The sequence below is a fragment of the Streptomyces sp. NPDC048352 genome (assembly GCF_040651895.1).
Taxonomy (GTDB): Bacteria; Actinomycetota; Actinomycetes; order Streptomycetales; family Streptomycetaceae; genus Streptomyces.
Genome location: NZ_JBEZKZ010000053.1, coordinates 1 through 49,936, shown reverse-complemented (window position 1 = coordinate 49,936; position 49,936 = coordinate 1). Strand labels below are relative to the sequence as shown.

Below are 49,936 nucleotides of genomic sequence, written 5' to 3'. Positions count from 1 at the left end.
GCGGGCCGTGCCGCACGCGCGGCGGTGTCGGCCGGTGGCCGTGGTGCCGGGTCCCGCCGCCGCGCGCGCGGCGGGTCGGCCTCCGGCCCGCGGCCCGGGGTGGGCGGGGCGTCAGAAGGGCACGCGGCCGAAGCGGCGGCGGTACTCGGCCGGGGGCTGGCCCAAGGTCTTGACGAAGGCCCGCCGCAGGGCCTCCGGCGTCCCGTAACCGCACGCCCGCGCGATCTGCGCGACCCCCTCCCCGCTCTCCTCCAGCAGACGCCGCGCGTGTTCCAACCGCACCCGCTCGACGTACCGCCCCGGCGTCACCCCCGTCTCCGCCTGGAAGGCCCGCGCGAAGTGGCGCGGCGACAGCGCGGCCCGCGCCGCCAGGGCCTCCACGCTCAGGTCCGCGTCCGGATGCTCGGTGATCCACTGCTGTACGTCGCGCAGCGGCTCCCGCCTCGCGGTCTGCGCCGCCAGCTGCGCGCTGAACTGCGCCTGGTTCCCGGGCCTGCGCAGGAACACCACCAGGTGCCGGGCGATCAGCAGCGCCGCGTCCCGCCCGAAGTCCTCCTCCACCAGCGCCAGCGCGAGGTCGATCCCGGCGGTGACCCCGGCCGAGGTGGCGACGGGGCCGTCCCGCACGTAGATGGGGTCGGGTTCCACCGACACCCGGGGGTAGCTGCGGGCCATCCGCTCGCACACGGACCAGTGCGAGGTGGCCCGCCGCCCGTCCAGCAGCCCCGCCTCGGCGAGCAGCAGGCCCCCGGTGCACACGGACACCAGCCGGCCCGCGCGACCCCCGTACGCGCGCAGCCAGTCGGTGAGCCGCGGCTCGAAGGTCCCCGTGTAGCGGCCCCCCGGCACGAGCAGGGTGGTCCCCGGGCCGGGGCGGGCCTCCTCCAGCTCCCCGTCGGGCAGCAGGGTCAGCCCGCTGCTGGTCCGTACCGGAGCACCCCCCAGTGAGACGGTCCGGATCGCGTACCCCTCTCCCCCCGGGCGCCGGCCGGCTCCGTCGAAGACCTCGACGGGGCCGGTCACGTCGAGGCTCTGGACCCCGTCGTAGAGGACGACGAGCACGTTCAGCGGTGGCATGCCCCCATCCTGTGATTCCGGCCGGATGGCCGCAATGACGCGCAGCCCACCCATCCGGACACGCCGCCGGCGCGGGATGGGATCCTTGGCCTTCCCCTCCCCGCCGACCGGAGCACCGCCCTGAACACCGTCTTCGCCGAAGTCCTGTCCGTCGTCCTGCTGCTCGCCGTGCTGGCCTTCGCCGTGCTGCGCCCGCGCGGGCTCCCCGAGGCGGCGGCCGCCGTGCCGGCCGCCGGTTTGCTCGTCGCCCTCGGGGTGGTGTCGCCGGCCGACGCCTGGGGGCAGACGCGGGAGCTGCTGCCCGTGGTCGGGTTCCTGGCCGTGGTCCTGGCCCTCGCGCAGCTGTGCGCCGACGAGGGGCTGTTCCGGGCCGCGGGCGCCGCCGTGGCCCGGCGGGCGGCCGGGCACGGGCCGGCCGGGCTGCTGGGCGGGGTGTTCCTCGTGGCCTCGGCGGTCACCGCAGCCCTGAGCCTGGACGCCACGGTGGTGCTGCTGACCCCGGTGGTGCTGGCGACGTCCGCGCGGCTGGGCGCCCGGCCGCGGCCGCACGTGTTCGCGACGGCGCACCTGGCGAACTCGGCCTCGCTGCTGCTGCCCGTCTCCAATCTGACGAACCTGCTGGCGTTCGCCGCGAGCGGGCTGACCTTCACCCGGTTCGCGGCGCTGATGGCCCTGCCCTGGGCGGTCGCGCTCGCGGTGGAGTACGCGGTGTTCCGGCGCTTCTTCCGGGCGGACCTCCAGGCGCCGCCCGAGCACCGCCCCGAGGCGGCGGAGCCCGCGCCGGTGCCGCGGTTCGCCCTGGCCGTGCTGGCCCTGACGCTGGCGGGCTTCGCCCTGGCCTCCGTCGCGGGGGCCTCCCCGGTCTGGGCCGCGCTCGCCGGCGCCGTGGTGCTCGGCGTACGGGCCCTGCGGCGCGGCGAGACCACCCCGCGGCGGCTGGTGGCGTCCACGGCGCCGGCGTTCTGCCTGTTCGTGCTGGCGCTGGGGGTGGTCGTCCGGGCCGTGGTGGGCCACGGGCTCGGCGACGGGTTGCAGTGGCTGCTGCCCGACGGGGACGCGCTGCCCGCGCTGCTGGCCGTCGCCGGGGTGGCCGCCGTACTGGCCAACCTGATCAACAACCTGCCGGCGGTGCTCGCGCTGCTGCCGCTGGCCGCGCCCGGCGGTGCGGGGGTGGTGCTGGCGGTGCTGATCGGCGTGAACATCGGCCCGAACCTCACGTACGTCGGCTCCCTGGCCACCCTGCTGTGGCGGCGGCTGCTGCACGCCCACGGCGAGGACGTCCGGCTCGGCGACTTCACCCGGCTCGGGCTGCTGACCACGCCCCTGTCCCTCGCGGCGGCGGTGACCGCCCTGTGGGCCGGCCTGCGGCTGCTGGGCCCGTAGGCGGCCGGCGGTGCGGTGCGGCGCCGATAGGATCGGAGCATCATGACTGCAACCCTCGTCGCCAGGAACCTCACCGCCGCGCACGGTGAGCGCACGCTCTTCGCCGGTCTCGACCTCGTCGTCGCGCCCGGCGACGTCATCGGACTCGTCGGCGTCAACGGCGCCGGGAAGTCGACCCTGCTGCGGCTGCTCGCCGGGCTCGACACCCCCGAGACCGGTGAGCTGCGGCTGTCCCCGCCCGGCGCGGCCGTCGGCCACCTCCCGCAGGAGCCCGAGCGGCGCGACGGCGAGTCGGTGCGGGAGTTCCTCGCCCGCCGGACCGGCGTGGCGGCCGCGCAGGCGGCGCTGGACGAGGCGACGCAGGGGCTCGTGGACGGCACCCCGGGCGCCGACGACGCGTACGCGGAGACCCTCGACCGCTGGCTGGACCTCGGCGGCGCCGACCTGGACGAACGCGCCCAGGAGGTGGCGGACGAGCTGGGGCTGGCGGTGAACCTGGACCTGCCGATGACCGCCCTGTCCGGCGGCCAGGCCGCCCGGGCCGGACTCGCCTCGCTGCTCCTCTCCCGGTACGACGTGTTCCTCCTCGACGAGCCCACCAACGACCTGGACCTGGCCGGTCTGGAGCGGCTGGAGCGGTTCGTGACGGGGCTGCGCGCCGGCACGGTCGTCATCAGCCACGACCGCGAGTTCCTGGCCCGGACCGTCACCAAGGTCCTCGAACTCGACCTGGCGCAGCAGCAGATCAACCTCTACGGCGGCGGCTACGACGCCTACCTGGAGGAGCGTGCCCGCGCCCGCAGCCACGCCAGGGAGGAGTTCGAGGAGTACGCGGACAAGAGGGCCTCGCTCGAGGGCCGCGCGCAGATGCAGCGCAACTGGATGGACAAGGGCGTGCGCAACGCCCGCCGCAAGGCCACCGACAACGACAAGATCGGCAGGTCCCTGCGCGGCGAGTCGAGCGAGAAGCAGGCGGCCAAGGCCCGGCAGACCCAGCGGGCGATCGAGCGCCTGGAGGTCGTGGAGGAGCCCCGCAAGGAGTGGGAGCTGCGCATGGAGATCGCGGCGGCGCCGCGCTCCGGCTCGGTGGTGGCGACGCTGCGCGAGGCGTGCGTCAAGCGCGGCGACTTCGCCTTCGGCCCGGCGGGTCTGCAGATCGACTGGGCGGACCGGGTGGCGATCACCGGGGCCAACGGCGCCGGCAAGTCCACGCTCCTCGCGCTCCTGCTCGGCCGGCTGGCCCCGGACTCCGGTGCGGCCACCCTGGGCTCGGGCGTCCTGGTGGGCGAGGTCGACCAGGCGCGGGGCCTGTTCCTCGGCGAGGAGTCGCTGCTGGAGGCCTTCTGCGCGGCCGTCCCGGAGACCGAGCCCGCGGAGGTGCGCACGCTGCTGGCCAAGTTCGGCCTGAAGGCGGCGCACGTGATGCGCCCGGCGGCGACCCTCTCGCCCGGTGAGCGCACCCGTGCGGCCCTGGCCCTGCTCCAGGGCCGCGGGGTGAACCTGCTGGTGCTGGACGAGCCGACGAACCACCTCGACCTTCCGGCGATCGAGCAGCTGGAGTCGGCGCTGGAGGCCTACGAGGGCACCCTGCTGCTGGTCACGCACGACCGCCGGATGCTGGACGCGGTCCACGTGACCCGGCGGCTGGAGGTCGCGGACGGCAAGGTGACCGAGCTCTGAGCCGCCGGGCGTTCCGGGCGGTCTAGAACTCCTTGGGGCCCTTGCCGTGGCTGCGGTGCTTGCGCGGCTCGTCCGGGTTGGGGGCGGGGGCCTCGGGGCGGTCGAGGCGGCTCGCCTCGTCCGTGTCCTCGGCCCGTACGGGGCCGGGCTCCGGCCGGGGCCGGGGTTCCGAGGCGGTGTGCCGCCCGGGGTGCGGCTTGCGGTGCTGCTGTCCGTCGTCCTCGTCGTGGAGCGGGACGCCTCCGGCGCCGCCTTGGTCGTCCATGTCACGTCCTCCTCTGCCCCCGCGCGGCTGTGCCCCCTCGCTCGGCGGGTGCCCGGGCAGCCGTCCCGCAAACCGCCCCGGTCAGGCCGGTGCGTCGGCGGGGGGCCGCCGGGTGCGGGCCATCCTGCGGGCCACGAAGGAGCGCGGGAGGTGGCGGGCCGCGAAGGCGTACGCCTGGTAGTGCCGGCCGGTGACGCTGACCGGGCGGCGGCGGGCGAGGTCGCGCAGGGCCTTGGCCACCACCGCCTCGGGTTCGAGCCACACCGCGTCGCGCAGGGCGCTGACGTCCATGCCGGCGCGTTCCTGGAACTCGGTGCGGGTGAAGCCGGGGACCACCGCCAGCACGCGTACCCCGTACGGCTCCATGTCGACCCGCAGGGACTCGCTGAAGGCGGTGATCCAGGCCTTCGCCGCCCCGTACGTCCCGGTCGGCAGCAGTCCCGCGACCGAGGAGACGTTGAGCACCGCGCCCCGGCGGCGCTCCCGCAGGCCCGGCAGCAGGGCGTGGGTGAGCCGGAGCGGGACCTTGACGAGGAGGTCCAGCATCCGCTCCTCGTCCTCGACGGGGTTGTACGGGTAGGGGGCGGGGAGGCCGAACCCGGCGTTGTTGACCAGGACGTCCACGGGCCGCGCGGTGTCGGCGAGCCGGGCGGCGACGGCCGCGCAGGCGGCGGGGTCGAGCAGGTCGGCGGGCAGTACCTCGCAGACGGTGCCGCCGCTGTGGGCGAGTTCGGCGGCGAGGGCCTCCAGGCGGTCCTTGTCCCGGGCGACGAGGACCAGGTCGCAGCCCTTGGCGGCGAAGGCCCGCGCGAAGGCGGCTCCGAGGCCGGCGCTGGCTCCGGTGATCAGTACGGTGGTGGTCACGTGAGGTTCGCTTCCCGGGGGTTCAGGCGGTACGGGGGGCGGGGGTGAAGGTGGCGGCCGCGGGAGAGGCGTAGGCCTGGGCGACGTCCACCAGGAACCTGGCCTCGTCCTCCAGGCCGCCGCCCTCCGCGGAGGTCTGCATCGCGGCCGGCAGTTCGAGCGCCGGGGGCTGGGTCGGCTGCCCGGGCAGTCCGGCCAGCTTCGCCCGCCGCGCCTCCTTCAGTACGCAGGCCAGCGCGGCCGCCGTGCGCCGCTGCTCGGGGACGCCCTCGCCGGCGACGTGGCCGCGGGCGAGCTCCGCCACGCCCGGGGTGACGTACTCCCCCAGGACCAGGATCGCGTCGCGGGTCTCGATGACCTTGCGGTAGACGAGGAGGCCCCGCGGGACCGGCGGCCAGAGCAGCTCCAGCAGCCGCCCGGCCCGGGGCTCGGAGAGGACCACGTGCGGGACCGCCTGGACCAGCTCCCGCCACAGCGGCCACAGCCGCCAGGCGGTGGCGGTGTCGGTGAGGGCGCGGCGCAGCGCGAACACGGTCGGCACGAGGATGGCCGCGGCGCGCAGCAGGCCGTGCAGGTTCATCATCAGCGGCAGGGCGGGCATCGCCCAGGTGCTGCCGAAGAGGGCCTTGAGCAGGTACACGAACCAGAACACCCCGGCCAGCGCGGTGCCCAGGCCGAACAGCCGCAGTCCGGCGGCCAGTGCCCGGCTCTCCGAGCGGCGGCCGTAGCGCCAGCAGACGCCGACGCAGACGGTGTTGGCGATCAGGTGCGCAGAGATCAGGACGAGCCAGTACGCGAGGGAGGGCACCGGGTCGCCGGCGGGCGGGATGGTGTGCGTCCCGTGCTCGGGTGCGGCGGCGTCCAGTGCGACGAGGGTGGTGAGCCAGAGCACCGTGCCCGCCCAGGAGGCGAGCTGGAGCCTGCGTCCGCGGGTGGCGGCGGCGACGAAGTAGAGCACGGCGCCCGCCGACAGGACGCCGATGAGGTTGCGGACGAGGCCGACCGTGTGCGCGTACGAGAGTTCGCGGCTCAGGGCGTACGTGACGACGGCGGGCAGGTTCAGGGTCATCGCGGCGGCCGCGGTGGCGACGGCGAGCCACAGGCCGCGCTGTTCCGGGGAACGCAGGGCGCCGGGGGCCCGCAGCAGGACCGCGATCCACAGGCAGACCACGCTGGGGACGGCGAGCCAGTCGCCGGCGGCGGTGAGTTCAGCTGCCATCGCGGTGGCCCCGTTCGTAGCCCATGGCGGATTCCAGCCGGGCGAGGGCGCCCCGGGGGGCGGTGCCGCGGCGGGGGCGGCCGGTGCCGGAGGTGCGGGTGCGGATCATGCTCGCGAGCATCTCCGCTTCCTGCTCCTGGCGGGTGGTGTAGTTGGTGCGGCCGAGGATCACGGGGGCCCGGCCGTCGGCCTCTTCGCCTTCGAGGGAGTGGTGGCCGAAAAGGATGTGCCCGAGTTCGTGGAGCACGATGTGCTCCCGGTGCAGGGGGGTGGTGTGGGCCTCGTAGAAGACGTAGTCCACGCTGTCGGTGCCGACCCACAGTCCGCAGACGCCTGATTCGGCGGCCTCCCTGGGCAGCGGGTGCAGCCGGATGGGGCGGCCCCGCTGCTCGGCCATGTGCGCGCACAGGCCTTCGAGGGAGAAGGGGTGCGTCAGATCCAAGCGACCGAGAATCGTCTCGCACCGTTTGCGCAGGCTGAGATGCCGGTGGGGCATGTGTTCCCTCTTCGGACCCTTTCTCGGGCAGCGTCGGTAGGCGTGGGGGGTGGGCATCGGCATGACGTCCTGTGCCTCGGGGGCGGCCCCGGGAGTGCGGTCCCGGAGGGAAAAGCGGGAACGCCCGTCCGCGCGGGCGAACGGGCGTTCCACCATCCCTACAGATCTTCCGGGGGAGTTGGCAAGGCGGTCCCCCGTGCGGGGTCCCTATTCGGCCACTCCTGCCGACTGGTCCGGCCCGAGTCCGACGCGACCTAGCGGCGTCCGCCGCGTTCCTCCGGTGCGGTCAGGCCGGCCCGGCGCAGGGCGTCGGCCATGGCGCTGTTGGCGGGGGCCGGGGCGCCGGAACGCTGCCCGCCGCCGCCCTGCCCGCCCCGGCCGGCCTGTCCGCCCCGGCCGGCCTGGGCGCCCTGTCCGGCCTGGCCGCCCTGGCGGCCGTCACCGCCGCGTCGGCCCTGGCCCTGGCCGCCGCGCTGCTGCGGGGGCCGCCCGCCGCCCCGGCGCTCCTCGCGCTGCCCGGGCGCGCCGGCTCCGCGTTCGGCTCCGGCCTCGTCCTCCAGGCGCAGGGTGAGCGAGATCCGCTTGCGCGGGATGTCCACGTCCAGGACCTTCACCCGGACGATGTCGCCCGGCTTGACCACGTCCCGGGGGTCCTTGACGAACGTCTTCGACAGCGCCGACACGTGCGCGAGGCCGTCCTGGTGCACGCCGATGTCGATGAAGGCGCCGAAGGCGGCCACGTTGGTGACGACCCCTTCGAGGATCATGCCGGGGGCCAGGTCTCCGATCTTCTCGACGCCCTCCTTGAAGGTGGCCGTCTTGAAGGCGGGACGGGGGTCGCGGCCCGGCTTCTCCAGCTCGCGCAGGATGTCGGTGACGGTCGGCAGGCCGAAGGCCTCGGTGACGAACTGCTCCGGCCGCAGGGACCGCAGGACCGTGGTGTTGCCGATCAGGGCGGCCACCTCGGCGCCGGCGGTCTTGCCCATGGCCCGCACCACCGGGTAGGCCTCGGGGTGGACGCTGGAGTAGTCCAGCGGGTCGTCGCCGCCGCGGATGCGCAGGAAGCCGGCGCACTGCTCGTACGCCTTCGGGCCCAGCCGCGCCACGTCCTTGAGGCCCTTGCGGCTGCGGAAGGGGCCGTTGGCGTCGCGGTGGGCGACGATGTTCTCGGCGAGGGTGCCGCTGATGCCCGAGACCCGCGAGAGCAGCGGGGCGGAGGCGGTGTTGACGTCCACGCCGACACCGTTCACGCAGTCCTCGACGACCGCGTCGAGGGAGCGGGACAGCTTCACCTCGGACAGGTCGTGCTGGTACTGGCCGACTCCGATCGACTTCGGGTCGATCTTGACCAGTTCGGCGAGGGGGTCCTGGAGGCGGCGGGCGATGGAGACCGCGCCGCGCAGGGACACGTCCATGCCGGGGAGTTCCTGCGAGGCGAAGGCCGAGGCGGAGTACACGGAGGCGCCGGCCTCGGAGACCATCACCTTGGTGAGCCCCAGCTCGGGGTGGCGGGTGATGAGGTCCCCGGCGAGCTTGTCGGTCTCGCGGGAGGCGGTTCCGTTGCCGATGGCGATCAGCTCGACCGCGTGTTCCTCGGCCAGGCGGGCCAGTTTCGCCAGGGCCTCGTCCCACCGGTTGGCGGGAACGTGCGGGTGGATCACGTCCGTGGCGACGACCTTGCCGGTCGCGTCGACGACGGCCACCTTGACGCCGGTACGGAAGCCCGGGTCCAGGCCGAGCGTGGCGCGGGTGCCGGCGGGCGCGGCGAGCAGCAGGTCGCGCAGGTTCGCCGCGAAGACCCGTACGGCCTCGTCCTCGGCGGCGGCGCGCAGCCGGGTCCGCAGGTCGATGCCGAGGTGCACCTGGATCTTGGTGCGCCAGGCCCAGCGGACGGTGTCGGCGAGCCACTTGTCGCCGGGCCGGGCCCGGTCGGCGATGCCGAAGCGGCGGGCGATGAGCCCCTCGTACGTGGACGGGCCGGGGGTGTCGGCCGGCTCCTCGGGCTCCAGGTCGAGGACGAGGACGTCCTCCTTCTCGCCGCGCAGCATGGCGAGGACCCGGTGGGAGGGCAGGGCGGTGAAGGGCTCGGCGAAGTCGAAGTAGTCGGAGAACTTCGCGCCCGCCTCCTCCTTGCCCTCGCGGACCCTGGAAGCGAGCCGGCCGCGGCTCCACATGCGCTCGCGGAGGTCGCCGATCAGGTCGGCGTCCTCCGCGAACTTCTCGGTGAGGATGGCGCGGGCGCCCTCCAGGGCGGCGGCCGGGTCGGCGACGCCCTTGGCGGCGTCCACGAACGCGGCCGCGGCGGCGGCCGGTTCGACGGACGGGTCGGCCAGCAGCCCTTCGGCGAGGGGCTCCAGGCCGGCCTCGCGGGCGATCTGCGCCTTGGTGCGCCGCTTGGGCTTGAAGGGCAGGTAGATGTCCTCCAGCCGGGCCTTGGTGTCGGCCGCGTTGATCCGGGCCGCCAGTTCGGCGTCGAGCTTGCCCTGCTCGCGCACGGACTCGAGGATCGCGCCGCGGCGCTCCTCCAGTTCGCGCAGGTACCGCAGCCGCTCCTCGAGGGTGCGCAGCTGGGCGTCGTCGAGCATCTCGGTCGCTTCCTTGCGGTAGCGCGCGATGAACGGCACGGTGGAGCCGCCGTCGAGCAGCTCGACGGCGGCCTTGACCTGCCGTTCCCGTACGCCGAGCTCCTCGGCGATCCTGCCTTCGATGGACATCGTCACTGTGCGGTCCCGCCTGCCTTCGTGCGTGTGCGTGCGTGGAAGGCTGCCAATTGTGGCAGGTGCCGCTGACGGAGCGGCGGAGCCCCTCAGCCCTTTCCGAAGAGGTCGCCGGGGAAGGCGCCGGCGCCGATGGCCTGCTTGACGAGAGCGCCGCCCAGTTCGCCGAGCCGGGCGAGGCCGGCCGCGCCGAGGTGTTCGTACGGGGCCGCGTCGAGTCGGTCGGTCTCGGTCTCCAGGCGCTCGCGCACCGCGCGGCCCTCCTCGGTGAGCTCGCCGCCGGCGTCGAGGACCCCGCGGGAGCGGAGCCGGTCGGCGGCTGCGTCGAGGTCGTCCTGCTCCCAGCCGCGGATGCCCTTGACCCACTTCGGGGTCATGCCGCGGCCGGTCGCGGTGTGGCTGACCAGGGCCTCCAGCGGGTCGAGGCCGGTCAGCAGCAGGGCGGCCAGGTGGCCGTCGCCGCGGTGTTCGCGCAGCAGGGTGGTGGCGTGCCACAGGCGCAGGTGCGCCTCCTCGGGGACGGGGAGGTCGGCGTGGGCGGCGTACAGGGCGCGGCCGTGGCGGGTGCAGGCCTCGGTGGCGCGCATGGCCAGGTCCGCGGCTTCGGCGAGTTCGGGCGAGGCGATGGTCCCGGGGCCCAGGAGGCGGCGCAGGGTGGTGTCGACGGCGCGCAGCCGGGCGGCCAGGACCTGCTCGGGGGTGGCGGTGTCCCAGACGGCGGGGAGGTGCGCGGCGACCAGGTCGTGGCGGTAGTTGTAGAAGGCGGCGGTGACCACGCCCGGGCCGACGGCGCCCATGGCGGCGGAGCGGGAGGCCAGGTTGACGGCGACCCGGTGGGTGATGCCGAGGGCGCCCAGCTCGGCGGCGAGGTCCGGGGAGAAGTAGCTCGTGGCGTGCAGGGGGTTGATGGCGGCGTGCCAAACGCGGCGGGCGGCGTGCGGGGGAAGCGTCATGGACGGCAGGTTACCGACTGCTCAGTATGTGACGGGAGGCCGCCCCCGGGTGCCGGTTGCCCGGGGAGCGTGCCGTTTCCGGCCACTTCGCGCCCCGCCGTCCCCGCCGCATCGGCGCAGCTCCGACGGCGCTTCCGGGCCGCAAACGGCGTCCTGGGCCGGGTTCGTGACGTCCGAATGGCGATCGTGTGACAGCAGGGGCCATGGACATGACCGGAGTGATCACGGGTGAATACGGTCGGACGACGAACCGATGTGACTCCCCTACCCCTTGGAGCTCTTCGTGCACCGCAAAGTCATCGCCCCGAGCGTCCTGGCCGCCTCCCTCCTGCTGGTGATCCCGGCATCTGCGGCCAGCGCCGGTCCGGGCGCGCCGGGTATCGGCGACACCTATTACCCGGCCAGCGGCAACGGCGGGTACGACGTGTCCCACTACGACCTGCGCCTCCAGTACCAGCCGAAGACGGACCTGCTGGAGGGCACGGCCACCCTCCTCGCCACCGCCCGGCAGGACCTGTCCCGCTTCAACCTCGACTTCGGCCTCAAGGTCAGCGAGATCCGGGTCAACGGGGTCAAGGCATCCTTCGCCTCCTCGGGCGCGCACGAGCTGGAGGTGACCCCGGCCCAGCCGCTCCAGAAGGACCGCCAGGCCAGCGTCGTCGTCAAGTACGCCGGCAAGCCCTCCGAGTTCAAGATCGACGGCTGGTCGGCCTGGCAGCGGACCCCGGACGGCGGTGTGGCGGCGCAGGAGCCGGACTCGGCGGTCTGGTGGTTCCCGAGCAACGACCACCCCCTGGACAAGGCCACCTTCGACGTGTCGGTGAACGTCCCGGACGGAACCCAGGCCATCAGCAACGGCGTGCTCCAGTCGCAGAGTTCGAAGCTCGGCTGGACCCGCTACAACTGGCGCTCGAACAAGCCGCAGGCCACCTACCTGGCCACGCTCGCCATCGGCAAGTTCGACATCACCACGGACAAGACGGCGAACGGCCTGCCGATCCTCAACGCGTACAGCAAGGACCTCGGCGACAACGCCGGCGCGGCGCGCGCGAGCGTGGAGCGGACCGGCGAGGTCGCCGAGTGGCTGGAGGGGGTCTTCGGCCCGTACCCCTTCAACGCGCTGGGCGGCTACGTCCCCAACGTCCCGACCGGCTTCGCCCTGGAGACCCAGACCCGGCCGTTCTACAGCCCGCGCCAGTTCGCGAACGGCGCGAACGTCTCGGTGGTCGTGCACGAGCTGGCCCACCAGTGGTACGGCGACAGCGTGTCCGTGGACAACTGGAAGGACATCTGGGTCAACGAGGGCTTCGCCCGCTACAGCCAGTGGCTCTGGTCGGAGAAGGAGGGCGAGGGCACCGCGCAGGAGCTCGCCGACTGGGCCTACGCCTCCCGCCCGGCCGAGGACCCGTTCTGGCAGGTCAAGCCCGGGGACCCGGGCCCGGACAACCAGTTCCACGGGGCCGTGTACGACCGCGGTGCGATCGCGATCCAGGCGCTGCGCAACGAGGTGGGCGACGAGAAGTTCTTCCGGATCCTCAAGGGCTGGCCGACCGAGCGGGCCTACGGCAACGCCAAGGTCGGGGACTTCGTCCGGTACGCGGAGAAGGTCTCGGGCAAGCCCCTCGCGCAGCTCTTCGAGACCTGGCTGTACACCCCGGGCAAGCCGGCCTTCACCACGCCGGCCGCCAAGCCCGGCGCCCGGACCCTCCAGTCCCCGGCCAAGCCGGCCGCGGAGCCCAGGTCCTGGAAGAAGATCGCGGCGACGAACTCGGTCCACGACCACTGACCGACAGCGGTACGCGGACCCGCGCGCCGGCGCCCTTCAGCGGAAGGTGCCGGCGCGCCACCGCGCCCGCGCGGCCCGGGCCCTCGGCAGGTAGCGCAGCCGCTCGGGGAGCAGCGGTACGAGGAGCCGTACGGCGGTGCTGAACCGCCGGAGCCGGCGCTCCTGGGCCGGCGTCCACTCCAGGCCGATGGCGGCCCGGGCGTCGGGCGGCATGTAGCCGACGGTGACGAAGGCCCGGAAGCGCAGGTAGCCCGCGCGCAGGGCCGGCCAGGTGATCCGCAGCAGCAGCCGGACGGCCCGGGAGGCGGCCTCGGGGCGGGGCAGGTCCACGTCGGTGGAGACCAGCTCGCGGGCGACCTTGGTCGGCTCGATCTCCTCGGCCAGCATCCGGCGGTAGTAGGGCCAGAACGCCTCGACGCTCTGCGGCATGTCCCGGTCGCGCAGGCCGAGGATTCTGCCCACCCGGAGCCACTCCGCGTAGAGCTGCCGCTCCTGGGCGGCGGTGATGCGGCGGAACAGGTAGCGCCCCGCGTACACGGCGACGGGGAAGCCGGTGGCGTGCACCCAGGCGTAGCAGGCGGGGTCGAGGGAGTGGTAGCGCCGGCCTCGGGTGTCGGTGCCCTGGATCTCCCTGTGCAGGCGGCGCACCCGGCGGCCCTCCGCGGCCGCCTCGGCCCCGCCGTAGACCCACAGCATCACCGAGCGCAGGGAGCGCTCACCGCGCCCCCACGGGTCGGTGCGGAAGACCGAGTACTGGTCGACCCCGGCGCCGACGGCCGGGTGGGCGACCTGGAGGGTGAAGGCGGCGGGCAGGGTCAGCAGGGAGCGGATGTCCCCCGAGGTGGTCCACAGCACCCCGCCGGGCGGCGGCGGCTCGGGATCGAGGCGCCGGGCGGGCTTTTCGGGGGGTGCGGGAGCCGTGTCGTCCATGAGGCCAAGTATGCGAGCGCGAGAAGTCCTCGGTCCGGACAGAAAGTCTTGTCACGGGTGTTACCCAGAGGTAACCGCGGCTGCTTGGATGACGGCGTCGATCTTCCCCCGCAGGACTTCGCAGGAATGATGGAGGCCTCCGTGCCGCAGACCTCGCACCGCCGCACCCGCTCCGCCGCCACGGCCGTGGCCGCGCTCGCCGCGGGCACCCTCGCCCTCACCTCCGCGCCCGCGGCCACGGCCGCCGAGAGCGCCCCGGCCCCGCGGCTGAGCGTCCTGACGTACAACGTGTTCCTGATGAGCAAGAACCTGTACCCGAACTGGGGCCAGGACCACCGGGCCGCCGAGATCCCGAAGGCCTCCTTCTTCCAGGGCCGGGACGTGGTGGTGCTCCAGGAGGCCTTCGACAACGGCGCCTCGGACGCGCTGAAGGCCAACGCCGCCGCGCAGTACCCGTACCAGACGCCGGTCGTGGGCCGCTCCAAGACCGGCTGGGACGCCACCGGCGGCGCCTACTCCGCCACCACCCCGGAGGACGGCGGCGTCACGATCCTGAGCAAGTGGCCGATCCTGCGCAAGGAGCAGGTCGTCTACAAGGACGCCTGCGGCGCCGACTGGTGGTCCAACAAGGGCTTCGCGTACGCGGTGCTGAACGTGAACGGCGCCAGAGTGCACGTGGTCGGCACGCACGCCCAGTCCACCGACCCGGGCTGCGGGGCGGGCGAGGCGGCGCAGATGCGCAGCCGCCAGTTCAAGACCATGGACGCCTTCCTCGACGCCAAGAACATCCCGGCGGACGAACAGGTCATCGTGGCGGGCGACATGAACGTCGACTCCCGCACCCCCGAGTACGCCTCCATGCTCGCGGACGCGGACCTCGCGGGCGCCGACTCGCGCACGGGGCATCCGTACTCCTTCGACACGGCGCTGAACTCGATCGCCCACTACCGCTACCCCACGGACCCGCGCGAGGACCTGGACTACGTGCTGTACCGCAAGGGCAACGCCCGCCCGGCGGGGTGGGAGAACAACGTGGTCAAGGAGGAGTCGACTCCCTGGACGGTCTCCAGCTGGGGCACCTCCTACACGTACTCCACCCTCTCGGACCACTACCCGGTCCTCGGCCGCTAGCGGCCCGGCCCTCTTCGGCGGGGGCGGGGTTTCACCCGGGCGGGTGGCCGCGCCCCCAGTCCGGGCTCTCGTGTGAGGGCCCGAATGCCCGGCGGGCCGGCGCCCGGGCCCCCACCTCATCGCTGAGGGAGCCGCTCCCCTCTCAAGCCCCCTCGTACAGCCCCTCGATCAGCGGTCCGTACTTCTCCCGGACCACCCTGCGGCGCAGTTTCAGCGAGGGGGTGAGCTCGCCCGTTGCCGGGCCCCACTCCTCCGCCAGCAGCCGGTAGCGCTTGATCTGCTCCGTGCGGTTGAGGCGGGCGTTCGCGGCGGCCACCGCCCGGGCGGTTTCCTCCAGGATGGCCGGGTGCTCGGCCAGCTCGGCGAGGGAGGCGGCCGTGATGCCCCGGGCGGCCGCCCAGGCCGGGGCCAGCTCGGGGTCGAGGACCAGCAGGGCGACCAGGTAGGAGCGGCCGTCGCCGTGCACCAGGGCCTGGCCGATCAGGGGGTGCTCCTTGACGGTGTTCTCCACCAGGGCCGGGGAGACGTTCTTGCCGTTCGAGGTGATGATCAGTTCCTTCTTGCGGTCCGTCAGCCACAGGAAGCCGTCCTCGTCGAGCCGGCCGATGTCCCCGGTGGGGAACCAGCCCTCGGCGTCGGCCGCGCTCTCCACCGACCCGTCGGGGCGCAGGTAGCCGCCGAAGACGGTGGCGCCGCGCGTGAGGATCTCCCCGTCCCCGGCGAGCTTCAGCTCCAGCCCCTCGATCGGCCGGCCCACCGAGCCCAGCCGGAACCCGTCGGGGGTGTTGCTGTTGACGGTGCACACGCCGGAGGTCTCGGTCAGCCCCCAGGCGTCCATGATCGTGATGCCCCAGCCCGCCCAGAAGCGGACCACGTCGATCGGCATCGGCGCGGTGGCACTGGCGGTCCAGACCAGCCGGTCGAGGCCGGCCAGGCGCAGCAGCGGGTCCAGTACGCGCTCCTTCGCCTCCGCGTACGAGGCTTCGAGCGCGGCGGGCACCTCCTGCCCGCGCTCCCGGTGGCCGGCTCGGGCGCGGGCGAGGTCCCCGGCGGCGTCGATGGCGCGCCGCTGCTCCTCCGGCAGGCCCGCCAGGACGGCCCGTACGCCCGCGGCGAGCTTCTCCCAGACCCGGGGCACCCCGAAGAACTGCACGGGACGCAGTTCGCGCACCGCGGCCGCCACGGCGGTGGGGTCGGCGACCAGCCGGACGTGGGCGGCGCGCAGCAGGGGGAGGTAGATGCCGAGGATCCGCTCGGCGATGTGCGCGAAGGGCAGGTAGCAGAGGTGCTCGGCGTGCTCGGGCAGCTGGACGTTGCGGTCGAGGCGGACGGACTGGAGCAGGATGTTGCGGTGGGTCAGACGGACGCCCTTGGGGTCACCGGTGGTGCCGGAGGTGTAGACGACGGTGAGGGGGTCCTCGGGGCGCAGCTCCCGCCAGGCCTTCTCGAAGGCGTCGGCCCGGTGCAGCCGGGCGCCGCTCGCGCAGAGGGAGGCGTAGGCGGTGTGCGGGCCGGCGTCGGCGGCCTCGGCGATGACGAGCCGTTCCAGCGGGATGGCGGGGTCGTCCAGCAGCGGCGCCCACCGGTCGCGTTCGCCGGCGCCTTCGACGACGGCCAGCCGGGCCCGGCTGTGGCGGGCGATGTGGGCTATCTGCTCGGGCGCGGAGGTTCCGTAGACGGTGACGGGGACGGCGCCGAGGTGGACCAGGGCGAGGTCGGTGAGCCAGTGTTCGGGGCGGTTGCCCATCATCAGCAGGACGTGTTCGCCGCGCTCGACGCCGAGGGCGGCGTACCCGGCGGCCAGGACGGCGGTCCTGCGGCGGACCTCGCCCCAGGTGAGGGTCGTCCAGCCGTCCCCCTCGCGCCAGGAGAGGGCGGGCAGGTCGGCGTGGTCCGCCGCGTTGCGGGCCAGCAGGGCGGGGAGGGTGAGGTCCGCGGGGTGTCCGGACAGTCGCAGGTTCGTGGTCATGGGCAGCTCCTGGCCGTTTCACATCGTTGGTGCGACAGCAATACTGTTGAACCCAAACCGTGCAGCAGAGAGCGAGGCGCAGACGATGGCCGACCAGCCGACCGAGCCGATGCTCACCGTGGACGAACTGGCGTCCAGGGCCGGTGTCACCGTCCGCACCGTACGGTTCTACAGCACGCGCGGGCTTTTGCCCCCTCCCGTGATCGGACCGCGTCGGGTGGGGCATTACGGCCCGGAGCACCTGTCGCGGCTCGCGCTGATCGAGGAGCTCCAGCACCAGGGCATGACCCTGTCGGCGATCCAGCGCTATCTGGACGCCCTGCCCGACGACCTGAGCGCACACGACCTGGCGATCCACCGGGCGCTGGTGGCGACCTGGGCGCCGGACGCGGCGCAGGAGGTGTCTCGGGAGGAGCTGGAGAGGCGGGCGGGGCGGGTCCTGTCGGACGGGGACCTGCGCCGGCTGGCCGCGATGAACGTGGTGTCGGCCTGCCGGGAGGGTTTCCGGGTGGACGTGGGCCTGCTGCGGCTGGGGGTCGCGCTGCTCGACGTGCCGATCGCCCACGAGACGCTCCTGGTGGCGCGGGGGATCCTGCTGGAGCACGCGCGGACGGCGGCGCACCAGCTCACGGCGCTGTTCCGGGACGAGGTGTGGGGGCCGTTCACGCGGGGCGAGGACGACCCGGAGCGCGTGGAGTCGATGAAGGCGCTGTCGGCGCACATGCAGCCGATGGTGGTGCAGGCCCTGGTGACGGCCTTCCAGCGATCGCTGAAGGAGGAATTGCGGGCCGCGTTCGTCTCGGAGGGGTAGGTTCGCGTCCATGGCGATCATCCACCACACCACGCTGAGCCCGACCAAGCTCGAACTCCTCACCGGCTGGCTCCCCTTGAGGCCCTGGTACCGGGGCGCGGAGGGGTCCGCGCAGCTCGAGAAGGCGGGCGGCTTCCGGCTTGACGACCCCGAGGGCGAGGTGGGCGTCGAGTTCATGGTGGCCGCCGACACCTCCGGGGAGGAGCCGGTGGCCTACCTGGTGCCGCTCACCTACCGGGGCGCCCCGCTGGAGGGCGCGGAGGCGGGCCTGATCGGCACGCTCGAGCACGGCGTGCTGGGCACGCGCTGGGTCTACGACGGCGCCCACGACCCGGTCATGGTCGAGCAGTTGCTCGCGCTGCTGGCGGGCCGGACGTCCGCCCAGGCGCAGGGCGAGACCGACACCCCCGACCCGACGGTCGAGGTCCGTGCGGAGGGGGCCGGGGTCCGGCCGGGCCTGACCGGCCCCGGGAAGGTCGGCGACACCGGCGCGGGCACCGAGATCCTGGTGGGCCCGCCCGGTCAGGACGGAGCCCTGACCTTGACCCTGACCCGGGTGCTGCGCCCCGGGGCCGCCGCCGGGGAGGGCCTGCTCGGGCAGGTCCTGGCCGGCTGGTCCGCCCCCGGCGGCGCCGAGCAGCGCGGGGTGTTCGCGTCCCTGCGCGGCTGAGGCGCCCGCGCGGCCCTCTCCCCGGGGGTCCGGGCCCCCCCCGCGCGGGCGGGCCCGGGACGGCGGCGCCAGGTCGTGTCGTCGACGTTCCACCTGGCCGGTGGGGCCGGCACGCACCTCGCACGCACCGGGCCCCACCAGCCCCGCCCCTCGGACGGCCGGAGCTGTCTGACGACACTCCCTAGTCGGCGTACGTCTCGCCGCGCTCGGCCTTCTCGACCAGGGAGGCGGGCGGGGTGAAGCGCTCGCCGTACTGCGCCGCCAGCTCGCGGGCTCGGGCGACGAAGCCGGGCAGGCCGCCCTCGTAGCCGTTGACGTACTGGATCACGCCGCCGGTCCAGGCCGGGAAGCCGATGCCCATGATGGACCCGATGTTGGCGTCGGCGATGGAGGTGAGCACGCCCTCGTCGAGGCAGCGGACGGTGTCCAGCGCCTCCGAGAAGAGCATCCGCTCCTTCATGTCCTCGAAGGGGATCTGCGCGTCGGGCTTGGCGAAGTGCTCGCGCAGGCCGGGCCAGATGCGGCCCCGCTTGCCGCTCTCGTCGTACTCGTAGAAGCCGGCGCCGCCGCTGCGCCCGGGGCGGCCGAACTCGTCGACCATCCGGTCGATGACCCGGTCGGCGGGGTGCTCGGTCCACTCCCGGCCCTCCGCCTCGAAGGCCTTGCGGGTCTCGTTGCGGATCTTGCGCGGGAGGGTGAGGGTGAGCTCGTCCATCAGCGAGAGCACCTTCGCCGGGTAGCCGGCCTGGGCGGCGGCCTGCTCGACGGAGGCGGGCTCGACGCCCTCGCCGACCATCGCCACGCCCTCGTTGATGAACTGGCCGATGACGCGGGAGGTGAAGAAGCCGCGCGAGTCGTTGACCACGATCGGGGTCTTGTTGATCTGGCGGACCAGGTCGAAGGCGCGGGCGATGGCCTCGTCGCCCGTGCGCTGCCCCTTGATGATCTCCACCAGCGGCATCTTGTCTACGGGCGAGAAGAAGTGCAGGCCGATGAAGTCCGCGGGACGCGCGACCCCTTCGGCGAGCCCGGTGATGGGGAGGGTGGAGGTGTTGGAGCAGAGCAGTGCGTCGGGCGCGATGACGTCCTGGATCTCCTGGAACACCTTGTGCTTGAGGGCGGTGTCCTCGAAGACCGCCTCGATGACGGCGTCGCAGCCGGCCAGGTCGGCGGCTTCGGCGGTCGGGGTGATGCGCGCGAGCAGCTCGGCGCGCTTGGCCTCGGTCGTGCGGCCCTTGGCGAGCGCCTTGTCCAGCAGCTTCTCGGAGTACGCCTTGCCCTTGGCCGCGGCCTCGGGGGTGACGTCCTTGAGGACGACCTCGATGCCGGCGCGGGCACAGGAGTACGCGATGCCCGCGCCCATCATCCCGGCGCCGAGGACGGCGACCTTGCGGACCCGGCGCGGCTCGACGCCCTGGGGGCGGCTGCGGCCGGCGTTGACGGCCTGGAGGTCGAAGAAGAACGCCTGGATCATGTTCTTGGCGGTCTGGCCGGTGACCAGCTCGGTGAAGTACCGGGCCTCGATGGTCAGCGCGGTCTCGAAGTCCACCTGGGAGCCCTCGACGGCGCAGGCCAGGATGTTGCGCGGCGCCGGGTACGGGGCCCCGTTCAGCTGCTTCTTGAGGTTCGCGGGGAACGCCGGGAGGTTGGCGGCGAACCGGGGGTTGGACGGCGTACCGCCGGGGATCTTGTAGCCGGGGACGTCCCAGGGCTGCTTCGACTCGGGGTTGGCGTCGATGAAGGCGCGGGCCTTGGCCAGCATCTCCTCGGGGGTGGCGGCCAGTTCGTGGACCAGGCCGTTCTCCAGGGCGCGCTGCGGGGTGTACTGGGTGCCCTGGAGGAGGACCTTGAGCAGCGCGTCGGCGATGCCCATGAGGCGCACGGTGCGGGTGACGCCGCCGCCGGCCGGGAGCAGGCCGAGGGTGACCTCGGGCAGACCGATCTTGGAGCCGGGGGCGTCGAGGGCGACGCGGTGGTGGGAGGCGAGGCAGATCTCGTAACCGCCGCCGAGGGCGGCGCCGTTGATGGCGGCGACGACGGGCTTGCCCAGGGTCTCGATGCGGCGCAGCGAGCGCTTGATCTCGGTGCCGGTGTCGAAGGCGAGCTGCGCGTGCTCGGGGCGCAGCCCGATCATGTCCTTGAGGTCGCCGCCGGCGAAGAAGGTCTTCTTGGCGGAGGTGTAGATGATGCCGCGGATGGAGTCCTTCTCGGCCTCGGCGCGGTCGGCGACGGCCGCGATGGAGTCCTTGAAGGCCTGGTTCATCGTGTTGGCGGACTGGTCGGGGTCGTCGAGGACCAGGGTGACGACGCCGGTCTCGTCCTGTTCCCAGCGGATCGTGGTGGACTCGCTCATGTTCGCTACTTCCGTGTCAGAGGTGGGATCAGGGATCAGGACGGATCAGACGCGTTCGACGATGGTGGCGACGCCCATGCCGCCGCCGACGCACAGGGTGACGAGGCCGTAGCGCTTGTCCTGGCGCTCGAGCTCGTCGACGACGGTGCCGAGGAGCATCGCGCCGGTGGCCCCGAGGGGGTGGCCGAGCGCGATGGCGCCGCCGTTGACGTTGACCTTGTCCAGGGAGACGCCCATGTCCTTGACGAAGCGCAGGACGACGCCGGCGAAGGCCTCGTTCATCTCGATCAGGTCGATGTCGTCGATGGTCAGGCCGGCCTTGGCGAGGGCCTTGCGGGTGGCCGGGGCGGGGCCGGTGAGCATGATGGTGGGCTCGGATCCGGAGACGGCGGCCGAGACGATCCGCGCGCGCGGGCGCAGGCCGTTGCGTTCGCCGGCCTCGCGGGTGCCGATGGCGACGAGGGAGGCGCCGTCGACGATGCCGGAGGAGTTGCCGGCGTGGTGGACGTGGTCGATCTTCTCGATCCAGTGGTACTTCTGGAGCGCGACGGCGTCGAAGCCGCCGAGGTCGCCGATGTCAGCGAAGGAGGGCTTGAGCCCGGCGAGGGTGTCGGCGGTGGTGCCCGGGCGGACGAACTCCTCGTGGTCCAGGACGACCAGGCCGTTGCGGTCGGTGACGGGGACCACGGACCGGGCGAAGCGGCCCTCCTTGACGGCGGTGGCGGCCCGCTCCTGGGAGAGGGCGGCGTACTCGTCCACGTCGCGCCGGGAGAATCCCTCGATGGTGGCGATCAGGTCGGCGCCGATGCCCTGCGGGACGAAGCCGGTGTCCCAGTTGGTCATGGGGTCGGCGAACCAGGCGCCGCCGTCGGAGGCCATCGGGACGCGGGACATGGACTCCACGCCGCCCGCGAGGACCAGGTCCTCCCAGCCCGAGCGGACCTTGGCTGCGGCCAGGTTGACGGCTTCCAGGCCGGAGGCGCAGAAGCGGTTCTCCTGCACGCCGGCCACCGTGTCGGGCAGGCCCGCGGCGATGGCCGCGATGCGGGCGATGTCGGAGCCCTGGTCGCCGACCGGGCCGACGACGCCGAGCACGATGTCGTCGATGGTCGCGGGGTCCAGGCCCGGGTTGCGCTCGCGCAGGGCCTTGATGAGGCCGACGACCAGGTCGATCGGCTTGGTGCCGTGCAGGGCGCCGTTGGCCTTGCCGCGGCCGCGCGGGGTGCGGATCGCGTCGTATACGTAAGCTTCGGTGCTCACTGGTCAAGCCTTTCGCAGGTGTCCGGGGGCAGATCGGGAGGGTCGGGGAGGCCGGGGGCCGGGGAGGTCGGGAAGCCCGGGGCCGGGGAGTCGGAACGGGTCAGCCGAGGAGGGAGCGGCCGATGATCTCCTTCATGATCTCGGTCGTGCCGCCGTAGATGGTCTGGATGCGGCCGTCGGTGAAGGCCCGCGCGACCCGGTATTCGGTCATGTACCCGTAGCCGCCGTGCAGCTGGAGGCAGCGGTCGGCGACCCGCTTCTGGAGTTCGGTGGCCCACCACTTCGCCATCGAGGCGTGCACGTGGTCCAGTTCGCCGTTCGCGTGGTCGGTGATGCAGCGGTCGAGGAAGGTCCGGGTGACCGCGCACTCGGTGGCCATCTCGGCGATCTCGAAGCGGATGTGCTGCAGCTTGGCGAGCGGCCGGCCGAAGGCCTCGCGCTCCTTCACGTACCGGGTGGTGATCTCCAGCAGGTGTTCGGCGGCGGCGATGGCGGCCATCGCGATGCCCATCCGCTCCTGGGCGAGGTTGTTCATCAGGTGGACGAAGGCGCCGTTCAGCTCGCCGAGCAGGTTCTCCTTGGGGACGCGCACGTCGTTGAAGAAGAGCTCCGCAGTGTCCTGGGCCTTCTGGCCGATCTTGTCGAGGTTGCGGCCGCGCTCGAAGCCCTCGGCGCCCCGCTCGACCACCAGCAGGGACAGCCCGTGCGCCCCGCCCTCGGGGGTGGTCTTCGCGACGACGACCACCAGGTCGGCGAGGATGCCGTTGGAGATGAAGGTCTTGGAGCCGTTGAGCAGCCAGTGGTCGCCCCGGTCCTCGGCGCTGGTGCGGATGCCCTGGAGGTCGGAGCCGGCGCCCGGCTCGGTCATCGCGATGGCGGTGATCGTCTCGCCCGAGCAGAAGCCGGGCAGCCAGCGGCGCTTCTGCTCCTCGGTGCCCAGCGAGGTCAGGTAGGGCCCGATGATGTCGTTGTGCAGGCCGATCGCCAGCCCCGGGGCTCCGGCCCGGGTGAACTCCTCGGCGAGCACCGCCGCATAGCGGAAGTCGGGGTTGCCCCCGCCTCCGTACTCCTCGGGGACGGCCAGGCCCAGCAGGCCCTGCCGGCCGGCGGCCCGCCAGGCGTCGCGGCTGACGATGCCGTCCTTCTCCCACTGCTCGTAGTGCGGCAGCACCTCCTTGTGCAGGAAGGTGCGTACGGTCTCGCGGAACGCCTCGTGGTCGGCGTCGTAGATGCGGCGTTGCATCGGGGCCCCCTAAAGCCGGCTCTTGACGGTTTCGATCAGCCGGGCCGGCTCCGGGCCGGCCGGCTCCGGCGCGGCCGCCGCGTGGGCGGCCCGGCGCGGGTCGCCCGCGTGGTCGAGCGACACGGACAGGTCCATCAGGCCTCCTTCGGGAGCAGCGCCGGTACGTCCCAGTCGGCGGCCACCGAGGCGGTGTCCGCGCCCGGCCGGGCGGGGCCGGAGGCGACGCCGGTCGGGGTCGCGGAGAAGCGCGGGGCGGGGGCGGGCTGGGTGATCCCGCCGTGCTCGGTGAAGGTGCCCCGGGAGGCGAGGTGGGGGTGGTGCGGGGCCTCGCGCAGCGAGAGGACGGGCGCCACGCAGGCGTCGGTGCCCTCGAAGACGGCCGTCCACTCCTCGCGCGTACGGGACTTGAAGCGGGCGGCGACGGCCTCGCGCAGCTCGCCCCAGCGGGCGAGGTCCTTGCGGGCGGGCGCCCGGTCCTCGATGCCGAGGAGTCCGACGAAGGTGTCGTAGAACTGCTGCTCGAGCGCGCCGACGGCCATGTACCGGCCGTCGGAGGTCTCGTAGGTGCCGTAGAACGGGCAGCCGCCGTCGAGGAGGTTGGCCCCGCGCCGGTCCTGCCAGCCGCCGGCCGCGACCATGCCGTGGATCATGGCGGTGAGGTGGGCGGTGCCGTCGACGATCGCGGCGTCCACGACCTGGCCGGCGCCGTGCGGGGTGCGGGCGTGCTGGAGGGCGGCGAGGATGCCGATGACGAGGTAGAGGGAGCCGCCCGCGTAGTCACCGACGAGGTTGGCGGGGACGGCCGGCGGCTCGCCGGGGTTGCCGATCATGCCGAGCGCGCCGGTGACGGCGATGTAGGCGATGTCGTGCCCGGCGGTGTGGGCGAGCGGGCCCTCCTGGCCCCAGCCGGTCATCCGGCCGTAGACCAGCTCGGGATTGCGGGCGAGGCAGTGCTCGGGGCCGACGCCGAGCCGCTCGGCGACCCCCGGGCGGAAGCCCTCGATCAGTACGTCGGCCCGCTCGGCCAGGTCCAGCACCCGGGCGGGGCCCTCGGCGGACTTCAGGTCGAGCAGCACGGAGCGCTTGTTGCGGTTGGTGACGTCGTAGGCCGGGTCGATCGCCAGCCCGCCGCCGCCGGGCCGGTCCACGCGGACGACGTCGGCGCCGAGGTCGGCGAGGAGCATGGCGGCGAACGGGCCGGGGCCGATGCCCGCCAGTTCGACGACGCGTACTCCCGCGAGCGGCCCTGCTGTCACTGCCATCGAGCCCCCAGCGTCCTGGTGTACGGGTGTACAGGTGTGTGACACAACCGATGTAACACCAGTGATGCTAGGAAGGCGCTCCACGGAGCACAAGAGCAAGCGCTTAGCCGGTTTCCCCGGTGGCCCGTTCCCGTCAGGCCCCCTCCGCGGTCCGGGCGTCGAGGAGCGCGACGTGCCGCTTGAGCGCGACGGTCCGGTAGCTCTCCTCCACCCACTCGCACAGCACCTCCACCGGCGGCGCGCCCTTCTCCCCCAGCGGCACGGACACCCAGCCCGCCTTGCCGAGGCCGTACCCCGTGGGCTCCGCGCCGGGGGCGGTCATCGCGTGGCCGTGCAGGTCCTCGTCCTTGAGCTTGACGGAGAGGCCCGGCGGCTGGGGGCCGTCGGCGCTGCCCAGGAAGAGGAAGATCTTCTTGTTGACCTTCACCACGCCGTCCTCCGGCCCCCACGGGTGCTCCTCCACGGCCTCCGGCAGCCCCAGCGCGAACTCCCGCACCGCCTCCCACTTGCGCACCGCAGCCTTCATCGACGCCTCCCACTTACCGCAGGTCACACCTGCTCGCACGGACAGCCGGTTCCAACGCTAACCTCAGCCACCGACACCAGCTGGGAGGAGCGGTTCATGACCGAGCACGTCCGCAGGGAACCCGTCCACGGCGAGGCCCCGCCCGGCAGGTCCGCCGACAGCGAGTCCGTCCCCGCCGAGTCCGGCCGCGGCGACTCCGCCGACGACCGCCGTCCGCGGCGGGACCTCGACGTCGTGCTCTTCGGCGCCACCGGCTTCGTCGGGGCGCTGACCGCCGCGTACCTCGCCGAGCACGCGCCCGCCGGCTGCCGCTGGGCGCTGGCCGGACGCGACCGCGCCAAGCTGGAGCGGCTGCGCGAGCGCCTGGCCGAGCTGAATCCGGCCTGCGCGGACCTGCCGCTGCTGCGCGCCGACGCGGGCGACGCGCGGGCGCTGCGCGAACTGGCCGCCCGTACGCGGGTGCTGGCCACCACCGTGGGGCCCTACGTCCTGTACGGGGCGGAGCTGGTCGCCGCCTGCGCTGAGGCGGGCACCGACTACGTGGACCTCACCGGCGAGCCGGAGTTCGTCGACCGGATGTACGTCGAGCACGACGCGCGGGCCCGGGAGACCGGGGCCCGGCTGGTGCACGCCTGCGGCTTCGACACGATCCCGGCCGACCTCGGGGCGTACTTCACGGTCGGGCTGCTGCCCGCCGGCGTGCCGCTGCGGGTGGACGGCTTCGTGCGCTCCAGCGCGCTCGCCTCCGGCGGCACCCTGGCCTCCGCCCTGACCGCCCTGGGCCGCGGGCCGCAAACCCTGGCCGCCGCGCACGCCCGCCGGCTGCACGAGCCCCGCAGGCCCGGGCGCCGGGTACGCGGGCCGGTGGGCGCCCCGCGCTTCAGCCGGGAGACCGGCACCTGGGCGCTGCCGCTGCCGGTGCTGGACCCCCGGGTCGTGACCCGGTCGGCAGCGGCGCTGGAGCGGTACGGGCCGGACTTCCGCTACCGGCACTACGCCTCGGTGCGGCACCTGCCGGTGGCCGTGGGTCTGACGGCGGCGGTGGGCGCGACGGCGGCGCTGGCGCAGGTCCCGGTGGCCCGGCGGTGGCTGATGAGCCGCTGGGAGCCGGGCAGCGGCCCGGACGCGGAGCGGCGCGCCCGCAGCTGGTTCACGGTCCGCTTCGTCGGCGAGGGCGGCGGCCGCCGCGTGTTCACCGAGGTGTCGGGCGGCGACCCGGGGTACGGGGAGACCGCGAAGATGCTGGCGGAGTCCGCGCTGTGCCTGGCCCACGACGCCCTGCCGGACCGCGCCGGCCAGCTGACCACGGCGGTGGCGATGGGCGACGCCCTGCTGACCCGCCTCCAGAAGGCGGGCATCCGCTTCCGCGTGGCGGCACAGGACTAGGCCTCCCGGGGGACCGTCGCGTCCACGCTTTCCTTCCTGCGGCGGCGAGCGCGCCGCGGCCCCCCGCGCGCCCGCTCGCTACTCACCCCTCTGGTGCTCCGGACGACCCCCGGTCGGAGGCTCACCGTACGTGATCACGACCGGCGCGTCGGCTTCCGCCCGTGCGCGGTCCGACGCCGTCGCGATCTCCTCGTAGGTCCATTCGCGGTACAGGCGCTCCCCGTGGGCATCGGTGATGTCGATGACCACACCGGTCCACTCCTCGGCGGGCTGTTCGGGGACGAGTCCCAGCTCGTACGCAGCGTCCTGGAGGAGGGATTCGGTCACAGGCACGCCGGTGAGTCTCTCGGCCAGGGCGAGGACCGCCGCCTTCCCGTCGACGTCCGGGGCGCTCTCGTCGTGCTCGCCCTCAGGGGTCAGAGGGAAGCCGACCTCCCGCAGCAGGGGGACCAGTTCGTCGGGGGTGTTGCCGTCGCGCGACGAGGGGCCCTCGAACGTCGTGCGGAGTTGGCCGTCCTCGAACCAGTGGAAGAGGTGGATGGGCTTGCCGCCGTTGGTCGAGTGCGCCACGACCCGGCCGCCCTGCGACAGCAGTTCCGTGCACGCGCCCGCGATCCCCAGGCCGCCGTCGAAGCCCAGGACGAGGGTCCAGTCGCCGTTCTCGCCCGGGACGCTGAAGGCGCCCGCGACGTAGGACTCGTCCCAGTAGTCGTAGCCCCCTTCGGCGCGGTGGGCGTCGTCCGCCGCCATCAGCCCGGCCGTTCCCTGCCCGGTACCCCGCGGCTGCGCCCCCATCGCGCGCAGCACCTCGCGCGGGGCACGCCCCCGTATCAGTGTCAGGGTGTATCCGTTTTCCAGCATGTGGCGGAAGAGCCGAGACGTGCGGATCCAGGCGTAGTCGTGTGCGGTCACCAAGGTCATACGGCGCAGTGTCCCTGATGCCTCTGACAACGCCCCGGCCCATGCCGGCCGTTGCATCGGAAGCCAACCCTCACGTCGCGTCGCCGTAGCCACCCCCGTCGCTGGTTCAGCCCGGCAGTTCCTCCCCGAGCTGCGTCAGCTCTTCCCGGCTCAGTGTCAGTTCCGCGGCCCGGGCGGAGTCGGTGATGGAGGCCGGGCGGCTGGCTCCCGGCACCGGGATCACCGAGGGGGAGCGGCTGAGCAGCCAGGCCAGGGCGACCTGTTGCGGGCTGACGCCGTGCTCGGCCGCCACGCGATGGAAGGCGGTGCCGGTGGACGTCGGGCCGGAGGGGCCGTCGAGGGAACTGCGGGAGATGCCACCGAGAGGGCTCCAGGGCAGGAACGCCAGGCCCAGCCGTGCGCTCAGCCGCAGCTCGGGCTCGCTGTCCCGGACGGCGGGCGAGTACTGGTTCTGTACCGAGACGAGTCCGTCGCCGAGGATCTGGTGTGCCTGAAGGATCTGGGCGGTGGTCACGTTCGAGATTCCGGCGGCACGGATCGTGCCGGCGTCGAGCAGATCGCGCAGGGCACCGACGGACTCCGCCCAGGGCGCGGCCGGGTCCGGCTTGTGCAGTTGGTAGAGGCCGATGGCCTCGCCCCCGAGTCGCCTGGCGGAAGCTTCCGCGGCGCGCTTGAGGTGTTCCGGGGTGGCGATGACGGTCCAGCTGCCGTCTCCGCCCCGCCCGCGACCGCCCTTGGTCGCGACCAGGACGTCGGAGGTGTCGCCGCCGTAGCGGGCCAGTGCGCGGGCGATCAGCAGCTCGTTGTGGCCCGCCTCGCCAGCGTGCCAGTGGTAGCTGTCGGCCGTGTCGATGAGCGTGACGCCGGCGTCGAGGGCGGCGTGGACGGTGGCGACGGCCCGCCTCTCGTCGGGGCGGTCCTCGATGGACAGCGGCATGGCGCCCAGGCCGATGGCGCTGACGGTGGTGCCGGCGATGGTGCGGTACTGCATGGCGGTTCGCGCTCCTCAGGAGGCGGGGGCGGCGGACGTGGTGAGGGTTTCGGCGATGGCTCCGGGGAGCCAGTCGGCCGTACGGGAGAAGGAGAAGCCCAGCTGCTTCGCTCGGGCGTTGCTCATGGCGTAGTGGCGGTCGAAGGAGAACGGGGAAGCGGTCCCGCCCGTGGCGACGGTGCGGTGGACGGGCTCACGGCCGGTCTGCGCGGCGACGGCCGCGGCCAGGTCGCGCACGTCGAGCAGGCCGTCGGAGCAGGCGTTGACCGGACCGGTGAAGTCGGTGGCGGTGGCTGCCCACAGCAGCAGGTCCGCCAGCTCCGCGTGGTGGACGAACACCGTCGGCAGCGGTGCGGCGTGCACGGCGATCTCGTCGCCCCGGGCGATGCGCTCGGTGTAGTGCGCGAGCCGGCCGGTGAACTCCCGCGCGCCGCCGCCCAGCACGTGCGCACTGCGCACGGAGGCGAACGCGAAGCCGCCGTCCCGGGTGAGGACGGCCTCCGCCTGGCGCTTGCCCTCGGCGTAGTGCGCCTCCAGGTACGCCTCGTCGTGCCAGGGCAGGTGCGGGGCCACCGGCCAGGCACGCGGGTCCACGTTCTCCTCCGTCACCGGGACGCCCTCCGGCACGGCCGGGAGCGCGGCGGTCGCCGGGTCGTAGACCTCGATCGTGGAGGTCATGACGTAGCGCCGGGTACGACCTGTGAAGGCGCGGGCGGCGATCGCGGCCTGCACGGGGGTGTAGCAGACCTGGTCGACGACCGTGTCGAAGGCGCGCGAGCCGAGCGCGGCGACGAGAGCGGCCTCGTCGTCGCGGTCGACCACGAGGTGCTCGGCACCGGCGGGCGGGCGGGTGGAGCCACGATTGAGCACAGTGACCCGATGGCCGGCCGCCAGCAGGCGCTCGACCAGGAGCTTTCCGAAGTAGCGGCTTCCGCCGATGACGCAGATCCTTTGCATGCCCCCACCCTGGACTCATACGATCAACAGCAGAAGTAGCGGCTTGCTGGAATGGTGTTAAGGAATACTGTTGATCGATGTGCAGCGGCTCCGCGTCCTGCGGGCGGTGGCGGACCACGGCAGCTTCAGCAGGGCGGCCGCGGCCCTCCGCCTCACCCCTTCCGCGGTCTCCCAGCACGTAGCGGTGCTCGAACGCAGCCTCGGTGCCCAGGTCGTGACACGCAGCACGCGCGGGGTCTCCCTCACCCCGGCCGGCCGGATCATGGTCGGGGCCGCCGAGTCCGTCGCGGCCGAGCTCGAACAGGCCAGGCAGCAGGTGGAGCGGCTGCATACGGGCCGTGTACAACTCACCGTCGCCACCTTCACCAGCGGCGGCAGACACCTGCTGCCCGGCGCCCTCCCCCGGTTCATGGCCGCCCATCCCCACACCCTGCTCCACGTGAGGGAGGGCGAGCCCGAGGACACCCTGCCCCTCCTCCGCCAAGGCGCCGTCGACCTCGCCCTCGCCTACCACTTCGACGGCCCGCTGCCCGTCGGGCCGGGCCCGGGCTCCAGCCTGCGGTGGACCGCTCTCCTGGAAGATCCCCTGTACGCCGTCCTGCCCGAGGAGCATCGCCTCGCCGGCCGCGAGTCACTCGACCTCGCCGAGCTGGCAGCCGAGCCCTGGGTACTCGGCTGCCTCAAGACCGAGGCGTACCTGCGCCGCTACGCCGCGCGCGCGGGCTTCGCGCCGGATGTGCGCGCCACCACCACCGACTACTTCTTCGCCCGCTCGCTCGTCGCCGCGGGAATGGGCGTCTCCCTGATCCCGTCCCTCGCGCTCGCGCCGGCAGTGCCGGGGCTGCGCGCCGTCCCGGTCGGTCCGCCGGCTCCGTCCCGGCACATCGGCGTCGCCACGATCGACCGCCGCCGCGACCGCCCGCACGTCACGTCGTTCATCGAGGCCCTCCTCGAACAGGCGGCCCCGACAGCGTGAGCCACCCGCCGAGCCCCGCCAGGAGGCCCGTAACGGACTGCTACGGCGCCGTCTCGGTGGCCTCGTGCAGGGCGCGGCGGCAGAGGGAGTCGGCGTGGCGGGTGGTTTCGGGGATGCGGAAGCGGGGGCTCAGGGCGAGGGCGTGGGCGCAGGCGTTGTCCAGGGAGACGCGGTGGCCGACGGAGACGTACACCGGCTTGATCCCGTCCTGGGTGCGCAACGCCCGTCCGACGACGGCGCCGTCGGGCGCGAGCAGCGGGGAGGCGTCGCCGCGCCGGGCGCCGGGCTCCTCGTAGGAGAAGGTGAAGGGGTTCTTCGCGACTCCCATGCTGGGAAGCCCCGTCACCACCCCCAGGTGGCAGGCCAGGCCGAAGCCGCGCGGGTGGGCGAGGCCGTAGCCGTCGCAGACGACGAGGCCGGGGGTGACGGGGAGCGCCTCCAGGGCGGCGAGTACGGCGGGCAGCTCGCGGAAGGCGAGCAGGCCGGGGACGTACGGGAAGCTGACCGGCCCGGCGGCCGTGGCCTCGGCCACGACCTCGAGGGTGGCGGCGTCCAGGACGACGGCGGCGGCCGCGACCAGGTCGCGTTCGTCGTCGTAGGCGACGTCCACCCCGGCGACCAGCCCCTGGCCGGGCTGCGGGCCGGCCTCACCGAGCACGACACGGTTGCGCAGTTCGTCCTGTATCGCCCGGGCCTCGGCCTCGTTGGCGGGGGTCTTCACAGTCGTCATGATGGTGCGAGAGTAGCCTGGCGATCATGTTCGTCATGGAGCTCACCTACACCGCGCCCATCGAAGCCGTCGAAGCGCAGATGGACGCGCACATCGCCTGGCTGGACGGTCACTACGCGTCCGGCGTCTTCCTCGCCTCGGGCCGCAAGGTCCCGCGCGACGGCGGGGTCATCCTGGCCCGCGGGGTTTCGCGCGCCGAGATCGAGAAGATAGCGGAGGGGGACCCCTTCCAGGTGGCGGGCGTCTGCGCCTACCGCATAACGGAGTTCGTCGCCACGAAGACCTCGGCCGGCCTGGCTCCGCTCCGCGAGACCCTCCCGTCCTGACCCCTCGGCCCCGCCCCGCGTCCGCTTCCGTGTCCCGGGCCCGGTACGGCCCGGGGTCCGGGGCGGCGTCCCCTGGAGGAACCGTGCAGCCCCGCCCCGCCGTACCCGCCGACGTCCCCGAGCTGATACGGCTGCGCGCCGTCGCCCTCGCCTCCCTCGGGATGGACCCCGGGAGCTCCGACCACCCCTGGCGGGCCACCGCCGACGGCTGGTTCCGCGAGCGCCTCACCGGACGGTCCGACGTGCACTGCCTGGTCGTCGGCGGCGCCCCCGGCGAACCCCTGGTGGCCACCGGCATGGCCTGGGTGACGTACCACCTGCCCAGCCCCCGCTGGACGGACGGCCGCCGCGGGTACCTCGACGGCATCGTCACCGACGAGGCCGCCCGCGGCCGGGGCCACGGCCGCCGGATCGTCGACGGGCTGGTCGCCTGGCTGAACGGGATCGGCATCCACTACGTCCAGCTGCACGCCAGCGCCGACGGCGAAGGCGTCTACCGGGCCGCCGGGTTCACCGCGGGCGCCTATCCGGGCATGGACCTGTTCACCCGGCCGGCCCCGGGCACTGCGCCCACCGCCTGATCAGCGCCGCTCCAGCCGCGCCACCCGCCCCTTCTCCCCCGCCGCCCAGCAGCCGCCGTCGGCCGCGCAGTCGACGGTGTCGAAGGATCCCGCGTCCAGCGGCCGCCAGGTGCGCCCCGCGTCCGTGGTGACGTCCGTGCCCGTCGGGCCCACCGCCAGGGCGGTGCCCCGCCCGTACGGGTACCAGGCCGCGCCCGAGCGGTAGGCGGGCGGCGGGGTCACCGCCTGGCTCCAGGTCCCGCCCGCGTCGGCGGAGCGGGCGGCGGCCCTCGGCGAGGCCTGGCCCGTACGGTAGTCACCGCCGGCCGCGAGGCCCGTCGTACGGTCGCGGAAGGCCAGGGCGAACACCCCGCGCGCCGGGTCGCCGGCGGGGACGGTGGAGTCGGCGGCCCGCCAGGTCAGGCCCCGGTCGGCGGAGTGCAGGACCCGCGCGACGGGACCGCCGCCCGTGGCCAGCCACACGTCCCGGGGCCCGGAGGCCGTCAGGCACTGGCCGCTGGCAGCGAAGCCGGCTTCGCCGGGCAGGGCCTGCGGCATCCCGGAGTCCGGCAGCACCCGCCAGCTGCGCCCGCCGTCGTCGGTGGCCAGGAGGCGGAACCTGCCGTCCACCGGGTCGCTCACGGCCAGCCCGTGGCGGGGGTCGAAGAAGGTCAGGCAGTCGTAGAAGGCCCGCGGGTCGGGGTTGCGGAAGGCCTCGGTCCAGGTCGCGCCGCCGTCCTCGGTGCGCAGGATCCGGGAGGCCTCGCCCTCCCCGATGGACAGGGCCACCGCCCGACGGGCGTCGAAGGCCTCGATGTCGCGCAGTTCCAGCCCTTCGGCCACCGCCCCCGGCGGGGACACGTCCCGCCAGCTGCGGCCGCCGTCGCCGGTGCGCAGGACCCTGCCCTTGGAGCCCGCCAGCCAGGCCGTACTGCGGCTGACCGCCGCGAGGCCGCGGAAGCGGACCTCCGCGGCGCCTTCCCGACCGGTCTCCTTGACAGCCCAGCCGGCGCCGCGTAAGCCCGGAGCGAGGGCCTCCGCGGCCGGGTCGGCGCCGACGGCGTCCGCCTGCGCGGGGGCCACGGCAACCGCGACCAGCAGGGCTGCCGCGCACATGCCAACTCCCAGAATTCTCATGGCGCCGGAAGCTAACGCACCCCCCATGTCCCGTCCAGGGCGCCTCCCCCGCGACCACCTCACCCGTTCGGCCCCATCCGGCACCGGCTTACGCCTGTGGAGCGAGCGAATACCGGACGTCTTGAGTTCGCCGCCGGCCGCACCGTGCGCCTCGGGCCCCTTGGCCCGCACCCGCCGACCGCTCACTCTGTGCGATCCCACGGGTGAGATCGCGCCAATCGGTGACACAGCTCACGTCATCCGCCATGCACGGATTTGCCGATTCCGGCGTCTATCCGGTTGCCGGGCTCCACCCCAAGCCCGACAGCAGATCCGCCGCAAGGGAGCGAGCCTTGATCACTGTCATCGAGCAGGCCGTGCAGGCCCGACTGATCGCCACCGCACCGAAGGTCGAGACCGTCCCCGTCACCCTCTGCTACGACCGCTCGGATCCCTTCGCCGTCCGCATGGCCTTCCCCGCGCTGGCCACGCTGGAGGGCGTCGAGGTCTCGTGGACCTTCGCCCGCGAGCTGCTGATGTCCGGGATCCGCCACCCGGCCGGCTGCGGCGACGTGCGGGTGCGGCCGTACGACGGGGACCGCACCACGGTCGAGTTCCACGCACCGGAAGGGGTGGCGATCGTACTGATGACCACGGCCGAGCTCCAGCGGTTCCTCGAACGCACCTCCGCGCTCGTACCGCCCGGGCTGGAACACCGCTACCTCGACATGGACCACAGCCTCGACGAATTGATGCGCGGCTCCTGCTGATTAATTCGTTTGCGGGCGGCTCCGGGCCGCCCGTAGCTTCGTAGACGCCCCACTGCCGTCGAAACGGAGCAGGACGTTGCTCTTCTGAGGTCCGAGACACCGACCACCACCGCATCCACGCGATCCTCGTGACAGTCGGCTGTCTCCCCGCGTTGCACGCACCATTCACGCAACCTGGAGGCCTCCATGAGTCATGGCCCTGCTTTCGTCACCTGCTCCGACCTCTCCTTCGACTGGCCCGACGGCACCCCCGTCTTCGACGGGTTCCAGCTGGCCGTCGGGCCCGGCAGGACGGGCCTGATCGGACTCAACGGCTGTGGGAAATCCACCCTGTTGAAGCTCCTCGCGGGCGACCTGTCCCCCTCCTCGGGACAGGTCTCCGTCGCCGGAACCATCGGCTACCTCCCGCAGAACGCCACCCTCGACACCGCCCTGCGGGTGGACGAGGCACTCGGCATCCGCACCGCCCGCGCGGCCCTGCACGCCATCGAGGCGGGCGAGGCCACCGAGGCCAACTTCGCGGCCGTCGGCGACGACTGGGACGTGGAGGAGCGGGCCCTGGCCATGCTCGACCAGCTCGGCCTCGCCGGCATCGGCCTGGACCGCACCGTCGGTGAGCTGTCCGGCGGCGAGTGCGTCCTGCTGCGGCTGGCGGCCCTGCTGCTCGCCCGGCCGGACGTCCTGCTCCTCGACGAGCCCACCAACAACCTGGACCTGCGCGCCCGACGCCGCCTGTACGCGGCCGTCGAGGCCTGGTCCGGGGTGATGGTCCTGGTCAGCCACGACCGGGAGCTCCTCGAGCGGGTCGACCAGATCGCCGACCTGCGCGAAGGCGAAGTCCGCTGGTACGGCGGCAACTTCTCGGACTACGAGCGGCTGCTCGCGGCCGAGCAGGAGTCGGCCGAGCGGATGGTCCGGGTCGCCGAGGCCGACGTACAGCGCCAGAAGCGCGAACTGGCCGACGCGCAGGTCAAACTGGCCCGGCGCAAGCGGTACGGCCAGAAGATGAACGACAACAAGCGCGAGCCGAAGATCGTCATGGGTGCCCGCAAACGCGCCGCCCAGGAATCGGCGGGCAAGCACCGCATCATGCACGCCGAGAAACTGGCGGACGCGCGGGAGCGGCTGGACCAGGCCGTCGAGGCGGTCCGCGACGACGCCGAGATCCGGATCGAGCTGCCCGCCACCCAGGTCCCGCCGGGCCGGCGGGTGCTCACCCTGAGCGATCTGCACCTGGCCCACGGGGCGCGGGCGGCGGGCGAATGGGAGGTGCGCGGTCCGGAGCGGATCGCCCTGGTCGGTGCGAACGGCTCGGGCAAGACGACCCTGCTGCGGACCATCGCCGGGCTCCTGCCGCCCGTGTCCGGAGAGGCGGTCACCCACGTCCCGGCCCGGTTCCTGCCGCAGCGGCTCGACGTGCTGGACGACGAGCGCTCGGTGGTGGAGAACGTGGCGCGCTTCGCCCCGCAGGCCTCGAACAACGTGGTCCGGGCGCGGCTCGCGCACTTCCTGTTCCGGGGCGCCCGGGCGGACCGGGCGGCCGGCACCCTTTCGGGTGGCGAACGGTTCCGGGCGACGCTCGCGGCGCTGCTGCTGGCCGAGCCGGCCCCGCAGCTGCTGATGCTGGACGAGCCGACGAACAACCTGGACCTGGCGAGCGTACGGCAGCTCGGCGAGGCCCTGGAGTCCTACCGGGGTGCGCTGCTGGTGGCCAGCCACGACGTGCCGTTCCTGGAGTCGGTCGGCATCACGCGGTGGCTGGTGCTCGACGGCGGACTGCGGCCGACCACGGCCGAGGAGGTCCGGGGCTCCATGGAGTGGGGGCGGTAGCGTCCCGGCCCGGCCCCCGCCCGCTGGGCGGGGCCGGGGCGGGGTGAGCCTCCGGTCCGCCGTTCCCGGACGTCAAGACGGGAGCGGCGGACCACCTTCTGGCGTGATTCTCACCCCTCCGGGGGCGTCCGGCACGCCCTCAAACTGCGTAGATAACCGGACGTAGCCGGACAAGACGATGGCTGGGGCTTGGCGCTCCTTGATGTCGCGCTTAACCTACGACTCCGTAGGCTACGGAACCGTAGGTAATTCGCTTTGTCCCCAGGAGTACCCGTGACGATCACCTCTCCCCACCTCGGCAGCTCGGAGGCGTGGACCGACGCCAAGCTGCTGTACGCGCTGGAAGAGGTGGTGGAGAAGGAACTCAACCGCCATCTGCAGGTCACCAAGGACTGGATGCCCCACGAGTACGTGCCGTGGAGTGACGGCCGGAACTTCCCCGCCTTCTTCGAGGACGGCGAGGCCTGGGACCCCCAGCAGTCCAAGGTCACCGACATCGGCAAGATCGCCCTGGTCGTGAACCTGCTGACCGAGGACAACCTGCCCAGCTACCACCACGAGATCGCGACCCTTTTCGGCCGCAACGGCGCCTGGGGCACCTGGGTGCACCGCTGGACCGCCGAGGAGGGCCGCCACGGCATCGTGATGCGCGACTACCTGCTGGCCTCGCGCGCCGTGGACCCGGACAAGCTGGAAGCGTTCCGGATGCAGCACATGTCGGAGGGCTTCGAGTCCGACAACAGCCACTCGATGCTGCACTCGGTGGCGTACGTCGCCTTCCAGGAGCTCGCGACCCGCATCTCGCACCGCAACACCGGCCACCAGTCCGGTGACCCGGTCTGCGACCGGATGCTGGCCCGCATCGCGCAGGACGAGAACCTGCACATGATCTTCTACCGCAACCTGCTGGGCGCGGCCTTCGAGATCGCCCCGGACCTGACGATGCAGGCGGTGCGGGACGTCGTCGTCAACTTCCGGATGCCCGGCCACGGCATGCCCGGCTTCGAGCGGATGGCCGCCCAGATGGCGATCGGCGGGGTCTACAACCTGCGGATCCACCACGACGACGTACTGAGCCCGGTGATCCGCTTCCTCAAGATCATGGACATCGATGGTCTGGGTCCGGAGGGGCAGAAGGCCCAGGAGGAGCTCGGGCTCTTCATGAACGGCCTGGACGCCGAGGCCCGCAAGTTCGACGAGCGCCTGGCCGCGCGTGCCGCGCGGCTTGCCGCCCGCAAGGGCTGACCGCAAGGGCTGACCGCCACACCGCAACGGCCCCCGGCCCCGCCGGGGGCCGTACGCGGCTGCGGGTGCTCAGCCGCGCCGGCGCAGGGCGAGCCGCTCCGACTCCGAGAGCCCGCCCCAGACGCCGAACCGCTCGTCGTTCGCCAGGGCGTACTGCAGGCACGCCGCCCTGCCCTCGCACGCCCCGCAGAGCCGCTTCGCGTCCGCGAGCGAGGAGCCGGGCTCCGGGAAGAAGAAGCTCGGCCCGGTCTGGGCGCACAGGGCCTGGTCGTACCAGGCGGGGGTGACGGTGGAGTTCATCGACATGCGCCGATCGTGAACCGGCCTGATGGACGTCCGATCAACACCTGATCAACACCAGGCCACAGCCGTTGCCGTCTACGCACCCGCGGCTACGAAACCGGGCCGGGCGAGCCAGTCACCGAGGGCGGCGAAGTCCCTGCCCGTGAGCCCGGCACGCGGGTCCACCCGATGCAGCAGGACCGGGGCGGGGTGATGCGCTGCGGCCCAGCTGCTGTCGGCGGTCCAGGGCGTGTCCGTTCGGGGTGTGGCGGGGGTGCTCGGTGGGGAGCGGGGCGGGTTTCAGGCCTGGGGTTTCGCGCGGCTCGGCTGGACGCGCTTCGGTTCGCCCGGCATCTTCGGGTAGTCCGGGGGGTAGGGCAGGTCGCCCAGGTGATGGTCGTGTTCGTCGCGGGCCGCGAGTTCCAGGACGGTGTCCAGGCTGAAGGCGTGCTCGTCCATGTCGGCGTGCAGGTCGCCCAGCTCCGCGAAGCGCGCCGGCATCGTCACGATGTCGAAGTCGCGCGGCTCCGCGTCGTCCACCTCGTCCCAGCGCAGCGGCGCCGAGACCGGGGCGTGCGGGCGGGGGCGGACGGAGTACGCCGAGGCGATCGTCCGGTCGCGTGCCGTCTGGTTGTAGTCCACGAAGATCCGCTCGCCCCGCTCCTCCTTCCACCAGGCCGTGGTGACCTTGCCCGGCATCCGCCGCTCCAGCTCCCGGCCCAGGGCGATCGCGCACCGGCGGACCTCGGTGAAGGTCCAGCGCGGTGCGATCGGGACGAAGACGTGCAGGCCGCGGCCGCCCGAGGTCTTGGGCCAGCCGCGCAGCCCCAGCTCGTCCAGGAGGGCCCGCAGTTCGTGCGCGGCGGCCACCGCGTGGTGGTAGTCGGTGCCGGGCTGCGGGTCGAGGTCGATGCGCAGCTCGTCCGGCCGGTCGGTGTCCCCGCGCCGCACCGGCCAGGGGTGGAAGGTCAGGCAGCCCAGGTTGGCGGCCCACAGGACGGCGGCCGGCTCGGTCGGGCAGATCTCGTCGGCCGTACGGCCGCTGGGGAAGGCGATGTGCGCGGTCGGGATCCAGTCGGGCAGGTTCTTGGGGGCCCGTTTCTGGAAGAAGGACTCCCCCTCCACCCCCTCCGGGTACCGCTCCAGGGTGGTGGGGCGGTCGCGCAGGGCGCGGGTGATCCCGTCGGCGACGGCCAGGTAGTACTCGGCGACGTGCCGCTTGGTGAGGCCGCGCTCCGGGAAGTACACCTTGTCCGGGCTGGACAGCCGTACCGTCCGGCCGCCCGCCTCCAGCTCGATCGCATCACCCGCAGCACCCATGCGTGCCACGGTAGGCGCGCGCGGCCGGGCGCGCATACCGGGCGGACCCGGTCGTACCACCGCAGAATCGATGGCATGGATCTGCCGGTGATGCCGCCCGTGAAACCGATGCTCGCCAAGTCCGTGGGGGCGATCCCGCCGGGCATGCAGTACGAGGCCAAGTGGGACGGCTTCCGGGCGATCGTGCACCGCGACGGGGAGGAGGTGGAGGTCGGCAGCCGCACCGGCAAGAGCCTGACCAGGTACTTCCCCGAGCTGGTGGCCGCACTCAAGGAGAATCTGCCGCCGCGCTGCGTGGTGGACGGGGAGATCGTGATCGTCCAGGGCGGCCGACTCGACTTCGACCGGCTGACCGAGCGGATCCACCCCGCCGCCTCCCGCGTGAAGCTGCTCGCCGAGACCACCCCGGCGAGCTTCGTCGCCTTCGACCTGCTCGCGCTCGGCGACGACTCGCTCCTCGACACCCCGCTCGTCGAGCGCCGCAACGCCCTGGTCCACGCCCTTTCCACCACCCGGCCCCCCGTCCACCTCGCGCCCGCCACCACCGATTCCGCGCTCGCGCGGGAGTGGTTCGAGCGGTTCGAGGGCGCCGGGCTCGACGGGGTCGTCGCGAAACCCCTCGATCTTCCCTACCGGCCCGACGCCCGCCTCATGTTCAAGATCAAGCACGAGCGTACGGCGGACGTCGTCATCGCGGGTTTCCGTTTCCACAAGAGCGGTCCGATCATCGGATCGCTCTTGCTCGGCCTGTACGACGACCACGGCGCGCTCCAACACGTCGGCGTCTGCGCGGCCTTCCCCATGAGGCGCCGCGCCGAGCTGGTCGAGGAGCTCGCCCCCTTGCGGATGCCGGACGCCGCCGGGCACCCGTGGGCCTCCTGGACGGAGGAGTCCGCGCACGAGAGCGCCCGGCTGCCCGGCGCCCAGAGCCGCTGGACGGGGAAGAAGGACCTGTCCTGGGTGCCGCTGCGGCCCGAGCGGGTCTGCGAGGTGCGGTACGACCACATGGAGGGCGACCGCTTCCGGCACACCGCGCAGTTCGCCCGCTGGCGCCCCGACCGCACCCCGGAGAGCTGTACGTACGCGCAGCTGGAGGAGGTCGTCGGCTACGAACTGGCCGAGGTGCTGGGCACCCCCGGCTGACGGCCGGCGCCCGCGCCGGACCCCACGCCGGAGCTCGCGCCGGAGCCCGCCCCCGCGGAGGTGAGCCGCTCCCACTCCGCCCGGTCCGGACCCACCGCGTGGGGCGCCCAGCCGGGCCGGGCCCCGAGCCAGCGTGCCACCCGGGCCCGGACCGCGGGGTCGGCGTAGGCCCGTTCGGGCGGTTGCACGAGGTGGCGGACCCTGGCCCGCGCCCGCATCACCTCCGGATCCTCCAGCGCGCACTCGAACAGCGCGGCCGCCTCGCGCACCCGGTCCGCCCGACCGGGCGGAGCCGCCCCCACGGCCCCGTTCCCGGCCCCGAGCCCCGCCCCCGCCGCGAGGCGCTCCCCCACCACCGCGTCGGCGCACACCTGGAGGCCGAACCACGGCTTCAGCGTGCGCAGCGCCCAGCCGTGGTAGCCGGCGGCGAAGCCGAAGGAGCCGGGGTCCTGATGGGCCGTCCGGGCCACCCGGTCGGCGGCCCACAGGGCGAGCGCGGTCCCCTGCCCCAGGGTCGGGTTGGTGTGGGTGAGCGCGTCACCGACCGGGACCACCCCGGTCGCCACCGGACCCCGCTCGTCGGCCAGGGGGCTCCACCGGTTGTCCAGGCCCGCCATGGCCAGGACCCCCGACAGCGGTTCGGCGCCCAGGTCCAGCCAGGCCGCGCCGGGCGGGAAGGCCCGCGCCGCCGCCTCGAAGACGGCCGGATCGCGCAGGGCGGCGCGGGTCGGGTCCGCCGTGTGGGCGAAGACGGTCACGGCGAAGACCCTGTTGTCGGACGGGAAGACCGCGCAGCCCGCGAAGGCGCCGCCGGTCACCGTCCACGGCCGGCGCGGCCCCTCGTCCGTGCCGTCGGGCAGCCGGTACCAGCGGCAGAAGTACGCGAGGCCCGTGCGGTGCCGCTCCACGGCGGCGGGGCGGCAGCCGGCCGCGGCGGGCAGCCCGGTGGAGCCGCCGCGCCGCCCGCCCGCGTCCACCACCAGGTCACCCCGGTACGCGCCGCCCGGCGTGGTCACCCCGGTGACCCGCACCCACGGCTCCGACCGAGGCTGCCCGGCCGTCGTCAGCGCGGCGACCGGCTCCCCGTACCGCACCACCACGCCCGGCTGCGCCCGCAGGGCGGTGGACAGCGCGCTCTCCAGCACGATGCGGCGGCACTGGAGCATGACCAGGTCCTCGTCGCCCGGCCGCGCGGCCGGCCGTACGTCGAACCAGTCCAGCTCGTTCCGCTCCCGGGCGCCGAGCCGGAGCATCTCGGCGTGGACGTCGGGCAGTTCGGTGCGCAGCAGGTTGCGTGCGGCGCCGAGCAGGACGTGGGGCTGGGCCGCCTGCGGTACGGACGGGCGGTGCCAGCCGAAGAAGTCCTGGTCGAGGGCGGTGCCGGCGGTCCGGGTGTCGCGTTCGAAGAGGTCCGCGGTGTGTCCGCGGCGGGCCGCGAGGAGGGCGGTCGCGAGCCCCGCGATGCCTCCGCCGATGACCAGCAGATGTGCCAATGCGTCCCCCGAACCGGCGTACCGTACGACGATCAGACCGCACAGAGCCTGCACGAGCGGAGCCCGGCCGAAACTCGTACAGGCGTCCTAGGGGCCCGCCCGGCCCCGCCGGGCGAACCCGCCTGCCCTGCGAAGATGGGGCCCATGGCCACCGAACGCGACACCCCCCGAGCCGGCTCCGGAGCCACCTCCCCGGCCGGCTCCCGCCCCGCCCGGAACACCCCCCAGCCCAACGCGGTCGTCGGCGTCGGGCTGATCGTCCTCGGCCCCGACGGCCGCATCCTGCTCGGCGAGGCGCACGACGGCCGCTGGGAGCTGCCCGGCGGCAAGGTCGACCCCGGGGAGGGCTTCGAGCAGGCCGCCGCCCGGGAGCTGGCCGAGGAGACCTCCCTGCGGGCCGACCCCGCCGGCATCGAGGTGCTGGCCGTGCAGATCTCCGCGCTCGCCGGGCCCACCCGCCTGACGGCGGCCGCCGTCACCCGCTCCGCCGAGGGCAGCCCGGCCGTCACCGAGCCCGACAAGATCGCCCGCTGGCGCTGGTTCGCCCCCGAGGAGATCCCCGGCGCCCTGTACGCGCCCTCGGCGGCCGTCCTGCGCGCCTGGCGCCCGGACCTCCCGTCCCTGCCGCACGTCCCCTCGTACGACTACCCCACCCGCACCGACGCCTCGTAGGCGCGTCCTGCCGATCCGCACGATAGGGCCCGGACGAGCCGCAACCCAGTGGGTGTCCGCACAGTCCCGCCTGCCCTTCGGGCGGCCGGCGCTACTGCACCGACGCCCCCTAGGACCCCCGCACCGCCAGCCGGGGGGCGAAGTTGCCCTCGCCCAGGTCCTCCGCCAGCAGCCGCTTGGCGATCGCGTCCGCCGCCGCCCGCAGCTCCTCGCTGCGCGGCCGGCCGCGGTCCTGCTCCAGCCGGTCGCCCAGCCAGTCGGCCCAGGCCCGCGCGATCACCCCGGCTTCCCGCTCCCCCGCCGGGGTGTGCGCGAAGAAACCGTTCTGCCGCGTCAGAAAGCCCTCCTCCACCATCCGGTCGAAGACCGGCAGCAGCACCTCCGGCGGCAGCGACAGCCGCGAGGCGATCAGCCCCAGCCGGGCGTGCCCCACGGTCCGGGTCATCAGGTCCACCTGCATCACCGCCCACGCACCCGCCATGTCCAGCCGCGTGTCGGAGGCGTGGACGATCGCCCGCGCCGTCTCGGGCCCCATGGTCCGTACGAGCTTGCCGACTGCCAGCTCCAACAGCTTGGCCGAGTCCCCGGAGGCCGTGGCCGGGGAGGCGAAGCCGTCGCCGATGTCCCTGGACCCGGCCCGGGCGCTGTCGCGCAGCCGGACCTGTTTGAGGAAGAGGGCGACGACGAAGCCGACGGCCGCCACCGGCACCGTCCACAGGAACACCGTGTGCAGGGCGCCGGCGTACGCGCCGATGACCGGGCCCGCCCCGGCCGGTTCGAGGGCGTGCACCCCCTGCGGGCTCTGCGCGGCGGCGCCGACGCGGGCCGGGTCGGCGCCGGTCGCCCGGGCCGCCTCCGCGACCGCGGCCTCCAGCCGGGGCGCCAGGCTGTTGGCGTAGATCGTCCCGAAGACGGCGGCCCCGAAGGAACTGCCGAGCGTACGGAAGAAGGTGACCCCGGAGGTGGCCGTGCCGAGGTCGGCGTAGTCCACGGTGTTCTGCACCGCGATGGTGAGCACCTGCATGCACAGGCCGATGCCGGTGCCGAGGACGAACATGTACAGGGATTCCAGCCAGCCGCCGGTGTCCGGCCCCATCAGCGACAGCAGGTACAGCCCGGCGCCCATCACCGCGCAGCCCGCGATCGGGAAGACGCGGTAGCGCCCGGTCTTGCCGGTGGCGTTGCCGCTGTAGACGGACGCGATCAGCAGGCCGATGACCAGCGGCAGGGTCCGTACGCCGGAGAGGGTGGCCGAGTCGCCGTCGACGTACTGGAGGTAGGTGGGCAGGAAGGTCATCGCGCCGAGCATGGCGAAGCCGACGACGAAGCTGAGCACCGAGCACACCGTGAACACGGGATTGCGGAAGAGCCGCATGGGCAGCATCGGTTCCGCCGCCCGGGTCTCCGCCAGGCAGAACAGCGCGAGGGCCAGGGCGCCGCCCGCGAAGAGCCCGATGATCAGCGGGGAGCCCCAGGCGTACTCGTTCCCGCCCCAGCTGGTGGCCAGGATCAGCGCGCTCGCCCCGGCCGCCACCAGGGCGATGCCCAGGTAGTCGATGGCGGGCCGGCCGGCGGCGCGTACGGCGGGGATCGTCCGGGCGGCCGCCACGACCACGAGGACGGCGATCGGGACGTTGACGTAGAAGGCCCAGCGCCAGCTGAGGTGGTCGGTGAACAGCCCGCCCAGCAGCGGCCCGATGACGGTGGCAACGCCGAAGACGGCGCCGATCGCGCCCTGGTACTTGCCGCGTTCGCGCAGCGGCACCACGTCGGCGATCAGCGCCATGGAGGTGACCATCAGGCCGCCGGCGCCGATGCCCTGGAGGCCCCGCCACAGGATGAGGAGGGTCATGGTGCCGGAGAGGCCGCACAGGAAGGAGCCGGTGATGAAGATGACGGCGGAGATCTGGAAGATGACCTTCCGGCCGAAGAGGTCGCCGAACTTCCCGACCAAAACCGTCGCGACGGTTTCCGCGAGCAGGTACGCGGTCACCACCCAGGCCATGTGGGCCGCGCCGCCGAGGTCCGCCACGATGGTGGGCAGGGCGGTGCCCACGATCGTCTGGTCGAGCGCGGCCAGCAGCACGCCCAGCATGATCGTGCCGAAGACGACGCCCCGCCGCCGCCGGTCGAGCACGGGCGGGGGCACGGCGACGGCGGGGGCGGTGGTCACACCCCGCACTCTCGCAGCACCCCCGCCGCACCGCATGCCGCGGGCCGCCGCAGGGGTGAAGCGGCCGGAACGGGCCGGTCAGCGCAGGTAGGACAGGCCCGGGTGCTCCGCCGCGTACCCCTCCAGCAGCCTGCGGGCCACCCCCACCGAGTCCACCAGCGGGTGCAGCGCGAAGGCCTTCACGGCGTCCGCGCGCGAGCCGCTCGCCGCAGCGGCAAGCACCGCCCGCTCGGCCGCCTTCACCGAGGTGACCAGCCCCACCGCGTGCAGCGGCAGCGGCGCCACGGACACCGGGTGGGCGCCGTTCGCGTCGACCAGGCAGGGGACCTCGACGACCGCCTCCGCGTCGAGCACGGACAGCGTCGAGCCGTTGCGGACGTTGAGGATCAGCGTGGCCCGCTCGTCCCGGGCGATGGCCCGCATCAGGGCGAGGGCCACCTTCTCGTAGCCGCCGGACTCCAGGTCGCTCTCCTCGCGCTCCCCCACGCCCGCCACCTCGCGGTTCTCGGACATGTACGTGGCCTCGCGCTCGGCCCGGGTCCGGTCCCAGGCGGCCAGCGCCGCCCCGGGGCCCTGCCCCGGCCGGCCGGCCTCGGCGTAGAAACCGCGCTGCTGGTCCCGCAGGAAGGCGCCGCGCGTCTGCTTCGCCTCCTGGTAGGCCCGTACGGTGTCGCGGTTGAAGTAGTAGTAGTGCAGGTACTCGTTCGGGACCGCGCCGAGCGAGCGCAGCCATTCGGCGCCGAAGAGCCGTCCCTCCTCGAAGGACTCGAGCGCCTCGGTGTCGGCCAGCAGCCGGGGCAGCTCGTCGCGGCCGCCGATCCGCAGGCCGCGCACCCAGCCCAGGTGGTTCAGGCCGACGTAGTCGATCCACGCCTCGCCGGGCCGGGCGCCGAGCAGCCGGGCGATGCGGCGGCCGAGGCCCACGGGCGAGTCGCAGATGCCGATGACCCGTTCGCCCAGCTCCTCGGCCATGGCCTCGGTGACCACGCCCGCCGGGTTGGTGAAGTTGATGACCCACGCCCCGGGGGCGGTACGGGCGATCCTGCGCGCGATCTCCCGGGCGACCGGCACGGTCCGCAGGCCGTACGCGATGCCGCCCGCGCCGACCGTCTCCTGGCCCAGCACCCCCTCGGCCAGGGCGATCCGCTCGTCGGCCGCGCGCCCCTCCAGGCCGCCGACGCGGATGGCCGAGAAGACGAAGTCGGCTCCGCGCAGGGCCTCGTCCAGGTCCCCGGTGGCGGTGACGGCCGGGGCGTCCGGGACGCCGGCGGCCGCGGCCTGGTCCGCGAGGACCCGGGCCATGGCGGTGAGCCGGCCGGGGTCCTCGTCGTAGAGCGTCACCCGGGACACCCGGCCCTCGCCGCGGTCCCCGAGCAGTGCCCCGTAGACGAGCGGGACGCGGAATCCGCCCCCGCCGAGGATGGTCAACCTCATGCCTTGTTCCGCCCTTCCGCCGTCGTGGCCGCGGCCACGGCCCGGGGCCGCCCCGGGCACGGGCGAAGCCACGACCCCGGCGGCGCCGCCGCAATGCCACGATCGGTGGCATCCGCGCGGTGTCGCGGATCGTGGCATCGCGCGGGCATCCCACGTGGGCCGGCGCGGCCGGACGCCGCGGGACCCGCCGTGGCATGCGCCGCGGCACACGCTTCAGGGCACCAGTCTCCCCCGCGGCGTCACTCGCCCAGCGGCGGCACGGCCCGCAGACGGGCCCCCGGCTGCTGCGGGAAGCCGGTGCCGCCGCGTACGGGACCGGCGGGCACGCCCTGCGGCGCCGAGAGCACCAGGGTGATCCGGGTCAGGCCCATGCCCTCCAGCATGCGGCTGGATTCCGCCACCATCCGGCACCGCACCAGGCCCCAGCCCGGGTCGGGGTGACGCACCGTCCGCACCGCGCCGTCCTGCTCGGCGGCCAGTTCCCCGTGCGTGGTCAGCCAGTGCGGGACCCCGTACCGGTAGGCCGCCTCCATGAACGGGTCGCGGGCCACCTCCTGACGGATGCTCCGCAGGCCCTCGTCGTCCGGGGCCGCGGCCAGGGCGGTCGCGAACTGCGCCAACAGCGGTACGCACCAGGCCGGTTCGTGGTCCTCCAGCACGGCCGCGGCGTCCGGGTGGAACAGCACGAAGCGCAGGAAGTTGTCGTCCGGCAGGGCCGTCGGGTGCGGGCGCACCGACTGGAACAGCCGGTCGAAGGCCGAGTTGGTGAGCGCCACGTCCCACCGGTGGTCCACCAGGAAGCTCGGGTACGGCACGGCCTCCATCAGGGCCGCGTAGTCGACCAGGTAGTCGCGCTGGGCCGGGTCCTGGGGCAGCCGGTTCTCCTCGGCCGCGCGCCAGGTGGGCGGCGGGTCCCGGTCGACCATGACCCGGAACAGCCAGAAGCACTGCCGCTCGCTCATCTCCAAGGCCTCGGCCAGGGCGAGGAGTTTGCGGTCCGTCCATTCCTTGACGAGCCCGCGTTCCCAGTTCCCGTACGCGCGCACGCTGATGCGCAGCCGGGACGCGACGTCCTCCTGACTCAGGCCCAGTTCTTCGCGGCGCTGGCGCAAAATCTCCTTGCGCCGCTCCGACCGCACTGCGCCGCGGGCGGATTCCTCGCCCGCCAGGCGCTCCTCACCGGCTCGGACGAGGCCATCAGACGGGCCCACCGCTGCGAGATGTGGCACCGAGAGCTCCCCCTCCTCAACGGTCTGGATCTTCATTTCCGTGTGGCGATCCTGCTACCGACTTCATTCGAGTGTCAACTATTGTGGCAATTCCAGCCGGGCGACAGCTCATTCCCGCCACAGCTGTGGCAAGTTCTGGCTCTCCCAAAACAAACCGGATAGATTCCCTGAGGCCGACCACGTGCCCACTGACCTCGCGCGATCTAGGAGAACCACTGGTGACAGACGGCTTCCCGGCTCCCGTCGCGGTGGCCAACGCGCCCCTGGCAGCGACCGTCACGCGGGTCGCCGAACTGGCGAACAAAATGGGCCGCGACCCGAAAGAGGTCTTCGACCTCCGCCGGCTCTCGGAGGCGTCCGGGGTCCCCACTGATGTGATCAGGACCCTGCTGGACGGCCGGCGGGCCGGCGAACCAGACCTCCAGGCCCGTTTCCTCCAGCGCCTTGACCTGCTGCGACGCACCCGGGTCAAACCCAACGGCCGCCGCTACACGCAGCAGGAGATCGCCGACGGCGCCGGGATGTCCCGGCAGCAGGCGGGCGCGCTGATCAACGGCGACCGGCGGCCCACGATGGAGCACTGCGACGCCATCCAGCGGTTCTTCGGGGTGCACGCGGGCTTCCTCACCGCCCATGACGCCGACGCCCTCACGGACGCCCTCCAGCGCACCGAGCAGCAGCTGCTCCAGGACTTCGCGGGCCGGGAGCGCCAGACCGTACCGGCCGAGGCCGCTTCGGCGGGCGATCCGCTGGCAAGACTCCTGCAGAACCACGGTGTGCGGGGCATCGCCTGGCGCGCCGCCCAACTGCCCAGCGACAAGCACCGGGACAAGGTGACCGAATGGCTGGACATGCTTCTCGAAAGTGTCAAACCGAACGAATCATGACCCAGTCGAAAGTCTGGATCTGATCCTTGAGTCCTGATCCGGATCCGCGCCGACGGGGAGAACGGTGAGCATAGGCAGAGCGCAGCGGCGGTTGTGCGCGGAGCTGGTGTCCGGCATCAAGCTGGCCGCCCCCGTGGAACCCGTGGACCTCTACGCCGCCCTCTGCGAGGGCATGAGCCGCCACCGCGGCCGTCCGGTGGAGTTCCGGATGGCCGCGTTCCCGCAAGGGACCGCCAGCGGCCTGTGGCTCGACATGGCGGACCGCGACCTGGTGGTCATCGAGGAGCGCACCGCGCCCGACCACCAGCTGGTGATCCTGGGCCACGAGCTGTGGCACATGAAGGCCGGCCACTGCAGCCACCACGTCGACGGGGCGGCGGTCGCCGCCCGGCTGCTGACCGACGGGGCCGACCTCGGCGAGACGGTCCGCCGGGTCGCCGCCCGCACCCGGGCCGACGTCCAGGAGGAGACGGAGGCCGAGAGCTTCGGCCTCCTGCTGGGCAGCCGGTGCCGCACCTGGCTGGCCGGGTCCTCCGGCCACCGCCCACCGGCCCAGCGGGACGAGCTGGCGGGGCGGATCGAGACCTCTCTCGGCTACCGGGGGCACAGGAACGACCGTTGAACGGACCGGACTACTACATCCCGGCGGCCGCGATGGCGGTGTCCCTCGTGTGCAAGCTGCCGGCGCTGCGCACCAACTGGCGCGATCCGCTCCTGCGGTCGGTCTGTGTCCTGCTCGTCCTCGCCGGCGCGGTGTTCACCTTCGCCGCCCCGCCCACCATCGCGGCCGTCAACCGGTGGACCGGCGTCCCCAACTTCTCCGCCCCGCTCGTCTACTGCCTGATGACCGCCTTCAGCGCCTCCTGCCTCGTCCTGGTGTTCAACTGGCGCGGCGGCCCGGCGCGGGAGATCCGGCGCACCTCCCAGCGCTGGATCGCGGGCTACTGCGTGGTCGTCGTGGCGATCGTCGTCCTGTTCGCGCTCGGCGAGGCCCCGGTCGAGCGGCTGCGCGACTTCGACACGTACTACGCGAACACCCCCTACATCCGGCTGATGATCGCCGCCTACCTGCTGGCGCACAACGCCGCCGTGCTGATGATGGTGTCGATGTGCTGGCGCTGGTCCCTGCGGGTCCGCGGCTGGCTCCGGGCGGGCCTGGTGATCATCGTCGCCGGGTACACCATCAGCCTGGCCTACGACGCGGCCAAGATGTCCGCGGTCGCCGCCCGCTGGCTGGGCCGCGACCTGGACGACCTCAGCACCTACCTCGCCCCGCCGCTGGCCTCCTTCGCCGCCCTCGTCAGCTCGGTGGGGTTCGTGCTGCCCCTGGTGTGCCAGCGCCTGTCGGACAGCTGGCGCACCTGGAGCACCTACCGGCGCCTCGGCACGCTGTGGCACGAGGTGCACGGCAGCGCGCCCGGCGGCACGCCCTGCGTGCGGATGTCCTGGTGGTCCCCGGCCGAGATCCGGGTGATCCAGCGGGAGTCCGACATCCACGACGGCTTCCTGCGGCTCGGCCCGTCCTTCGACCGGCGCCAGCGCGACAGCGCCTACGAACGGGCCCGGGCGGGCGGGGCGGACGAGGAGACGGCCCGCGCCGTCGCGGACGCCGCGATGGTGGCGGCCGCCGTACGGGCCGGCGCCGCCGGCCCGGAGGGGGCCGGGGGCGACGGGGAGCGGGTGCTGGTGCTGGCCGACGGGCCGCGCGACCTCGTGCGGATCTCCCACGCCCTGCGGCACTCGCCGCTCGTGGCCGCCGTACGGCGGCAGGCGGCGGCCCCGGCGGGAGGCTGACCCGGCCGGGACCGTCCGTCCGCCCCGGCCGGCGCCGCGGTCGCGGACGCCTGCGCGGGGATCAGCGGGAGGCCGTCACCGTCAGGGCCGGGAACAGGTCCTGGAAGGGCCCGGCGGAGTCGGTCCCTTCCCGCCCGAACGGGGCGTCGAAGCTCCACACCATGAACAGCAGGAACACGATCAGCGCGCTGAAGAGCCCGGCCAGCAGCAGCTCCCGTCCCGAACGCCGGATCTGGAGCGTGAAGATCAGCCCGATGGTGACGATGCCGCCGACCACCAGCCCGAACCACACCACGCCCGGCAGGGTGGACTCGTCGCTCTGCGTGCGCGAGTGCCGGGCGTCGTCGGCGGCCGCGATGTGGTCGAGCAGCGGCTGGTAGGCCTGCGCCTGGAGCTCGTTGGCGGGGCTCTGGTGGGTGACGTCGGTGCGCAGCCTGCCGAGCAGCTGCGCGCCCTCGGCCGAGGCGTCCTGGCCGGAGACCAGCCGCGGCCAGTCCACGCTGACGGTGTGGGAGACGTACGCGTCCACCTCGCCGCGGATCCGGTCGCGGACGGGCGCCGGGTAGACGTCGGCCCGCTGGGTGACCTCGTACAGCGACTGGGCCTCGCGGCGCACGCTGTCCTCGGCGGCGCCGCGCGCCTCCCAGACGCCCGCGATGGCCAGGCCCAGGACGATCGCGTAGACCACGCCGACCATCATCGTCATGTACTCGATGACGTCGGGGGTTTCGCTGGTGTCCTCGTCGGCCGCGACCCGGCGGTGCCGGACCACGGTCATGGCGAGGACGAGGGCGCAGACGAGCGCCATGGCAATGGCCAGGACCAGCCATTCGGACACGAGGGGTCTCCCGTTCGTGGGTGTGTGGATGCGTGGCTGAGCGGGCGGGCGGGGGCCCGGGGGCCGCGGGCGTCAGCCGCGGCTCTTGGAGCGGGGGCGCAGCGCGGCGGCGGCCAGCACGGCCGGGGTGGTCACGACCACCATCAGCATCATGGTGCTCAGTCCGTCCGGGCCGCGCCGCCTCCACCTCGCGGGTGAAGCGCACCCGGAACAGCTGGTCCTCGGCGAGTTCGGTCCGCACCGTCTTGATCGCGACCCGGCGCCCGGA

The 49,936-nt window shown here is 73.6% G+C and carries 45 protein-coding genes; 18 read left to right on the top strand and 27 right to left on the bottom strand.

Going from position 1 to position 49,936, the window contains the following annotated elements; translation table 11 throughout:
- Nucleotides 1–111: 111 nt before the first annotated feature.
- Nucleotides 112–1,077, bottom strand: coding sequence for a GlxA family transcriptional regulator (locus tag AB0D45_RS24475; protein WP_362462610.1), 966 nt, complete (start codon nucleotides 1,075–1,077; stop codon nucleotides 112–114).
- A 144-nt stretch (nucleotides 1,078–1,221) separates the two neighbouring features.
- On the opposite strand from AB0D45_RS24475, the gene AB0D45_RS24470 reads away from it, so the two are divergent.
- Nucleotides 1,222–2,460, top strand: coding sequence for an SLC13 family permease (locus AB0D45_RS24470; protein WP_362462617.1), 1,239 nt, complete (start codon nucleotides 1,222–1,224; stop codon nucleotides 2,458–2,460).
- Nucleotides 2,461–2,502: 42 nt separating this feature from the next.
- The gene (locus AB0D45_RS24465) at nucleotides 2,503–4,140 is read left to right on the top strand and encodes an ABC-F family ATP-binding cassette domain-containing protein (RefSeq protein WP_362462607.1); all 1,638 of its coding nucleotides are present in this window, start codon (nucleotides 2,503–2,505) and stop codon (nucleotides 4,138–4,140) included.
- A gap of 22 nt (nucleotides 4,141–4,162) precedes the next feature.
- Here the strand turns inward: AB0D45_RS24465 and AB0D45_RS24460 are convergent, their stop codons facing one another.
- The 6 genes from AB0D45_RS24460 to AB0D45_RS24435 form a co-directional block, all read right to left on the bottom strand.
- Nucleotides 4,163–4,405 (bottom strand): hypothetical protein, encoded by a 243-nt coding sequence (locus AB0D45_RS24460; RefSeq protein WP_361603870.1) that lies wholly within the window; start codon nucleotides 4,403–4,405, stop codon nucleotides 4,163–4,165.
- Nucleotides 4,406–4,486: 81 nt separating this feature from the next.
- Complete coding sequence (locus tag AB0D45_RS24455) at nucleotides 4,487–5,269, bottom strand: SDR family oxidoreductase (RefSeq protein ID WP_361603867.1); 783 nt, start codon at nucleotides 5,267–5,269, stop codon at nucleotides 4,487–4,489.
- 22 nt (nucleotides 5,270–5,291) lie between these two features.
- Nucleotides 5,292–6,488, bottom strand: coding sequence for an MAB_1171c family putative transporter (locus AB0D45_RS24450; protein ID WP_362462604.1), 1,197 nt, complete (start codon nucleotides 6,486–6,488; stop codon nucleotides 5,292–5,294).
- The gene (locus AB0D45_RS24445) at nucleotides 6,478–6,930 is read right to left on the bottom strand and encodes a hypothetical protein (protein ID WP_362462601.1); all 453 of its coding nucleotides are present in this window, start codon (nucleotides 6,928–6,930) and stop codon (nucleotides 6,478–6,480) included. Before AB0D45_RS24445 ends, AB0D45_RS24450 begins: the two co-directional genes overlap by 11 nt.
- A gap of 308 nt (nucleotides 6,931–7,238) precedes the next feature.
- Complete coding sequence (locus AB0D45_RS24440) at nucleotides 7,239–9,704, bottom strand: Tex family protein (protein WP_362462598.1); 2,466 nt, start codon at nucleotides 9,702–9,704, stop codon at nucleotides 7,239–7,241.
- An 86-nt stretch (nucleotides 9,705–9,790) separates the two neighbouring features.
- The gene (locus tag AB0D45_RS24435) at nucleotides 9,791–10,654 is read right to left on the bottom strand and encodes a hypothetical protein (RefSeq protein ID WP_361603855.1); all 864 of its coding nucleotides are present in this window, start codon (nucleotides 10,652–10,654) and stop codon (nucleotides 9,791–9,793) included.
- 283 nt (nucleotides 10,655–10,937) lie between these two features.
- Between AB0D45_RS24435 and AB0D45_RS24430 the strand changes: the two genes are divergently transcribed.
- Entirely contained in the window at nucleotides 10,938–12,440 is a 1,503-nt protein-coding gene (locus AB0D45_RS24430) for a M1 family metallopeptidase (protein WP_361603852.1), read from the top strand.
- Between the two features lie 36 nt (nucleotides 12,441–12,476).
- Here AB0D45_RS24430 and AB0D45_RS24425 read toward each other — a convergent pair whose 3' ends face one another.
- Complete coding sequence (locus AB0D45_RS24425) at nucleotides 12,477–13,370, bottom strand: oxygenase MpaB family protein (protein WP_362462594.1); 894 nt, start codon at nucleotides 13,368–13,370, stop codon at nucleotides 12,477–12,479.
- Between the two features lie 141 nt (nucleotides 13,371–13,511).
- Here AB0D45_RS24425 and sph point away from each other — a divergent pair, with 141 nt between their 5' ends.
- Nucleotides 13,512–14,501, top strand: coding sequence for a sphingomyelin phosphodiesterase (gene sph, locus AB0D45_RS24420; protein WP_362462614.1), 990 nt, complete (start codon nucleotides 13,512–13,514; stop codon nucleotides 14,499–14,501).
- 142 nt (nucleotides 14,502–14,643) lie between these two features.
- On the opposite strand, the gene AB0D45_RS24415 is transcribed toward sph, so the two are convergent.
- The gene (locus tag AB0D45_RS24415; RefSeq protein WP_362462591.1) at nucleotides 14,644–16,470 is read right to left on the bottom strand and encodes an AMP-dependent synthetase/ligase; all 1,827 of its coding nucleotides are present in this window, start codon (nucleotides 16,468–16,470) and stop codon (nucleotides 14,644–14,646) included.
- 85 nt (nucleotides 16,471–16,555) lie between these two features.
- On the opposite strand from AB0D45_RS24415, the gene AB0D45_RS24410 reads away from it, so the two are divergent.
- Both AB0D45_RS24410 and AB0D45_RS24405 read left to right on the top strand, forming a co-directional pair.
- A complete protein-coding gene (locus tag AB0D45_RS24410) occupies nucleotides 16,556–17,281 on the top strand; it encodes a MerR family transcriptional regulator (RefSeq protein ID WP_361603844.1) in 726 nt (241 codons plus the stop codon).
- A 10-nt stretch (nucleotides 17,282–17,291) separates the two neighbouring features.
- On the top strand, nucleotides 17,292–17,951 hold the full coding sequence (locus AB0D45_RS24405; protein ID WP_362462588.1) for a 1,4-alpha-glucan branching protein: 660 nt from the start codon (nucleotides 17,292–17,294) through the stop codon (nucleotides 17,949–17,951).
- A 181-nt stretch (nucleotides 17,952–18,132) separates the two neighbouring features.
- Here the strand turns inward: AB0D45_RS24405 and AB0D45_RS24400 are convergent, their stop codons facing one another.
- The 6 genes from AB0D45_RS24400 to AB0D45_RS24375 all read right to left on the bottom strand — a co-directional run bounded on the left by AB0D45_RS24400 (nucleotide 18,133) and on the right by AB0D45_RS24375 (nucleotide 24,595).
- On the bottom strand, nucleotides 18,133–20,304 hold the full coding sequence (locus AB0D45_RS24400; protein ID WP_362462585.1) for a 3-hydroxyacyl-CoA dehydrogenase NAD-binding domain-containing protein: 2,172 nt from the start codon (nucleotides 20,302–20,304) through the stop codon (nucleotides 18,133–18,135).
- A 45-nt stretch (nucleotides 20,305–20,349) separates the two neighbouring features.
- Nucleotides 20,350–21,564: an acetyl-CoA C-acetyltransferase gene (locus AB0D45_RS24395; RefSeq protein WP_362462582.1), complete on the bottom strand. Its 1,215-nt coding sequence runs from the start codon at nucleotides 21,562–21,564 to the stop codon at nucleotides 20,350–20,352.
- A gap of 100 nt (nucleotides 21,565–21,664) precedes the next feature.
- Nucleotides 21,665–22,807, bottom strand: a complete 1,143-nt coding sequence (locus AB0D45_RS24390) for an acyl-CoA dehydrogenase family protein (RefSeq protein ID WP_361603832.1) — start codon at nucleotides 22,805–22,807, stop codon at nucleotides 21,665–21,667.
- A 9-nt stretch (nucleotides 22,808–22,816) separates the two neighbouring features.
- Nucleotides 22,817–22,942, bottom strand: coding sequence for a hypothetical protein (locus tag AB0D45_RS24385; protein WP_362462579.1), 126 nt, complete (start codon nucleotides 22,940–22,942; stop codon nucleotides 22,817–22,819).
- The gene (locus tag AB0D45_RS24380; protein ID WP_362462576.1) at nucleotides 22,942–24,069 is read right to left on the bottom strand and encodes a CaiB/BaiF CoA-transferase family protein; all 1,128 of its coding nucleotides are present in this window, start codon (nucleotides 24,067–24,069) and stop codon (nucleotides 22,942–22,944) included. Before AB0D45_RS24380 ends, AB0D45_RS24385 begins: the two co-directional genes overlap by 1 nt.
- A gap of 133 nt (nucleotides 24,070–24,202) precedes the next feature.
- Entirely contained in the window at nucleotides 24,203–24,595 is a 393-nt protein-coding gene (locus AB0D45_RS24375) for an MmcQ/YjbR family DNA-binding protein (RefSeq protein ID WP_362462574.1), read from the bottom strand.
- Nucleotides 24,596–24,691: 96 nt separating this feature from the next.
- Between AB0D45_RS24375 and AB0D45_RS24370 the strand changes: the two genes are divergently transcribed.
- Nucleotides 24,692–25,981, top strand: a complete 1,290-nt coding sequence (locus tag AB0D45_RS24370) for a saccharopine dehydrogenase NADP-binding domain-containing protein (RefSeq protein WP_362462571.1) — start codon at nucleotides 24,692–24,694, stop codon at nucleotides 25,979–25,981.
- 78 nt (nucleotides 25,982–26,059) lie between these two features.
- Here AB0D45_RS24370 and AB0D45_RS24365 read toward each other — a convergent pair whose 3' ends face one another.
- From AB0D45_RS24365 to AB0D45_RS24355, 3 genes are all read right to left on the bottom strand, one after another.
- Nucleotides 26,060–26,902 carry a DUF6461 domain-containing protein gene (locus AB0D45_RS24365; RefSeq protein WP_362462568.1) on the bottom strand — a complete coding sequence of 281 codons (843 nt, stop codon included), beginning with the start codon at nucleotides 26,900–26,902 and terminating at the stop codon, nucleotides 26,060–26,062.
- 106 nt (nucleotides 26,903–27,008) lie between these two features.
- Nucleotides 27,009–27,893: an aldo/keto reductase gene (locus AB0D45_RS24360; protein ID WP_362462565.1), complete on the bottom strand. Its 885-nt coding sequence runs from the start codon at nucleotides 27,891–27,893 to the stop codon at nucleotides 27,009–27,011.
- A 15-nt stretch (nucleotides 27,894–27,908) separates the two neighbouring features.
- On the bottom strand, nucleotides 27,909–28,850 hold the full coding sequence (locus tag AB0D45_RS24355; protein WP_362462562.1) for an NAD-dependent epimerase/dehydratase family protein: 942 nt from the start codon (nucleotides 28,848–28,850) through the stop codon (nucleotides 27,909–27,911).
- Between the two features lie 70 nt (nucleotides 28,851–28,920).
- On the opposite strand from AB0D45_RS24355, the gene AB0D45_RS24350 reads away from it, so the two are divergent.
- Entirely contained in the window at nucleotides 28,921–29,826 is a 906-nt protein-coding gene (locus AB0D45_RS24350) for a LysR family transcriptional regulator (protein WP_362462559.1), read from the top strand.
- Nucleotides 29,827–29,866: 40 nt separating this feature from the next.
- On the opposite strand, the gene AB0D45_RS24345 is transcribed toward AB0D45_RS24350, so the two are convergent.
- Nucleotides 29,867–30,556: an endonuclease V gene (locus AB0D45_RS24345; RefSeq protein WP_362462556.1), complete on the bottom strand. Its 690-nt coding sequence runs from the start codon at nucleotides 30,554–30,556 to the stop codon at nucleotides 29,867–29,869.
- A 26-nt stretch (nucleotides 30,557–30,582) separates the two neighbouring features.
- Here AB0D45_RS24345 and AB0D45_RS24340 point away from each other — a divergent pair, with 26 nt between their 5' ends.
- Nucleotides 30,583–30,882, top strand: coding sequence for a YciI family protein (locus AB0D45_RS24340; protein ID WP_362462553.1), 300 nt, complete (start codon nucleotides 30,583–30,585; stop codon nucleotides 30,880–30,882).
- Between the two features lie 83 nt (nucleotides 30,883–30,965).
- Nucleotides 30,966–31,463: a GNAT family N-acetyltransferase gene (locus tag AB0D45_RS24335; RefSeq protein ID WP_362462551.1), complete on the top strand. Its 498-nt coding sequence runs from the start codon at nucleotides 30,966–30,968 to the stop codon at nucleotides 31,461–31,463.
- On the opposite strand, the gene AB0D45_RS24330 is transcribed toward AB0D45_RS24335, so the two are convergent.
- The gene (locus AB0D45_RS24330; protein WP_362462549.1) at nucleotides 31,464–32,558 is read right to left on the bottom strand and encodes an oxidoreductase; all 1,095 of its coding nucleotides are present in this window, start codon (nucleotides 32,556–32,558) and stop codon (nucleotides 31,464–31,466) included.
- A gap of 353 nt (nucleotides 32,559–32,911) precedes the next feature.
- Between AB0D45_RS24330 and AB0D45_RS24325 the strand changes: the two genes are divergently transcribed.
- From AB0D45_RS24325 to AB0D45_RS24315, 3 genes are all read left to right on the top strand, one after another.
- Complete coding sequence (locus tag AB0D45_RS24325; protein ID WP_361609103.1) at nucleotides 32,912–33,328, top strand: SsgA family sporulation/cell division regulator; 417 nt, start codon at nucleotides 32,912–32,914, stop codon at nucleotides 33,326–33,328.
- A gap of 186 nt (nucleotides 33,329–33,514) precedes the next feature.
- Nucleotides 33,515–35,158 carry an ABC-F family ATP-binding cassette domain-containing protein gene (locus tag AB0D45_RS24320; protein ID WP_362462546.1) on the top strand — a complete coding sequence of 548 codons (1,644 nt, stop codon included), beginning with the start codon at nucleotides 33,515–33,517 and terminating at the stop codon, nucleotides 35,156–35,158.
- A 273-nt stretch (nucleotides 35,159–35,431) separates the two neighbouring features.
- Complete coding sequence (locus AB0D45_RS24315) at nucleotides 35,432–36,403, top strand: acyl-ACP desaturase (RefSeq protein ID WP_361609107.1); 972 nt, start codon at nucleotides 35,432–35,434, stop codon at nucleotides 36,401–36,403.
- 69 nt (nucleotides 36,404–36,472) lie between these two features.
- On the opposite strand, the gene AB0D45_RS24310 is transcribed toward AB0D45_RS24315, so the two are convergent.
- A complete protein-coding gene (locus tag AB0D45_RS24310) occupies nucleotides 36,473–36,709 on the bottom strand; it encodes a WhiB family transcriptional regulator (protein WP_361609109.1) in 237 nt (78 codons plus the stop codon).
- A 276-nt stretch (nucleotides 36,710–36,985) separates the two neighbouring features.
- Nucleotides 36,986–38,005: a non-homologous end-joining DNA ligase gene (gene ligD, locus AB0D45_RS24305; RefSeq protein WP_362462542.1), complete on the bottom strand. Its 1,020-nt coding sequence runs from the start codon at nucleotides 38,003–38,005 to the stop codon at nucleotides 36,986–36,988.
- Between the two features lie 75 nt (nucleotides 38,006–38,080).
- Between ligD and AB0D45_RS24300 the strand changes: the two genes are divergently transcribed.
- A complete protein-coding gene (locus AB0D45_RS24300) occupies nucleotides 38,081–39,148 on the top strand; it encodes an ATP-dependent DNA ligase (protein ID WP_362462539.1) in 1,068 nt (355 codons plus the stop codon).
- On the opposite strand, the gene AB0D45_RS24295 is transcribed toward AB0D45_RS24300, so the two are convergent.
- Nucleotides 39,112–40,695, bottom strand: a complete 1,584-nt coding sequence (locus AB0D45_RS24295; protein ID WP_362462536.1) for an FAD-dependent oxidoreductase — start codon at nucleotides 40,693–40,695, stop codon at nucleotides 39,112–39,114. The two genes, AB0D45_RS24300 and AB0D45_RS24295, sit on opposite strands and share 37 nt — an antisense overlap.
- A 90-nt stretch (nucleotides 40,696–40,785) precedes the next feature.
- Between AB0D45_RS24295 and AB0D45_RS24290 the strand changes: the two genes are divergently transcribed.
- On the top strand, nucleotides 40,786–41,313 hold the full coding sequence (locus AB0D45_RS24290) for an NUDIX domain-containing protein (protein ID WP_362462533.1): 528 nt from the start codon (nucleotides 40,786–40,788) through the stop codon (nucleotides 41,311–41,313).
- Between the two features lie 109 nt (nucleotides 41,314–41,422).
- On the opposite strand, the gene AB0D45_RS24285 is transcribed toward AB0D45_RS24290, so the two are convergent.
- From AB0D45_RS24285 to AB0D45_RS24275, 3 genes are all read right to left on the bottom strand, one after another.
- Nucleotides 41,423–43,408 carry an MDR family MFS transporter gene (locus AB0D45_RS24285; RefSeq protein ID WP_362462612.1) on the bottom strand — a complete coding sequence of 662 codons (1,986 nt, stop codon included), beginning with the start codon at nucleotides 43,406–43,408 and terminating at the stop codon, nucleotides 41,423–41,425.
- Between the two features lie 156 nt (nucleotides 43,409–43,564).
- Entirely contained in the window at nucleotides 43,565–44,920 is a 1,356-nt protein-coding gene (locus tag AB0D45_RS24280) for a 6-phospho-beta-glucosidase (RefSeq protein WP_361610194.1), read from the bottom strand.
- A 239-nt stretch (nucleotides 44,921–45,159) separates the two neighbouring features.
- Nucleotides 45,160–46,149: a helix-turn-helix domain-containing protein gene (locus tag AB0D45_RS24275; protein ID WP_361610195.1), complete on the bottom strand. Its 990-nt coding sequence runs from the start codon at nucleotides 46,147–46,149 to the stop codon at nucleotides 45,160–45,162.
- Nucleotides 46,150–46,367: 218 nt separating this feature from the next.
- Here AB0D45_RS24275 and AB0D45_RS24270 point away from each other — a divergent pair, with 218 nt between their 5' ends.
- From AB0D45_RS24270 to AB0D45_RS24260, 3 genes are all read left to right on the top strand, one after another.
- Nucleotides 46,368–47,036, top strand: a complete 669-nt coding sequence (locus AB0D45_RS24270; protein WP_361610197.1) for a helix-turn-helix transcriptional regulator — start codon at nucleotides 46,368–46,370, stop codon at nucleotides 47,034–47,036.
- 64 nt (nucleotides 47,037–47,100) lie between these two features.
- Entirely contained in the window at nucleotides 47,101–47,658 is a 558-nt protein-coding gene (locus AB0D45_RS24265; protein WP_361610198.1) for a toxin-antitoxin system, toxin component, read from the top strand.
- Nucleotides 47,655–48,830 carry an MAB_1171c family putative transporter gene (locus tag AB0D45_RS24260; protein ID WP_361610199.1) on the top strand — a complete coding sequence of 392 codons (1,176 nt, stop codon included), beginning with the start codon at nucleotides 47,655–47,657 and terminating at the stop codon, nucleotides 48,828–48,830. Before AB0D45_RS24265 ends, AB0D45_RS24260 begins: the two co-directional genes overlap by 4 nt.
- A 61-nt stretch (nucleotides 48,831–48,891) precedes the next feature.
- Here the strand turns inward: AB0D45_RS24260 and AB0D45_RS24255 are convergent, their stop codons facing one another.
- Nucleotides 48,892–49,668: a hypothetical protein gene (locus AB0D45_RS24255; RefSeq protein ID WP_362462527.1), complete on the bottom strand. Its 777-nt coding sequence runs from the start codon at nucleotides 49,666–49,668 to the stop codon at nucleotides 48,892–48,894.
- Between the last annotated feature and the right edge of the window lie 268 nt (nucleotides 49,669–49,936).

Bases quoted from the DNA above. Each gene is read 5' to 3' on its own strand.
- AB0D45_RS24475 (WP_362462610.1), bottom strand. From the start codon at position 1,077: ATGCCACCGCTGAACGTGCTCGTCGTCCTCTACGACGGGGTCCAGAGC.
- AB0D45_RS24465 (WP_362462607.1), top strand. From the start codon at position 2,503: ATGACTGCAACCCTCGTCGCCAGGAACCTCACCGCCGCGCACGGTGAG.
- AB0D45_RS24460 (WP_361603870.1), bottom strand. From the start codon at position 4,405: ATGGACGACCAAGGCGGCGCCGGAGGCGTCCCGCTCCACGACGAGGAC.
- AB0D45_RS24450 (WP_362462604.1), bottom strand. From the start codon at position 6,488: ATGGCAGCTGAACTCACCGCCGCCGGCGACTGGCTCGCCGTCCCCAGC.
- AB0D45_RS24435 (WP_361603855.1), bottom strand. From the start codon at position 10,654: ATGACGCTTCCCCCGCACGCCGCCCGCCGCGTTTGGCACGCCGCCATC.
- AB0D45_RS24425 (WP_362462594.1), bottom strand. From the start codon at position 13,370: ATGGACGACACGGCTCCCGCACCCCCCGAAAAGCCCGCCCGGCGCCTC.
- AB0D45_RS24415 (WP_362462591.1), bottom strand. From the start codon at position 16,470: ATGACCACGAACCTGCGACTGTCCGGACACCCCGCGGACCTCACCCTC.
- AB0D45_RS24410 (WP_361603844.1), top strand. From the start codon at position 16,556: ATGGCCGACCAGCCGACCGAGCCGATGCTCACCGTGGACGAACTGGCG.
- AB0D45_RS24405 (WP_362462588.1), top strand. From the start codon at position 17,292: ATGGCGATCATCCACCACACCACGCTGAGCCCGACCAAGCTCGAACTC.
- AB0D45_RS24400 (WP_362462585.1), bottom strand. From the start codon at position 20,304: ATGAGCGAGTCCACCACGATCCGCTGGGAACAGGACGAGACCGGCGTC.
- AB0D45_RS24390 (WP_361603832.1), bottom strand. From the start codon at position 22,807: ATGCAACGCCGCATCTACGACGCCGACCACGAGGCGTTCCGCGAGACC.
- AB0D45_RS24385 (WP_362462579.1), bottom strand. From the start codon at position 22,942: ATGGACCTGTCCGTGTCGCTCGACCACGCGGGCGACCCGCGCCGGGCC.
- AB0D45_RS24380 (WP_362462576.1), bottom strand. From the start codon at position 24,069: ATGGCAGTGACAGCAGGGCCGCTCGCGGGAGTACGCGTCGTCGAACTG.
- AB0D45_RS24375 (WP_362462574.1), bottom strand. From the start codon at position 24,595: ATGAAGGCTGCGGTGCGCAAGTGGGAGGCGGTGCGGGAGTTCGCGCTG.
- AB0D45_RS24370 (WP_362462571.1), top strand. From the start codon at position 24,692: ATGACCGAGCACGTCCGCAGGGAACCCGTCCACGGCGAGGCCCCGCCC.
- AB0D45_RS24365 (WP_362462568.1), bottom strand. From the start codon at position 26,902: ATGACCTTGGTGACCGCACACGACTACGCCTGGATCCGCACGTCTCGG.
- AB0D45_RS24360 (WP_362462565.1), bottom strand. From the start codon at position 27,893: ATGCAGTACCGCACCATCGCCGGCACCACCGTCAGCGCCATCGGCCTG.
- AB0D45_RS24355 (WP_362462562.1), bottom strand. From the start codon at position 28,850: ATGCAAAGGATCTGCGTCATCGGCGGAAGCCGCTACTTCGGAAAGCTC.
- AB0D45_RS24345 (WP_362462556.1), bottom strand. From the start codon at position 30,556: ATGACGACTGTGAAGACCCCCGCCAACGAGGCCGAGGCCCGGGCGATA.
- AB0D45_RS24340 (WP_362462553.1), top strand. From the start codon at position 30,583: ATGTTCGTCATGGAGCTCACCTACACCGCGCCCATCGAAGCCGTCGAA.
- AB0D45_RS24330 (WP_362462549.1), bottom strand. From the start codon at position 32,558: ATGTGCGCGGCAGCCCTGCTGGTCGCGGTTGCCGTGGCCCCCGCGCAG.
- AB0D45_RS24320 (WP_362462546.1), top strand. From the start codon at position 33,515: ATGAGTCATGGCCCTGCTTTCGTCACCTGCTCCGACCTCTCCTTCGAC.
- AB0D45_RS24310 (WP_361609109.1), bottom strand. From the start codon at position 36,709: ATGTCGATGAACTCCACCGTCACCCCCGCCTGGTACGACCAGGCCCTG.
- ligD (WP_362462542.1), bottom strand. From the start codon at position 38,005: ATGGGTGCTGCGGGTGATGCGATCGAGCTGGAGGCGGGCGGCCGGACG.
- AB0D45_RS24300 (WP_362462539.1), top strand. From the start codon at position 38,081: ATGGATCTGCCGGTGATGCCGCCCGTGAAACCGATGCTCGCCAAGTCC.
- AB0D45_RS24290 (WP_362462533.1), top strand. From the start codon at position 40,786: ATGGCCACCGAACGCGACACCCCCCGAGCCGGCTCCGGAGCCACCTCC.
- AB0D45_RS24285 (WP_362462612.1), bottom strand. From the start codon at position 43,408: ATGCTGGGCGTGCTGCTGGCCGCGCTCGACCAGACGATCGTGGGCACC.
- AB0D45_RS24280 (WP_361610194.1), bottom strand. From the start codon at position 44,920: ATGAGGTTGACCATCCTCGGCGGGGGCGGATTCCGCGTCCCGCTCGTC.